Genomic DNA, 51,740 nt, shown 5'->3' with positions numbered 1-51,740 from the left:
ATCCCCTTCTTGCCTGCCCACATGAACCACGGCCAAGCCACGCCGATGCGATCCTTCCGATGTTCGACAATTCCGGGTTGGCACCAGGCGACATCATCCAGATTGGAGAATTGGAGGCCGCGCTCATCATGATATAGGCGGGTGGCGACGCCTGCCTCATTCCAGCTTCGTCGTCATGGCCGGCTCATCCTGAGGTGATTTGCGGCCGATCATGATCGATCATGCCCCCCCGTTTCAGAACGCCTTGTGATGAACGAGCACGTTGAAGGTCCGCAGCAGGATGCCGATATCCCGCGCCAGGCTCCAGCCGTGCAGATATTCCAGATCCGCCTCGATCCGCCGCAAGATGTCGCCGCGTGTTTCCGTCGCGCCACGGAAACCCCTGATCTGGGCCAGTCCCGTGATGCCGGGCTTGAGCGCGTGACGATGCCAATATTGCCGATCGACCTGCCAGAAATAGGCGTTGTCAGCGGTCGAGCCCAAAGCGTGCGGCCGCGGCCCGACGAGGCTCATTTCGCCAAGCAGAACATTGAACAGCTGGGGCAGTTCGTCGATGCTTGTGCTGCGAATGAAGCGCCCGATGCGGGTCACACGGTCATCACTTCGACCAGTGGAACGGCTCCCCAACGCGTCGCCGCAATCGGTCCGCATGCTGCGGAACTTGTAGATCCGGAACAAGCGGTTGCCGCGACCGATGCGTTGTTGACGGAAGAAGACCGGCCCTGTGCTGTCGATCTTGATCGCGATTGCCACCAGAAGCAGCAACGGCAGCAGCGCAATGACCAGGGGCACGGTCAAGGCAATGTCAAGCAAGCGCTTGCGCGCGCGGTCAGCAAGGTTGAGCGGGCCGCGCGAGACCACCAGGGTCGACGTGTCCAGCCAAGTCCCTACCGCAAGCGGTGCAGTCTCCCCGACCTCAGGCACGACGACTTCGCCCTGGACATTGCTGCCCTTCAATATCTCGGCCCAACTCGCCCGTCGGGCAGCCGGGCAAAGGATGATCGCTCTGTCATAATCACGCAGCAGCACACCCAATTGGTGCAGCTTGTGCGGATCATCCTCTTCGGGGCGCAGCCCGATCTGGCGCGCATCAATCACGGCTGCCGCACCGCAATCATTGGGGCGCGCGATACCATCAAGGATCAATATCTCCGCGAACAGCTGATTTCCGAAGCAACGCCGGACCGCATAGGCCATCAGTGAGCGCTGCACGACCAGCAGCCCCAGACTGCCAAAAACGCCGAACAATATGCCTGAGCGCGGGAAGGTCCCCACCGCCTTCGATGCAAAAATTACAAGGAAGAACAGCAGCATGGTGGCACCAAATGCCAATGCCGCAGCACGACAGCTGATCGTGGCGCTGGTCAGACAGGACATGCTGTAAGCCTGGCTGTGAAAGGCGATGATCGCAAAGACGAGAATGCCTGCGGATAATGATCCGATCATGTCCGACGAGGATGCCGGCGAGAGGCGCGCGCCTACACCAAAGCCAATCAGCAGCGCCAAGCAATCAGCTGATAGCAACAGCAGGCACAGCCACAGGCGTGCATTGCGCCTGGCGATTAACGCCCCCGTTCCGCTCGCGCTGTGGAAACGCGCCGCCAAATCCGGATTTGCCATGGCCTGTCCTTTTCTCGTCGATTGTCGACCATTGGCACAGCAATGGCCGGGCGCTCCCAGTTGCGCAGCACGCAGAGGAGCGAAATCAATTCAACCGACAAGAGCACGGGCACCTCAAAAACATCAATCCGTGATAACACCTAATAAATATTAACTAATAAAATATCAAAAATCAAATTTATATCGGAATGATTTTAGATGAATCGGCAACTTTGTTAACAGCGTAATTTCACTTATATTATTCTTATATTGCTTTTGCTAAAAAAAAACAGAGCATCGTCCTTTAATCCGAAAATGGGAGGTTCATGGAAATATGAACATTGCGCTCTGCGCCGGTGCGGCAATCATATTGCTCATTTGGGCGATCGGCCTTTATCACCTCTGGCAACGTCAAAATGCATCGCTCGTCGAAATCAAGCCAGCATGGCCAGATCGCCTTTTCGCAATTTTCTGGCTCCCGATCGCACTATTGGCGCTCATCGCGACAATCCCCTCTTTATGGCGACAAAAAGCACCACGGCGGCAGAAATATTGACGCTCATCCGTCCAGCCTCCGGCCTATTCCCGCCGCGAATGCAACTCTCAGGGCATCCGAAAGATTGCGTGTCTTGAGCTTTGCCATCAGGTTTGCGCGATGAATTTCGATCGTGCGCGGGCTGATGCCCAATTGCAGGGCGATGTGCTTGTTCGGCAGCCCCATTGTCAGGCCTGCCAGCACATCCCGCTCGCGCGGCGTCAACTTTTCCACCAGCGATTGCGCCTGCGCGACCCTTTGCCGGCGCGCACCATTATCATATAGTACCGACCAGGCGTTCTCGACCGCCTGCAGCAGGCTCTGCCGCTCGAACGGCTTCACCAGGAAATCCACGGCACCCATCTTCATTGCCGCGACCGTCACCGCAATGTCGCCATGCCCTGTCAGCATGATGACCGGAAAATTGAGATCCGCTTCATTGAGACGGCGCTGCACCTCCAGTCCATCCATGTCGGGCATGCGCAGGTCCAGGATGACGCAGCCCGGCGGCTCGGTCGGCGCGGCGGCGAGGAAATGAGCGCCCCTCTGCCAAGTGCGGACCGAATATCCTTCAAGCTCCAACAAGAATGCCGTTGCCGCTCTGACGGAATATTCGTCGTCCACGATGTGAATCGTCTTCATTTCCTCCACAAAGAATCCCCTTCTTACGCTTCAATGTGAAACAAAAGCAGCTGCCGGCAGGCGCGGGCTCAACCCAGATCCGCCCGCCATGGGCCTCCACAATTGTTCGACAAATGGACAATCCGACCCCAGTTCCCTCTTCCTTGGTCGTGACAAAGGCGTCGAACAGCCGCTCGCGGATTTCCGCGGCGATGCCCGAGCCAGTGTCGGTAATCATGACTTGGGTGGTAAGCTCATCGACGCGGGATGCGTGGATCGTCAGTATCCGCTCATCCATGTTGCGCATCGCATCGATGGCATTGCGACAAAGATTGCCGATCACCTGCTGGATCTGGACCGGATCGGCGAATACCGGCCCCGCGTCCGGCGCAACCCGAAGCACGACACGGACTTGCGCACGGGCAGCTGCGGGGCGAACGAGCGCAATGCTGCTGCGCACCATTTCGCCGATATCCTGCACCTCCAGTTGCGCTTCGCCACTACTGGTGAAATCGCGCAAATGGCGCATGATCGCCCCCGCCCGCACCGCTTCGCTCGACGCGAGATGGAAAATTTCGTCCAGCTTCGCCCGACTCCCGCCGTTGAGATTGTTGAGCAGGATGCTGCCCCCCTCCATATAGGCTGCAAGCGCTGTCAATGGCTGGGTCAACTCGTGCGACAGCATCGACGCCATCGCGCCCATTGCGCTATAGCGGGTGCCATCCAGCATTTCCGCCTGCAGGGTTTCCAGCCGAGCCTTCGTCGCCTCCTGTTCGGAAAGGTCGCGCACAAAGGCCGTAAACCTTGTGCCGCCGTTCGCTTCCATCCGCACGAAGGTCATCTCGGTTGGAAAATTCGAGCCATTATGATGCCGGCCGATCAACTGCCGCTCGATCTTTTCCGAAACATCGACGATCCGGAATGGATATTCGTCAGGCACTTCGTCTTCAGAAGGACAGACCAGCAGCAGGCTCTCGAAATTCTGGCCTTTGAGATCCACCAGATCATAGCCGAACATGCGGGAGGCCGCTTCGTTGATATATTCGATGCAGCCGTCGGCATCGAATACGAAGACGGCGTCCGGCGCGGTCTCCAATATCAACCGCAACTCATGCTCCCGCTCCTGCAGCGCAAGCTCATGCGCGCGCTCCAGCGTGACGTCGCGGATCAGGTTGGCAAAGCCCTGCAACGCTCCGTCATTGTCGTACAATGCCGTGACAACGCAATTTTGCAGATAGATCGTGCCATCGCTGCGGCAGCATTCATGATCGAATTCCCAGCTGCCATGCTGGCGGGCGAAGGCGAAGGCCTGCGCCATGCGCGCCTTGATCTCCGCGCGCCCTGGGTAGAGCAGCGCGACATGGCGATGCATCACCTCGCCGGTCAACCAGCCGGTAAAGCGCTCGGCACCGCGATTCCAATGCAGGATAAACCCTGAAACATCGGTCATGTAGAGGGCATAATGCGCCGCGCCGTCGGTCAGCAGCTTCATCTGCGTCATCAGCCGGCCGACATGGGCAGCCTGATATTCCGCTCTGGCGCGCCAGAATGTCGCGCGAAGCGCAACGACGTTGGCGGCAACCAGCGCCATGAGGAAGGCGCCCGCCGCAAGCAGCCCGCCATGAAAGCCTTCAAGCAGATAAGTGACCGCCAAGGCGGCGATACCAGCCAGAAAGCCCGGTCCGGCGCCGAACAGCATCGTCGTAAACAATGCAACGAATGTGAATATCACATAAAATTCGCTGGAGAAGGACGGATATTCATCGGCCTGAAAAGCGGCGAGCGCGATCGCGACCATGGCCAACCCGACCAGATAGCGACTGACCCCACTCCACGAGACGTGGCGCCTGAGGCAACGCAATCTGACCAGCGAAAAGCTGGCGCGGACTTGGCCCGCCTCGGAGATCGGCATGATGTTAAATCGTCTGACGGCTGCGAACATAACTCAAACCCCGCGCTTAACGCCCAGAATTATTTCATATGCTGCGACCGTCACCCTGAAAGGGATGGCAGAAACCGGCTCACGTCTTCAATCGGACGTCTGCCCCATGCTCACCCCTGACCGATTATTGATCCAGTTGGAGGTTTACATAATTCTCTGCTGCAATGCGCAATTTTTAACATCGGCATTAGGGGAAGTATAGTAGGTAGTTTTACACATTTTGAGAAATTTCGTTCCGCAGCTGCAAAATGTCATTGCCGGAGGATTTCCAAAAATGTCCACTTCGGAAATTTAACTGGTGGAGGACACGCGTTTGCCCCCTGCCCGTGCGAAATGGAACATGTCGATGACAATGGTCCGTCCGACCAGTCCGAGGACGACCATATAGACCGCTGCCCCAGCGATGACCGTCGACAACAGCATCGGAATCGGAGCTTGGCCGGCCAATGCGAACCGGAACCCCCATAGAAAAACAGCCATGACCAGCGATGCGACGACACTGGGCCCCAGCGCCTTCCAATAATCCCGCCATCCCAGCGGCAGCAGAACCACAACTGGCCAGACGGACAGGGGATAGAGGATATAGGCGCGCGCCGTGAACGCGGCAGCGACCGCAGCCATCCCATATTCAACGGCAAAGAAGAAGGTGACAATATTGACCAGCGCATAAATGCCCGCCAGCCAAGTCTGCCATTGCGGCTTTCCCATGGCGAGCATCAGCGACTGATTGTAAATGCCGATCGCCTGGAGCGCGCCGAACAGGCTGAGATAGCGCATCACATCGGCTGCCGCCGCCCAACGCGGACCGAACAACAGGAAAATAAACTCGTCCGATACGATCGCCAGGCCGACAAAGGCCGGGGTCGTTATGGACGATGTCGCCGACACTATTCTGAGGAAAGCCTTTGCAAGGCGGGGCGGATCCCCCTTGAGTTGCGAGAAGACCGGAAGTGCCACACGGGACAGCGCACGCGCCAGCATCAGATTGGCGGCCAGCAAAGCCCGCTTGCCGACGGTATAAATGCCTGTCGCTGCGCCGCCGAGCGCCAGGCCGATGACCATGATGTCAGCATTGGCGTTGAAGAAATTCGCAGCGCCCGTCACGCCGACATGACGGCCATAGAAAAGCACGTCCCTTGCCTTTTCCCGTGAAAAACGCAGTCGGGGTCGCATCGGGCAGGCGGCCCACAGGATTATCGTTCCGATGACCGCTACGGCCAGATTTTGTGCCACCAGCGCCATCACGCCATAACCGGCCACGGCCAGTGCTATTCCGACAAGGCCGCCCACCAGGGTCGAGATTGTCGAGCGCGTGGCCAATGGCCGCATCAGCAAGGCCCGCGTCAGCCAAGCCTGTGGCACGACGTTCAGCGCACCCAGGAAATTCGCGACGCTCAGCCATCGCAAAACCATGCCCAAGCCCTGATGGGCGGCGGTCCGCTCAACCAAGTCGGCTAGCAAGAAGGTCGCGATCAGCAGCAGCGCGCCGGCCGCAGCAGAAATCCAGAAGGCCGTATCATCCAAGTCGGCATCGGCAGCGCCGCCCTTGCTCACAAGCGATGCACTGATCCCCGACAATATGATCATCTGGAACCATTGCCCTACCAGCAGGGCCATGGCGACGATGCCCAGCATCGTCGCATCGACATAGCGCGCAATCACGAGGAAGGTCAGGAACTGCAACAGTTGCACACCCCAACTTTCCAGGATGGACCAGGCCATGCCTGAACGGACTGCGCGCCCCAACCCCGGACCTGACATATCGCCCTCCCCCTAGCTACGTCGAAAATCGTCGGTCGCCCGGACATGCTTCACGAATGCCGCGGGGTTGCCCCGCCACACCTGTCGGGCGGGAATATCATCAAAGACCACTGATCCGGCCGCCACCACGGAATGATCGCCGATCGACACGCCGGGCAAGATGATGGCGTTGCGGCCAATCCAGACGTTGCGACCGATGGTGATCGGACGGGGCCTTACGGAGCGCCCTTCATGAACGGGATGGAAGCTCGTGTCGAACATCGCAACATTGTCACCGATACGCGACCCGCCGCCGACATCGATCCGCGCAGCGCTGAAGATATGAACTCCCGTGTTCAACGAAACCTCGTCGCCAAGAATGATAGCCCCCTGCGGAACCGTAGCCAGGCGAATCCGGGTCGGTTCATTCCGCAGGCGGACATTGTTGCCAATGACCAAGGATCCGGGGTTCCGGAGATAAGGCACGCCACCCCGCACGCGCAGGCCCCGCCCCGGTTGGCAGCCTTGCGCGCGGAGTCGCATCACTGTCAGCCGCGCGTAAAGATGATCCAGCTGTGCAGACAGAAATTGCAATGCCAAACCCGTTCTCCGACTGGCGCTCACGCGACAAGCATGAGCCGAAAGCCTGAATAGCGGCGCGCCTCCACGATCGAATGGGCGCCAAGAACCAAACGCACCATGCAGATCCGCTCATGAAAACGCGTCCGCCTCGGACAAGATGGCACGTGCATCGAGTGCTCGCGTCACTCACCCGAACAAACACCAAGTTCACACATAACAAAATCATGTTCCATTATGTATTTGCACCTAATTGATAGGTGTTACCCCTGATGTTGACTAATACCGCATTTGAGTAAGAATTTCCGCAATCATGATCCACGCAATATTATTGAGATCGGGATATCAAATGATCGTTTCTTCAATGGAGACGCAATTGCTTTCGCCGATCAACGCGCCTGGACGCAAAATAGCGATGATGAATGCATCGCCTTTCGCCGTCGACCGGAAGCTATTTACATGAACGAAATCGGTTATCAGCCCATCATAGCAGTGACCGGCGCGACTGGCTTCGTTGGCGGGGCGCTCGCACGTCAACTCCTGCAAATGGGCTACCGCGTCCGCTCGATGTGCCGCAGGCCCCTTACCGAAGCGGAGCGCGAGAGCGGCATAGAGTGGATCGAAGGCTCGCTGACAGACTCTGATCGTTTCGACGCACTGCTTCGGGACGCACGCTATTGTTTTCACATTGCCGCGATGTTCCGTACCGAAGGACCGCGCAAGGCGTTCATGCAGGTCAATCGGGATGCTACTCGGGCCCTGCTTGAAGCGAGCCGACGGGCCGGCGTCGAGCGCTTCATCTATTGCTCGTCGATTGGCGTCCACGGGAATGTGGCCGACGCCCCCGCAGACGAAAATGCGCCATTCGACCCCCGCGATCCCTATCAGGAAAGCAAGTTGCGAGCCGAAGATCTCTGCCGTGACGAAATGGGCCGGCCGGGCATGAGCGTCGTCATCGTTCGCCCCTGCTCCACCTATGGGCCAGGCGACACCCGGATGCTAAAGCTGTTCCGCCTGGTCCAGCGCCGCCGTTTTCTGTTTGCGGGTCGGCAAACACCCAATTTCCATCCTGTCTACATTGATGACCTGGTCGCCGGCTACATATTGACGATGGTTCATCCCGATGCGCCATCGGGTACCTTCATCCTGGGTGATCGCGCCTTTCTGCCGCTGCGCGACTATGTAAGGGCCGTCGCTACCGCCTTGGACGTACCACCGCCCAAGACGACCATCCCCTACAGCCTCGCGCTGATCGCCGCGCGCCTGTGCGAAGCACTTTATGCGCCGCTGGGATTGCAACCCCCATTACCTCGTCGCCGGCTGACCATCTTCAAGCACAACCGCGCGTTCAGCATCAGGCGGGCGCAGACGGTCCTCGGCTATCAGCCGCTGATCAATCTGGAGGAAGGCTTTCGTCGCACCATCACCTGGTATCGGCAGCAGGGGATGCTCGCATGACCATGTCCATTGGAACTCTTGCCGACCTAACGGGCAAGCCAGCGGCCGATCCTAGTCCGATCTCGGCGATCGCGGCGATGCAAGCTCCAGGCACCGGCAAAGGAAAATACCGCTGTGGTCAGCGCGAGAGGAGCCGCGATGCCGCAAACCGCCAGCATTGCCAGAGCCGATCCGGCCCCTGTGCCCCAACGAACCAAACGGCGTGTGGCACGGGTATAGTCGTCGACAATCGCGTTGACATCATCGAGCATTATCCATTCCCGTCGGCTCGTCGCCCGCGCCATGATCGGCCGCACCGCCCCGTCGGGCAGCGTCAGCGCACGGATCATGATCATATCTCCGATATCGACATCGATGCGCGCGGGCAGTTCGACGCAATATTTTCCATCAACCTGCCGGCGATAATGGATCACGCGCGTTTCCGCATCGCCCGACTGCCCAACGTCGGTCACAACGCCCCGCATCAACAACAATCCGACGCTGCCGAAATGAGTCAGCAACGCGGCATGTCGTTCACGTCCGGCGACGGCCCGCGCCGCATGTCGCGACGCGGGCGCGATAGCGACATCCACGCTCGCCTGCCTGTTCCCGATCGGTGCCATGCCCTACAATCTATCCCTTTGCGGCGCTCTGCTAGCACAGGCGGGCAGCGCTGACCATGAGCGCCCCTCAGCGCCCGAGACGGACGGTCCTTGCGATCCGATGTGCTGCCCTCCTCTCGACGGCATGCCCTTGGATGGCCTGCGCGGAGCCACCGTTGTCGGGAATCAACCTCGCGGGCGGAGAGTTCAACTCGGGCAGGAAGCCGGGTATTTTCGGGAAGGATTATATCTACCCCGATACCCGCACCGCGGCGCCCTTCGTCGCGATGGGCATGAAGATCGTCCGGGTTCCGATATTGTGGGAGCGGATCCAACCCGTCCCGCTCCAGCCCCTTTCGACTGCCGAACAGGCCCGCCTCGACAAGGTCGTGGCGATCCTCGCCCCGTTCCGGATCATCATCCTCGACATCCATAATTATGGCGCAAACGGGGGGCAGCGACTGGATCAATCGCCAGATGGCAGCGCGAAACTTGCCGATCTGTGGCGCCGGCTGGCCGAGCATTATCGCGAGAACCGGCAGGTGGCCTTCGGTCTGATGAATGAACCGAACGGCATGGCTCCAGCACGCTGGCGATCGATGGTGGACGAAAGCGTCGTCGCCATCCGAAAGGCGGGTGCGCGCAACATGCTGTTCGTGCCGGGCTCCAACTGGACCGGCGCGCATAGCTGGATCGCTGGCGGCCGCGCCTCCAACGCTGCCGCCTTCCAGAACTTCCGCGATCCAGCCGGCAATTATGCGATCGAGATGCACCAATATCTGGACTCGGACAGTTCCGGGATGAAGGCGCAATGCGAAGCACCGCCGGTCATCCAACGCCGCATGGAAGCGGCGACAAAATGGCTTCGGGACAACCGCCACAAGGGCTTCCTTGGCGAGTTCGGCGCCCCAGCAAATGCCGCCTGCCTCGACAGCCTAGACGCCCTGCTCAAGCATCTCGATGCCAATGCCGATGTCTGGATGGGTTGGGCCTATTGGGCCGGCGGCCCATGGTGGGGCGCAAACTATCCCATGAGCCTGCAACCCGTACAAGGCAAAGCCCGGCCACAGGCAGCCATTGTTGCAAAATACAACCAGGCGGGAGCCGCAAGATGACCCGCCTGCATTATGCGCGCCTTCCCCTTGCCTGCTCGATCATCTTGGGCTGCCCAGCCTTTGCGCAGGTCGAAGTGCCGCCTGACGGCCTGACCGTGGCACCCACGGTACGGATGCTTTACGACGACAATGTCCTGCGCCAGAGCGATGATCTCGTCTCCGGCGACAAGGACGATATTCGCATCACCCCGGCGCTCGATGTCACCTTCAGGAAAAATCTCGGTGTCCACCAGGTCACGGTCATGGGATCGTTGGGCTATGACTTCCATCAGCGCTACAGCAATCTCGATCGGGAGCGCGTTACGCTCACCGCCAAGGGCGATGTAAAGGTCAGCGCACTCTGTTATCTGCGTCCAAGCGCCCGATTGAATTTCGCACAGGCCGATCTGGCCGATCAAGGCATTATCGTCGGCAACAGCGAACGCACCCAGGACTATGCGGTCACGGCCGAGTGCGACAAGCCCTATGGTTACTATCCCGTCATCAAGCTCGGCTATCTGCAAACGAACAATAGCGTCGATTCACGCCGGCCGTTCGACATCCGCACCCGCAGCGCCGGTATCGGTATCGCCTATAGCAAGGCGAGCCTTGGCGACATCCGGCTGATGTTCAACGTCGAAGCGTTTCGTCGCCCCCACTGGTCAGACGAGACGTCCGAACTGCGCATGAGCCGCGGTGCCGACAATTATCGGGTTGGGATCGAGTTCAAACGCGCTGTCGCTCCGCGTCTCAGTTGGAGTGCCGGAATTGGCTATATTCATACCAAGGCGCGTGATGAACGGGTCGATGACTATTCGGGTCTGGGCTATCATGCCGGTGCCGTCTATCGGCCATCGCCGCGCACCTCCCTGGTATTCGACGGCAGCCGAAGCACCAGCAACCAGAGCAACACCGGCGCGACCTATATCGTCCTGACCAATTTTTCGCTCCGCGGAAATGCGACCCTCAGTTCACGATCTTCGATCCAGGCTGGCGCGAGCTATGCCCGGCGCCAGTTCAAAGGCGAGTTGTTGATCGACACCGACATGATGCGCGGTACCGACGAAACGATCGCGCTCAACGCCGGATATCGATTTGCACTGCGCAGCCGCCTGACGGCCGGCGTGGACGTTCGCCACGAATGGCGTGAAAGCGCAGTCGAGCGCTACCGATATAAATCGACATCAATGATGCTGTCCCTTGGCCTTACATTGTGAGGAGCATGGCCATGTTCTTACCCCGTGCGATGCGAAACCTGTGCAGTTCCCTTCTTCTGGCCGCGCTCGCCAATCCCGTATTGGCCGGCGTCGACAACAAGGAAGCGGTCGCCGCCTATGTCCTGGGTGCCAATGACGAGATACGCGTCTCGATATTCGGCGCCTATCCGATCGAGGTCAAAACGCGGATCAAGGAAGATGGGCGCATCACCCTGCCGAGCATCGGCGACGTGGTTGCGGAGGGATCCACGACCAACGCCCTTGCAAACAATATCCGCCGGCAATTGCAGACCGGCGGATATTTCGTCGATCCGATCGTCAATGTCGAAGTCGTGAGCTTCGTCAGTCGATCGGTCACGATGTTCGGCAACCTCCAGAACCCTGGGCTCTACCCCCTGGATCGGCCTCAGACGATCGCGATGATGCTGGCGCGCACCGGCGGCGCCCGCGCGGACGCGGCGGACTATGCGATCCTGCAACGAACGGGAGAAGCGGATCGCCGGATTGCGCTCAGCGATCTCGACCCGCAAAGCGGGACCGGTCAGTTCCTGCGCGCAGGCGATTCCATCTTCGTGCCGAAGGCAGAGGAGGTATTCATCTACGGCCAGGTGAACAAGCCCGGCCGCGTCGCCTTCGAAACCGGCATGACCCTGCGCCAGATGCTGGCCCAGGCCGGCGGGCCGACTTTGGGCGGATCGGAAAAGAAGATCACGCTGCACCGTGGCACGGAGATCATCAAGAAGGCCAGCCTCGATTTGCTGGTCAAGCCTGGTGACGTCTACACCGTCAACGAGCGGACCTTCTGAGATGCGATCCGGTATCCTGACAGGAGGCATTGCGTGAATATCTTCACCAGAATTGCCCGTTGGCTCCGACGAACGCCCGAGCCCGAGCGTCGCCGAGAAACGCCTGGCCGGCGTTCTCGAGCTACGGGCGGCGTGCCTCAAAATGCGCAATCGGCCGGTGCTGCATCCGTCACGCCGTCTACAAATGCAGCCATGTCCGCTGACGCTGTCCGATCAGCGATACGCAAGGGGTTCAATGCGACCCAGCCCGTCACGGCCGCCCGCCATCTTCATGGCCGGCAGCAGGAGATGGATCTGCTGGTGGAGGGGGTGCTGGACCGCGGCAATCATGCGATGATCTTTGGCGGCCGTGGGACAGGCAAGACCTCGCTAGCGCGCGTCTTCGCCAATGTTGCCGACAATCGCGGCTATCTGGTCTTCTACATGGCATGCGAGCCTGGGCAGGATTTCACCAGCCTGATCTCGCCGTTCCTCGATGCCGCCCGCGGAAACCTGCCGCGCTCACCCGCAACAGATGCGCCGATCGTCGTTGGACCGCGCGATGTCGTGGAAGCACTCGCCGAACATGGGCAGCGAAAATTCATCTTCATCCTCGACGAGTTCGACCGTATCATCGATCCGGCTGTTCTTGGCGAATTGTCGCGCACCATGAAGCTGCTCTCCGACGCGGCCCTGCCGGTTCATATTCTGGCGGTCGGCATCGCGTCCGGATTGAGCCAACTCATCGAAGGCCATGAATCGCTGCGACGGCACATGACAGCCGTTCCCATCGTGCGGATCGACACGGCCGCCGTGTTCGACCTGATCGATCGCGGCGCCGCCCAGGCCGGCCTCAACTTCAGCGATGCCGCGCGCGAGACAATTGCCCATGTCGCATGCGGCTCCCCCTATCATGTCCGCCTGTTCTGCGCGCTGGCCTGCCTGGAAACCCTCAGGCAGCGCAAGACAGTGGTCGAAATGCCGGCAACGCTCGCGGGGATGATGCGCGCGGTCGACGACTGGACGATCACCAATCCGACAGATGCTGCGCTGTTCCACGAGGCCATCGATCTGGGCGCTGGCCATTGGCCGGTGATCGAGCAGCTCGTCCGCGCCGCGATCGTTCCTCCCGGACTCGCACCGGAACAGCAGGCGTCGCATATCGACCGCGACGGTCCGGTCCTGGAAATCCTGCGCCGCGCCATGCACGCCCGGCCGGGCAGCACCGCCCTCATGTTCCGGGACAGCCTCGCCCCCCAATTCCTGCTCGGCATGTTGTCTGCCAGCCGCCACGGCGACCACCTGACCCGGCGTGTCGTCAGCCTTGTAGAAGGGCAGCGCCAAAGCGCTGCATCGTAAGGGACCGATAGGATGTACATGTTCGACATAACGCGAGCCATCCTGCAGCGCTGGAGGATGGCAGCCGCCATCTTCTGCTGCGTCATGGCGCTGACGGTCCTGTGGATTGCGATCACGCCACGCGAATATCGCGCGACCGCCACCTTGTTGTTCGACAACCGGGCACCGGACCCGACCGGCGGCAAATCGAACGAGGCGACCGGCGAATCCATGCTCGCGACGGAGTCCAGAATCCTGCAGAGCGAGGTGATCGCCCGCAAGGTGGCCGAGCGGCTTGGCCTTTTCAAAAATCCGGCGATGCGTGCACGTTGGCAGGAGCAGACGAACGGCAACCAGAGTTTCGAAGGCTGGATCAGCCGCAGCGTCCAGTCGGGTTTGCAGGTTTCGCCCAGCGCGACCGGCAATACGATCGACGTCTCCTACCGCAGCCTCGATCCACAGCGTTCGGCGTTGATGGCCAACAGTTTCGCCCAGGCCTTCAATGATGCGCGCCTGGGTATCAGCAACGAATTCGCCCAGCGCTTTGCTGCCTGGTACAAGAAACAGATCGCCGCGTCCGAACAGCGAATGGAAGAGGCGCAGGCACGGCTTGCCGATTTCCAGCGCGCCCATGGCATTGTCGCCACCGGCGCCATCGATGCGGAAAGCACGCGCCTCAGCGAATTGTCGTCGAAACTGTCGTCGGCCGAAGCCGTTGCTGCGGAGGCCCGGTCGCGCGCGGCGGGCGGCGCCAATATGCCCGACATTCAATCGAGCGGGCTGATCCAGGGGCTAAGGGCGCAGATCGCAGCCAAATCGGCGGAAATCAGCCAGATGGCTGCCGAACTCGGCCCCAATCATGCGACGATGCGTGCCGCCCAGCAGCAGTTGCGCCAGATGCAGGACAGTCTGGCCCAGGAAACCGGCAAGATGTCAGGCACGCTGGCGGCGGCCAGTTCGGCGGCATCGGCCAATCAGGGCACGATGCAGGCCCTGCTCGACCAGCATCGCGGGCGTATGCTGTCGCTCGCGGCCGATCGCGGCAAGCTCGCCGTGCTGGAAAGCAATGTGGAATCGGCGCGCAAGGAATATGAGGCGCAGACCGAACAATTCTCGCAGTTGCATGCCACCAGCACGGCTCCGTCGCTCAACATCGTGCGGCTCGACATTGCAGAACCGCCGATGATCCCCAACGCGCCCAATATCGGCGTGCGGTTCCTGATGATGACGATGGTGGCTCTCATGCTCGCAATCGGCTCGGTCATCCTAGCCGAATGGCTCAGCCCGCGCATCCGCAGCCGTAACACCGTCACCTATCTTACCGGCGTGCCGTTGCTTGGTCAGGCAGACCTGCGCGTCAACGGCAGGCAACTCCGTATCGAAGGAGGCAATTGGTCATGAGGCTTCGCTCGACTGAACCGGTAGAGGATGTCTATCCCGGCCTGCCGCCGACTTACGATGGCGATACGCGCGAGGAAACGGCGACTGTCCACGCCAATGTCGATCCCGCGATCGCGGTGATCCACGCTCCCAGCGCAATGCTGGCGGAACAAGCGCGGGACATCCAGTCGACCCTGTCTGCAATGCGCCATCCCGACGGTCGCGCGCCCGGCTCTATCGCGATCATCGCAATCGAGGCGAGCGAGCAGGCGGCCATATTGACGGCAAATATCGCCGTATCGGCAGCCCTGAGCGGTCTGCGCACCTTGGTCGTCGACATGGAGCATTCTGGCTTCGTCCAACATCGCTTGCTTGGCATGAATGCGCGGACCGGCTCGCCGGACGACATGGATGAGCCATTTCAGCTGGTCCAGCCGAGCAGTATCCGGTCGTTGTTCGTCATGGCCGCGCCCCAGCAGGATGGCTGCGCCATCGACGGCAGTCCGCTTGCGCCACTGTCGCAACGCCTGTCGTCGCTGACGGCTCACTTCGATCTGTGCCTGGTCGACGCCAGCCATATCGACGATCTCGCTCATGCGGCAGGCAGCGCCGATTGCGCGATCGTTGCGGTCCAGCGCGATCAGACATCCACCAGCGAGCTCAAGGCCGTGATCAACAAGATGACCATGCTGAACACGGTGCTGATCGGCACCATCATGCTGATCTAGCGGTCAGCGATCGTCGGCACCAAGGGGGTCTGATATGAAAATCGCCCATATTTCCCGACAATATCATCCCGGACTCGGCGGGCTGGAAAGCTTCACCAGAAATCTGTGCCGCGAACAGGCTCGCGCCGGGCACCAGGTCAGGATGATCACCCTGGACCGCATCTTCGACGGCGACGACGCACCCTTGCCGCGATGCGAAATCATCGACGATGTAGAGGTGGTCCGGATACCCTATCGGGGTGGACGTCGCTATCCGCTCGCACCATCCGTGCTGCACCATCTGGACGATTGCGACATCGTCCATGTCCACGCCGTCGATTTCTTCGCCGACTATCTGGCACTGACCCGGCTGCTGCACCGCAAACCGCTGGTCCTGTCCACGCATGGCGGCTTCTTTCATACCGGCTATGCCCGTCGATTGAAGCAATTCTACTTTCACAGCATGACCCGCCTTTCACTGGCTGGATATCGGGCGATCATTGCCTGCAGCGAAGCGGACTATGAGACGTTCGCCAAGGTCAATCGTCGCGCACTTACCTTGGTCGAAAACGGCGTGGACACGGTCAAGTTCGCCGGTCTTGCGCAATCGCCTTCCGCCGAGCATCGCTTCATCTATTTCGGCCGGATCGCGCCGAACAAGCGGATCGACCTGTTGATCCGCTGGTTTGCGCATCTGCACCGGCTGGACCGCAAGGCCCGGCTGATCATCGCGGGAAAGCCGATGGGTGTCACCTTCGCCGATCTGCAACAGATCGTCGAACAACTCGGCTTGGGCGATCTGGTGGAATTTCATGATAGCCCCAGCGACGAGGCCCTGCAGGCACTGATTGCCCGGAGTACCATCTTCGCATCGCCCAGCGCCTATGAAGGTTTCGGTATTTCCCTGATCGAGGGGGTGTCCGCCGGACTATATCCGGTCGTCAGCGACATTCCGGCGCATCGTCGCTCCTGCGTCAAGCTCGATACCGGCAGCCTGATCGATTTCACCGATCCGTTGTCCGCTGCCCGCACCCTGCAGGACATTCGCAAGGCGCAGCAACGCTCGCCCTCCCCGACCACTGCCGCAGGTCTGCTGGCTTATGGCTGGCCGGGTGTGAGCGCCAGGATCTCGGCCATCTACGAACATATTCTGGGACGTCAGACCCGCCAGATTGGGCCGCTTCGCCTTGCCGTTCTTTCGGAGAGCGACGCGCTGAAAGCAGTTTCGGGCCTCATCAGGGACCAGGCGCCGCGCGTGGTAGCATTCGGCAATGCCCATCTGATCAACCAGGCACGACGGGTCGAAGGGGTCGCAGCCGCGCTGAATGACGCGCTGGTCCTTAATGACGGCGTCGGCGTCGATATCGCAAGCCGCCTCCGCTACGGGGACTCCTTCCCGCACAATCTGAACGGCACGGACTTCATTCCCCAGTTGCTGAAGAGCTACCCGGACCGCCTCCGGCTATTTCTGGTAGGCGCAGCCCCCGGCATCGCGGAACGTGCAGCCGCCATTCTGGAAGAGCGTCATCCCCATATTCGCATAGTCGGCACCCTCCATGGCTTCTTCGACCCGCAAGAGGAGGAGCATCTGAGCCGCCATATTCGGGAAAGCGGCGCGGATCTGGTAATCGCAGCCATGGGGAACCCCCGCCAGGAATTGTGGGCGGCCAAATGGGCATCCCATATCGGCCGCCCCATATTGTGCGCGGGCGCCCTGCTCGATTTCACCGCCGGCCATGTCCCGCGCGCGCCTGGCTGGCTGCGCCGCATGCGCATGGAATGGATATTCCGGCTCATGAACGAACCGACCCGACTGGCAGACCGCTATTTGCGCGGCAATGTCACCTTCCTCATGAATGCCATCCGTGACGCCAGGGGTGGCTACTCGGACGGGCCGATCCCGCCGCCATCGCCCCACTCCCACACTGTCCGCAACGCCGATGCCGCCTGATCTCGTGCCGCCGAACCCAAAAGCGCTGCGTCGGATCGCGGTCATTATCCCTTACTTCCAGCGTGAGCGGGGTATCCTGCAGCAGGCCATCCGCTCGATCGTTGCGCAAACGTTCACCGCGCCCACCGAGGTGGAACTCCTGATAATCGACGATAGTTCGCCCATTCCTGCGCTGGACGAACTGGCAGACATGGAATTGCCACCCTGGCTGAAGCTCCGGACCGTGCAGCAATCGAACGCCGGCCCCGCTGCTGCGCGCAATCACGGACTTGATCAGATCGGACCCGACATCGACTATGTCGCCTTCCTGGACTCCGATGACAGTTGGGCGCCAGACCATCTGCAACAGGGCGTCGGCGCGCTCGAACTTGGGAATGATTTCTATTTCTGCGACAGCGCCATGCCGCCGTCCAGCCTGTTCGCTTCGCTGACACTTTTTGCGCAGGGCGCCAATGAGGATGCGTTCGAACCCCTGCCTCTGGGCGGGCAAATCTATCGCCTGCAGCCCGACCGCGCGGGGCAATTCATGGTGCAGGAATATCTATGCCAGACATCCGCCGTGATCCTGCGCCGCAGGGCGATGAGCGATCTCCGGTTCGAGGAACGGCTTCGCTATGCCGGCGAAGACTGGCTGATGTGGGTGCGGCTGGCGCACAGCGTTGAGGGGATCTGCTTCTCCAAGCTGGCCAAGGCCCAGCGGGGAGAAGGTATCAATCTTTATCGCGATGCGCATGAGCGCCTTGGTGCCAAAAATCTGCGCCGCCTCATGTCGATGGTACTCGCCAATCGATTGATGAAGATCACGCCGGGCATCAGCGCCGCTGCCGCGCGCCTGACCGACCAGCGCATCATGATCTTGCGCCGAGAGATGGCGGCGATCCTGCTTCACCCCCGTGTCTATCAGGGCCTGAAAAATGGTGAGCAGCGTCGCATCATCCTGGATGCCTATCGGCTCATGAACGTCTCGCTGCTGCCATTATGGCGCGACATCATCATTCGAAAGATGCGCTGGCACAGCCCCCGCCTGGACGAGGCCATAACATGAAACTCTTCTATTATCGCGCCAAGGAAGGGAATTTTGGCGACGACCTCAACGGCTGGCTTTGGGAGGAGCTTGCTCCCGGCCGTTGGTCCGACGAAGCCGATACGCTGTTCTGCGGCATCGGCACGATCATCGGCAATCAGATGCCGCCCGCATCGCGGATCAGAATTTTCTCGAGCGGCTTGGGCTATAGGCCTGTGCCCGAGGATTTCTCGACCGATCGCTGGGATGTGGTGGCGTTACGCGGCCCGCTCACGGCGCGCGTCCTCAACCGCCCGGATCGGGCGATTGCCGATGGCGCGCTGCTGCTTTCCACGCTGGATCGGCTCAAGCCCCTACCCGAAGCTGAGCACGGCCGGCCCATCTTCATTCCCCACTACGAGGCGATGGATGAAGGCGACTGGGCTGCGGCCTGCGCTACCGCCGACGTAAAGCTGGTGGACCCACGGCAATGCGCGCATCAGGTCATCGACGAAATCCGCCGGTCACGTCTGGTGATCGCCGATTCGATGCACGCAGCGATCATCGCCGATACGCTGCGCGTTCCCTGGATTCCGGTCTCCAGTTCGGGAAGGATCAACAGCTTCAAATGGCTCGACTGGTCACTTTCCCTCAACTTGCCCTATGAGCCGCGAATATTGCCTACCGCGACGTTGGACACTGCCTATCGCGACGGAGTCCGGCGTCTGGTCGGTGAACATTATCGACTTGCGCATCCTGATGCAGAAGGCGCGCTTGCGCATCAAAGGCAGATGACCCGTCGCGAACAGCGCGGCTGGTGGATGTCCGTGCGGCCCAAACTGAAACATCATCTGCTCGCCCTGCCGCGGCGTCTGCCACAACCACCCACGGTCGCGCGGCGTATCGCCACATGGAACCGACGGCAACACAGCCGCATCGCCTCCGCACTTGAACAATTGAAGAGCGAGACGGGATTTCTGAGCGACGATCGGATCTTTGCAAGCCGTGTCGATCAGCTCAGCGTCGAGTTCGACAAGCTGGTGCGATCGGGCTGAGCGATCCGCGCCATCTGCGCGCGATGATGCCAGCGACGGATCAGATGGCGTCCCAGCATGGGCCAGTTGCTCCAGTCCGTCATCATCGCCTCCAGCAATGCCATCGGCTTGCGTGCGCGAAGATGCGGATAGACGCGGTTCCAGCTATGCTGCTGCCTAATGGCGCTGGCGCGACGGGCTAACAACCGTGACAGAACACGATCATCGCGAACGCGGGGCAGATCCAGCATGGCAAGACTATGGGCGCGCATTGCATCCAGGTTCAATAATGTCCGGGATTGCCCCGATCCCTGATCCGAAATGGAGCCCTGCCGCTGAGTGAACAGATAATGCGGCTCTGCACTTAGAATGAAGCGACCGTCCGCCAGCAGGCAATCGATGATGAAGGCGAAATCTTCGCCGTGCCGCAACTGGGGCGGGTAGCGCAGGCAACGGGTCGTCAGGAAACGGCGACGAAATATCGGCTTGAGCTGGCCGAAATCGAACGGCGAGCGTCCGGTGATCGCGTTGCGGACGAATTCGGCCGGTCGGATATGCCGGATCGGCTGCGCTGTCCGCGACAATGCCGTGCCGACGACTGTTCCGGCGTGCCAATCATAGAAAAACAGATTGTCCGCGACCAAGTCCGCGTCATGCCGATCGCCGAGCGCGGTCAGATGAACCAGCCTGCCCGGTGCGAACGCATCATCGGCGTCCAGTATCGCGATCCATTCGCCCCGCGCGGCCCCAATCCCCAGATTCCGCGCGACCGAAGGGCCACCATTGGCCTCGCTTAGCACCAGTCGCACCCGTGGGTCCTGGTCCATCAAACGCTCGGCGATTGCCACGGTTTGGTCGCCGGACGCGTCATCGACGATGATCACCTCCACCGGGAGTTTCTGCGCAAGCGCAGATTGCACCGCGCGATCCAGGCTGTCCTCGGCGTTGAACGCCGCAATCACGACACTGACAAGGGGAGAAGCAGGAGCCGTCACGGGACTTTGCATAGGTGTTATGCCTTACTCGAAAGCGATAATAAGCTTCGATATACCAATCGATGAAACCGCAACGAATTGAGGAATTTCACCTAGTGGAATTATCTGGCACACCCAACGTTGCAATATACAGAAGAGGCTTCCTTCCTCTTTCTGAAACCTTCATATCAGATCACATACAGGGTCTTAATAGATATAATCCGATCATAATAACTGAGAACATATTGAACGGATACTCTATTAACGGTCACACTCCCCATCTGTTGCATCGCGCCCAGGCGGGCAAATATGAAAAAGTCTATAATCGGCTTACCGGCCGATATCGCCATGTCGGCGATGTCTTGTCGGCTCCCTCGACGCGATTGATCCACGCGCATTTCCTGCAGGATGGGGCGAACATCCTGTCCCTTGCCGCGCGACGGAACATCCCACTGGTCGTCACCGCCCATGGCTATGATGCAACGGTGACCGCGCGCGAACATGCGCGCCGGACCGAGGGACTTTGGTATCTGATGCTCAAGCCCTTCCTTCTGCGTTACGCCCATGGGATCATCTGCGTATCCCAGTGGATCAAGCAGTGCCTGCTCGACGCAGGTTATCCCGACCACAAGCTGCGCGTCATTCCGCTGGGTATCGACACGTCCAGCCTGCCGCCGCCAACTGCCGCCCATGGCCGCCGGGGCGCCCTCTTCGTCGGCCGTCTGGTCGAAAAGAAGGGGGTCAATTTCCTGCTCGACGCCTGGGCGAAACTGCCAGAACGCGTCCGAAGCGAACCGCTCACCATTATCGGCGACGGCCCCCTGATGCCCGCCCTGGTCGCCCAGGCCCACCGGCTTGGCATCCAGCCGCATTTCCTGGGCGCACGATCTCGCGCGGAGGTCTTCGCGGCCATGGCCCGTCACCGCATCTTCGCGATGCCGAGCGTGCGCGCGGCAAACGGCGATTCCGAGGGGCTTCCTATCGTGCTGATGGAAGCGCAGGCGATGGGCATGGCGGTGATCGCGTTTGACGATGGCCCGATGCGCGAAGCGATCAAACCCGGCATGACCGGGTTGCTCGCACGATCGCGCAACAGCCACGACTTTGCCGACCATTTGCAAACGCTTCTCGGCGCGCCGGACCTGTGCGGCGATTTTGGCCGAGCCGGCCGGTCCCATGTGGCCGCCAAGTTCGACCTCCGCAACCGCGTAGCCGCCCTGGAAGACTATTATGACGAGATCCTTGCCAGCACGGAGGCCCGTTCATGATCGGACAATCCGCCGCAAAGCCACAGCCGGTTCACGCCGAAGGACACCGCGTCCTCATCATCTCGCGCCATGACTATCGGACCCGGCGCCGCGCGAGCGTGCATTTCGTGGCGCGCCATATGGCGCAACAGGGCCATCAGGTGACCTTCATGTCGATCGGCTACAGCTGGCTGTCGCGCCTGCGTGGCGACAGCCGGGCCGATCTGTTTGATCGCGCCAATGCCTGGGAACAGGTGGATGGGCTGCAAGCCTATCTGTGGCGCAGCGCATGGCATCCGGTGAAGTTGCCGGTCTCAGGCAAGGTGGAATCTTGGCTTTACAGCAAATGGGCCAGAAACCGCTGCACCGCGCTGGACGAAGCGGCAGGCGCGGCGGACATCATCATCGTCGAATCCGGCATTGCGCCGGTATTGCTGAAGCGCATCCGCGCCGTCGCACCCTCGGCGCGGATCGTCTATCGGGCCACGGATCTTCTATCCACCGCCGGCGTGCCTGAATGCATTGAAGACATGCTTTGGCAATCGGAGGCCGATATCGACCTGATCGTGGTCGTCGCTCGCTCCATGCTCCCGCATTTCGAGGCCTTCAGCTGCCCCAAATTATTCATTCCGCATGGCGTCGATACTGCTTTGCTCAATCAGGCAACAGACAGTCCCTACGCGACCAAGCGCAACGCAGTCACAGTCGGATCGATGCTGTTCGATGCCGGGGCGATCCGCACCCTCGCGCTGGCACGCCCGGAATTCACCTTCCACACCATCGGATCGCCCAAGAGTGTCTTTCCGACCAATGTGATCCAGCATGACGAGATGCCTTTTGCGCAAACGCTGCCCTATCTCCAGCATGCCGATGTCGGGATCGCGGCCTATCAGCGCGCGGCTGCCGCCGCCTATCTCGCCGATTCCAGCCTCAAACTCCTGCAATATAAGGCAATCGGCCTGCCCGCCGTTTGCCCCGATTTCGCCGTTGGCGACCATGCCCTGCGCTTTGGTTACCGGCCTGATCACCCGCAGGAAATGGTCGAGGCTTTTGATCGGGCACTGAACGCTGGCCGCCGCCCGGTGGCGAGCAAGGATTGGAGCGATGTTGCCGCCAGGCTCGTCGAGGCTTCTCTTGGCTGAGATTGCCCTTTCTCTGCCGGCTCGCGCGCGGCGCGACGCGGTGCATCGACGCAGCCTGATCCATGACAGGCTCATCAACTATGTCGCCGCTGGACTACTTGTCGCCACGGTACTCTTCAATCCGGCCCTGGCCTGGGTCAACGCGCATCTATTCCCGATGACCGCCGGCATCGTGTCTGCCGCGCAGGGTAGCATCGTTCTGACCGCGCTGCTGGTCGGGACCATGCAACCGGTCCAACATAGTTTTCGGTGGCTGGCGCTGACCTGGATCATGGTCCTTTCGGCGCTGCTGACGAGCGCGATCAAGGGATATTTCGAACCCAAGATCCTGGGCGACATATTGTTGATCCCGGCCTTCATTCTGCTTGGAACCCGGATTGAAGGCGCGTTGCTGCGTCAGACAGTGTTGTCATTGCAATTGCTGATCATGTTGGTCGGCCTGTGGGAGCTGGCGAGCCCTGGCGGCTTTGGTTCGACCTTTCGCGTGATCGACTATTATGTGCAGACCCGTGGCTATGACGCGGATGCCTTCTGGGCCGGCGGCGACCTGTTTCTCAGTTCGGAACGTCCCGGCGGCCGCATGCTGCTCGATGGCCTTGGCCTGCATCGCGGATCATCGCTGTTTCTGGAACCTGTATCGCTCGGCAACTGGGCGATCGTCGGCACCATCTTCACGGCGGCCATGTGGCGGTCTCTATCGAACGGTCCGCGACTATTCATGCTGGTTTCGACGGCGGTGCTGCTGGTCACGTGCGATGGCAGGCTTGCGCTCAGCGTGATCCTGCTCTTCTGCCTCTATCTGCCGATCAGCGCCTATGTTCCAGATCAATGGAGCGTCGCCTATCTGCCGTTGCTGCTTGTCGCATTGGTCGGGGGCGAAGCGCTGGGAATTCTGGCGGAGCACCAAGACAATCTTCCCGGACGACTCAGCGTCGGGCTCGATGCACTGCGATCGATGGACCTCGACCAGCTGTTGGGCATTCGCGCGGATCGGGTCCGGTTCGATGACGCCGGCTGGGCCGATTTCGTCCAAGCTCAATCCGTCGTGATCGCGATCGGGCTCTGGTTGGCACTCGCCTGCAGCAGCTTCGGCCGCGATCCCGGCAACCGGATGGCAAAACATGGCATTATGCTCTTCCTCGCACTTTGCCTGCCCATCAGCAATTCACTGCTGTCAATCAAGACAGCCGCCCTGATGTGGGTCGTCTACGGCTTCTGTTATGCCCGCGGACGCCTGACGCGCATGGAAGGAAACGCCGCATGAGCCCTGGCCGTCATATACCGGCGCTCGACGGCATCAGAGGCTTTGCTGCCCTGCTCGTCGTATTCTGCCACTTCCGCACGTTCGGCTATCCGGAACTTCTGCATCCGCGCGCCGGCGATTATGGCGTCCTGCTGTTCTTCACGCTCAGCGGCTTTCTCATGGGCCATCTCTACCTCCCCAGAACGCCCGACCGAGATGCGTTGGCATCCTACGCTGCGGCGCGCATAGCCCGCATCGTGCCGCTCTACGCCTGTGTCTCGCTGCTATCCTTCCTGATCTATCGCTTCGTCTACGCCGATTTCATCTATCCGATCGGACTGATCGAACTGGTCCGGCAGGGAACATTCACCAGTACCGTATCGGTCTTCTGGTCGATCGGGCCGGAGTTCCAATTCTACTTTCTCTTCCCGGCGATCTGGGCCGCCACCTATGCGAAGCAACCGCTACGCGGCTGGCTATATGTGCTGATCGGGCTGATCGTGGCAGGCTGCTATGCAGCTAGCCCTTGGCTGCCGGGCATCTTTGCCCTGGCTAAGATACACATCTTCATGACCGGAATTCTCTGCGCAGTACTGGTCCGACAGATCCCGGAAGACCGCATGACGCGATTATTCCCGCCGCTGCTGCTGTTCACCGCGGCCTTTATCTGGGTCCTCATCGCACCCCCTGCTTCAGTCAGCGCATGGGTATTCCCGCCCGTGACCAACGATCCGAAACACATCATCTACTATGCAGACCCTTTGAAGATCGTTGCCTGCGCCTTGGTCATTCTGGGCACAGCAATCCGTCATCCGTTCAACGACATGCTATGGGGCAATCCGTTGATGCGCCGACTGGGTGCATATAGCTTCTCGCTCTATCTGCTCCACATGCCCATCCTTCAATTGGTTCGCCTCGCCGGGCCTGCATGGGGCATCAGCATGCCCATGCAGATCCTGATCGCGACAATCTTGTCCTTGGCCGTCGCCGGCCTGTCTAACGAGATGTTTGAACGCCCCGTAGGCAATTGGGTCCGTCGCAAGCTGACCGATGCCATGAACGGCCATGCCGCGACACGACCGTTGCCGTTAGCGGCAGAAAGCCCTTCTTCCTGACCAGTCAAACAGGCGCGGCCAACTGGAAGAATGGACAAGCTTGTCTTGCGCAATCCTGCCAGTCGATTAGGTGTTCGAACGGATTTCAATCCGCTGCCAATCAATCACTCTCATGAACTCATTCCTTGCGGGAGACGAGCATGAGACCTCGGAGGCAATCGATCGCCCTGCGAAAAGGTACAACGCAAGGCATGCCCGATGCCAAGTATTAAGCTTCAGCCAAATTTCGTGGAAAAGATCTGGGGAAAGGACGTCGTCCCTAACCACCCTGTCGACAAATTGGGCAAGCGCATCGGCGAATTGTGGTTTGGATCTCCGTCTGGAACCAGGCCCCCGCTACAGGTTAGGTACATCTATACCAGCGTTAGATTGTCGACCCATATTCACGCCCACCGCGAATCCACCGGCCAGGAAGAATGCTGGTACATCCTCGAGGCGGAGCCTGCATCGATGATCGGCATCGGCACGATCGTTCCGCTGAAACAGCCGCTGCAGCACCATGCGGCGGAAATTGAAGCATGGGCGCAGTTCATCGATTGGCGGCCGGCTCGCGCCGGCGATTTCTATTTCGTGCCGGCTGGCACCATATATGCCATTGGCGCCGGCATATCTCTTGTCGAAGTGCAGCAGAATATCGACCTGACCTGCAATCGCGATGGACATGACCGCACTCGCGGCCTTGAGACGAAGGCGACCGCCGGAGATCTGCAAACCGAGCAGCGCCCTGCTGTTGCCCTGCATCGTCCACTTGGCTGCAGCGGCGTCCTGCTAGATGATGGGCCTTTCGGTTCGCGACTGGCACATATGCAGGGCGGAGACGCGCTGCACGTGACCAACAGCGGCCTCGCCTGGTTCATTCCGTTGCGGGGGCGCGGGGACATCGATGGCCTGACCTGGCGGGCGGGAGAGTGCTGGTTGCTGACCCAACCCACTCCCCTGATCCGCGCGGCCAGTGACACCGACTATCTGTTCGCAACGGTGTAATGCTTTTTTGCGGAGCGATCAGCCCGATGCGGCAACAGGCGCAACATGGATAATGGTGGGATCTTCCTTCGGCCATCCCGGTATCTTGCGCGCTGCCTTGGACGCCAGGAAGCTGCCACCGACCCACATATATGTTCCCAGTTTCTGGCCGGCTCGCCGGTCATCGCATAGCCGCCACAGCAAATGCCGCAAGCGCGGCCAGGCAATGGACGGATCATCGGGCGTGAAGACGGCCAGGGACAAATCCGCGCCAAATAGGTCCGAGATCGGCAGTGGCTCCGCAAATTCCGGCACTTCCAAGCCGAACATGCTTTCCGCACAGGCCAGGGTGATGCGCAGACTATGCTCGATATTCTGCTCCGTCGCCCGTTGATGCAAAATCGCCAAGGCCGCATGATCGAGCCCGGCAATTGCGGCACAGAAGTCCAGAAGATAGGCCGCTGCGTGGCAATGCTGGGTCAAAGACTTCACGAAGCTCAGGCTTGCCAGCAGGATCTCGTGGATTGGCGATATGCAGGGAACCTTTACCTGCCCCAGTTCCTGATCCGCCGGCTCAAGCAGAAACGCGCCCACGTCCATGGGGTGCGGACACCCCGGCTGCTGGAGCCGGTGATGAACGTCGACCGTTGCCTGGTTCGGCGAACGCGAGAAGAAATGCTGCTCTCCCAGAAAGGCACGCCACCAGATACGATCACATTCCGCGGGCAGGAAATAACCTGCCTCCTGGAGAAGCGCAGTGCAGCGACGCAGATCACCGCGATCGATCAGGATATCGACGTCCGACGAGGGACGATGAAAGTATCCGCCATAAATTCTTCTCTGAGCAAGCGGGCCTTTGAAAACTATAAATCGCAGATCATCATGGATTAGAGCTTTAGATATATTGGTTATTGTAGCGATGTTCACGCCGTTCATCGCGAGCGTCAACTTCCTGAACCTATCTTCCTCGCGCGAGAAGGCGTCCGGAATATCCTGCCCAGCGGCGCGGAGCCCGGCACCAAGGTGCAGCAGAAGTTTACAGGATTTCCCAACCATTATGATGTCCGCCCAATCGTCCGCGTCGATCGCCGGAGAAGGGGGGCTAACGATCATCTGCGGAACGGACAGGGCCACATGGCACCTCACGATATCCACGATTTTCCGTGCCTTGCGGGAGGGATCTAACAACACATCAGTCACGCCTTGAATGTTAGCTTATGCAAAACATTGCCCTACAAAGTTAAATCATGGCGATATGTGTTTATACCTATAGGTGTTACCGCGGATGGATTGGAATTTGACTTAAACATTTACTTACGATCAATTTATATCCGCTGAATGGTTCAGCAGATGATGAGGAGTTGAGTATGGAAAAGGAGTCTTATGAATCGCCCGAGCTCGTCGAACTCGGCTCGTTCGAATCACTGACGCAGGGCACGTCCTATGGCGAAAGCCTGGACGCGACCTTCCCGGACGGTACGCCGCGCGGCGAGCTCACGTTCTCCTGACAGGGTGGACGCCCTTCTCGGACAGAGGGGGCGTCCATTCTCCTGCAAGGCCCTTGGAAGCGGGGAAGAAAGATGACGATCGCCTGGCCATCCGCGACAATCGTGGCAGCAGATCCCAACATCGTGTTTTGCGACCTAGACAATGAGAGAGTTCTACTGGACCTGACCTCCAGCCGCTATTTCGCGCTCAATCGCGTCGGCGTCCATGTCTGGGAAACGATCGCGACCCCCACCAGTGTCGGCGCGTTGCAGGATAATATCGAGCAACGCTTCGACGTCCGACCAGAACAGTGTCGCAAGGATCTGGAGAGCCTGTTAAGCAACCTGTCGCAGTTCACATTGATCAGCGTCCAGCATGCGCCGGCGTCCTGATCGCACTCTGGCAGGGCTGCTTCTGGCACTGCTGCTGCCGGTCGCACTGCCTGTGGTATTGGCTGTCCGCCTTGCTCTCAGCCTCACCAGCTATGCGCGCCTGTGCGAATGGTTGCCGCAGTCCACTGGCGAGCGCAATCCGCTCTGGGTGCGCCAGGTCGCCCGCGCTGTCAGCATCGTCTCACGACTTGTACCGGGCGCCACGTGCCTGACCCAGGCCGTGGCCACACGGACGTTGCTCGCCTGGATGGGACATGAAAGCTGGATCAGGATCGGTGTACGCCGCTCCGAAGATGGCAGCTTCCAGGCCCATGCCTGGCTGCTCGACCATCGCGCAAGGCCCATTATTGGCGGCAGACGACAGGACTTGGCCGGCTTCAACGTCCTGGCGGACCTGGACGGACTGGTCCGGCAATGAATGCTTTTGCCGGCCTGTTCCACCGCGATGGCCGGCCGGCACGACATTGGCCCGGCGAAGGCATCGCCGCCCTGGTATCACGCGGGGTTCGTTGCGCGATCGATAGCGGCCCGACGATTCTTGCCGGGGCTGGCATGGAGGCGTTGGACCATGAGAAGCGGCGTCCGGGCCTCATTGTCGCCGCCGATGTCCGGCTCGACAATCGCGCGGAAATCGAGGCACGGCTCGGCCTCCCCCCCCGCCCCGCTCTCCCTGAAGCCAGCCTGATCGCCGCGCTGTACGAGCGCTATGGCGCAGACTGCGCCTCCATGTTGCTGGGCGACTTCGCCTTTGTGCTCTGGGACGAAGCGACACAGACATTATTTGGCGCCCGTGATCATTTCGGCGTCCGCCCGTTCTACTATCATGCTTCGCCCAGGCTGTTCATGGCGGCGACAACGATTGGCGCGCTGCTCGGTTCGGAGATTTCATCCGCCATCGACGAAGTTGGTGCAGCAGATTTTGTCGCCGGCATAGTCGGCGATGCCCAGACGACGCTATATCGCGAAATCCGGCGTCTGCCGCCAGGGCACGTCATTCAGGTCACGCGCGACGAACTCACCATCAGCCGTTACTGGCATCTGGCGGCATCGCAGCCGCCCAAGGATGAGGAAACGGCCGAGCAGTTTCGGCATTTGTTCGAACAGGCGGTCTCTTGTCGGATCAGCGAACAAGCCGGCGTGCTGCTCAGCGGAGGGCTGGACTCCTCGTCCATCGCCATGATGGCATCGCGCTTGCGGGCGGAGGCGGCGGAACCGCCCGTGCCAAGCCTGTCCATGACGTTCGACACAAGTCCCAACTGGACGGATGGCCCGCACATAGAAGCCATTCTGCAAGCAGGGCGTTTTACCCCTCATTTCCTGCCCACTGAGCATCAGGATCCGCTGCAGGAACTGGACATGATCCTGACCGAACAGGACGGCCCCTGCCTCGCCTACAATCTGGGCAGTTCACGACGCCTCTATCACAGGGCCCGGCAACTGGGGCTTCCCCGCCTTCTGGACGGACATGGCGGCGATGAAGTCGTTTCCCACGGGTTTGGGCGGCTGAACGAACTGGCGATGGAACGGCGCTGGGCCACCTTGTTGCGCGAAGCACATGGCTTGGCCCATATTCTCCGCTGTTCGACCTGGCAGGCAGCGTCCCCCCATTTCGATCATATCGCGACGATACGGCGATTCCGGCAGAATTGGCGGCGCATCGTCCACCATGCACATCCGCCCCGCACCTCACCGAATTTCACGACCGCGCTCGTCGCACCAGACCTAGTCCGTCGTACGGACATAGGTTTGCGCCGCGCAGCGACAATGCCCAGCCGCTCGGCCTATCAGACCGAGCAGCAGCGCCACCTGTCGACCCTGACATCGCCACAACAACCCTATGCGTTTGAAGTGCTCGATCGTTCGGCCGCTGCAGCCGGGGTGCGCCTGTGCTTCCCATTCTATGATCGCCGTCTTGTCGAATTTTGCGTATCGCTCCCGGCCCACGCCAAGCTCGACAATGGCTATCCGCGCGCATCCCTGCGGAACGCCATGGCAGGCCTGTTGCCAGAGCAGGTCCGACTGCGGCGCGACAAGTTCAATTTTGCCGGCCAGTTGGGAACAGGCATGGCGCGTCACCGGGCATCCTTGCTGACGATGCTGGATGCGCAGGCTGACATGCTGGCGCCATTTGTCGACATCGATGTGGCCCGCACGGCCATCACGCAGTTCGACCAGTCCATGGCCAATGATGCCGCCCCCTTATTCGCTGCCTACCGGATCGCAAGCCTGGGCCGCTGGCTTGCAAGACGATCCCGGCCCGCTGCTCCGAGAGCCAAATTTCACATCGTACATGCAGGAGGATGACATGAAGATGGGCCCAACGCCTCAGCCCGCCCTTGCCCCCGCCAGCAAGGCCTCGTCCCTTTATCGTGCCTTTGGGCTGACGATCGAATCGGATGTTCCGCTGCCGGAACTGACGACCGCCCCGGCGGGATCCGTGCCCGACATCCGCATCATCTACAGCCGCGACCTGCCCTTGCCGTCGCGCGAGGAGGGCGTGATCACGCAGTTCCGCACGGACGGGACGCATTTCCTGGCATGGCCCGACGTTGCGGCCTTCCAGTTCCACGGCCCCGACCTCATCGAGATTCAGCCCTATCCCGATACGCCGGTGACCTACCTCCCCTTTCCTCTGCTGGGGCCGATCATGGCGCTGGCGTTGCACATGCGCGGCTACATCACGCTCCACGCCAGCGCGATCGACTTGGACGGGCATGGCGTCATCTTCGTTGGCGACAAACTGGCGGGCAAATCCACCACCGCCGCAGCCTTCCTCCGGGCGGGCCATCGTCTGCTGACGGACGACCTCTTGGCGATCCGCGCCAACCCGGACGGCACGCTCGAAATCCTGCCGGCCTATGGCCAGCTCAAGCTCGCGGAAGAGGCCGCAGACGCCATGCAACTGGCCGAAGCGCAGCCATTGCCATTGGTCTATCCCGGCTTTTCCAAACGCCAGCATCGCTTGATGGGCGATTTCCGCCATGATCAGCTTCAACCCGAACGCCTCTATGTTCTCGACCGCGTGGGGGATCAGCCCGGCCTCACCCGACTTGCCGGAACCCAGGCCCTGTCGGCGATCCTGCGCTACTCCTACATAACCCGTTTCGGGAAGGCAGCGCTCTCGCCCGCCGACGAGGCCCGTCACATGCAGGGCTGCGCTGCCCTGGCCCGTTGCGTCCAGGTGGCAACGCTGCACGTCCCGCATGCCCTCAATCGACTGGAAGAGACGGTCGAACTCGTCCGCGCCGACTGCGAGGACCATAGGTGAGCCAGTTCCGTCAGATCAGCGATTTCGCGCGCTTTTCCCTCGGGGGATATGGCCGACAGGCGTCCGTCATCCTGTTGCTGATCCTGATCGGCAGCATTCTGGAAAGCTGCTCCCTGCTGGCGATGATCCCGTTGCTGAAACTGATCGGCACCAACCACGGTGCGGCCCAGAGCAGCATTCAACTGCCCTGGATTGGCAGCATATCGCTCGGCTGGTTGCTGACGGCAATGCTGTGCCTCATGGTGTTTCAGGCCTTGGTGTCGCGCCGCCGCCTCCTCCTCATGACCCGCACGATGCAGCAGGCGGTAGACGACATCCGCATGCGCCTGTTCACGGCCATCGGCTATGGTCGCTGGTCGCTGGTCGCGAACATGCGCGGGTCGGATCTCAACCATGCGCTCAGCAACGATGTCGATCGCATCCAGGTCGCAGTCTTCAGCCTCATGTCATTTGGCCAGAATATCATCTGGCTGACGCTCTATGGCCTGCTGTCCACGCTGATATCCTGGCAGATGACCTTGTTCGCCATGACCGTTGGCGCAGCGACCCTGTTCGGCCTGTACCCGGTGCGCCGGAAGATCGCCCGCCATGCGCAATCCATGTCGAATTCCCTGCAGGAACGGCAATATGTCGCGTTCGAATTCATCACCGGCATGAAGATCGCCAAGGCTTTCAACAGCGAACCCTATTATCTTCAACGCTTGGATCGGTTGCTGGAAACGCTGCGCGTCGGCACTGTCGAGTTCGCCCGGCTGACATCCAACAGTACCGCTCTGTTCCAGTTGGCAAGCGGTGCGGCCGCAGCCCTGTTCGTCTATGTGGCCTATGCCGTCATCGCGCTGCCCCTGCCGCAGCTGATGACGATGCTGCTGTTGTTCATGCGCCTCGCGCCGCGCTTCAACGCCCTGCAAAGCACGCTCCAGCAACTGCTCCTCTGCCTGCCAGGCTATGAGAATGTCGCCAGGCTGCTGCGCATCTTCACGGCGGAGCAGAACCGCACCGCCGGGCCGGAGCGCGTTCAAGTACCGCTCCTGACCCGGCATGTCCGCTTCGATCGCGTATCCATCACCCATCACGGCGCGGACACGCCGACGATCGCGAACCTCGATCTGGAATTGCCCGCCGGCAAGATCATTGCCCTGGTCGGGCCTTCGGGTGCAGGCAAGAGCACCATAGCGGACATGCTGATGGGGCTGCTCGATCCCAGCGAGGGCCAAATTCTGGTCGACGGTGTCAACCTTCCCCAGGATGATCGGCAATGGCGCTCCCAGATCGCCTATATGCCCCAGGATGTCTTCCTGTTGCATGACAGCATCGCAACCAATTTGCGCATCGGCAAGGCGGATGCGAGCGATGAGGAGTTGTGGAACGCCCTCGACGCCGCCAATGCCCGGCAGTTCGTCGGTGCCCTGCCCCAGGGGCTCGATACCGTGGTCGGCGATCGTGGCAGCCGTCTGTCCGGCGGGGAAAGGCAGCGCATCGCCCTCGCGCGCGCGCTGCTGCGCCATCCCAGGCTGCTGATCCTGGACGAGGCGACCAGCGCGCTCGACATGGACGCACAGACCAAGATCGAAACCGCGATTGCCGGTTTGCGGGGCCATATCACTATATTGGCCATAGCCCATACGGCATCGCTTGTCACACTTGCCGACGTCATCGTTCATCTCGACCGGGGTCGGGTCGTGCAGGTCCGGACGAACAATCCGGTCAAGGACGAGGATGCCGTCGCAGCGGAATAATCCTCCCACAGGCTCCAACGCGCATCGCCATGGGCACCATCTCCGCCTATCGGCGCTCCGTTCGACATCGGGGGTGGCCTTGTATCCGGCAAACGCCTATCCGCAGGCCCATCAGCAGCCAATGCGAAGGTTCCCATGTCCAAAGCCAGTCCCGCCGATATCATGCCGATCGCCGATGTCATGGCGCGGTTGCGCGATCCGGACACCGGCTGCCCCTGGGACATAGAGCAGGATTTCGCCAGCATCGCCCCCTACACGATCGAGGAAGCCTATGAAGTGGCCGATGCGATCGAGCGCAATGACATGGCCGACCTGCGCGATGAACTGGGCGATCTGCTGCTGCAGGTCGTCTTCCACAGCCGCATCGCCGAACAGGCCGGCCATTTCCGCTTGCAGGACGTGATCGACAGCATTGCGGCCAAGATGATCCGGCGTCATCCTCATGTCTTTGGCGAAGGCGCCCGGCGCGAGGATGGCCATGCCCAATGGGAAAGCATCAAGGCGGCCGAACGCGCCGACAAGATCCCCGACCCGAGCGCCATGGCCGGCGTGGCACAGGCGCTTCCGGCGCTGCTGCGCGCCGAAAAGCTGCAGAAGCGGGCCGCCCGCACCGGCTTCGACTGGCCCGACGCCCAGGGCGCGATCGCGAAGATCCATGAGGAACTGGACGAGGTCGCCAGCGCGACCAGCCATGCCCATCGGGAGGAAGAGGTCGGCGACCTGCTCTTTGCCGTCGTGAACCTCGCACGCCATCTCAAGATTGACCCCGAAGTCGCGCTGCGTGGCGGAAATGCCAAGTTCGATCGTCGTTTCCGTCAGATGGAGGCAATCGCCGGCGACGCGTTCGTGGGCCTGTCGCTCGACGAGAAGGAAGCGCTATGGCAACAGGCGAAGCAGGCGGAATAATCAGGCCGGTCACGCCGGCGGATCATGATGCGATCTGGGATATCCTGAAACCAGTGCTGCGCGCTGGCGAAACCCTGGCGGTCGATCGCGCGATCGGCCGCGAAGATGCCCTTGCCCTGTGGCTGTCCCCGGACCGCACCGTCCGCGTCGTCGAGGAGGATGGCAATCTGCTCGGCATCTTCTACGTCCGCGCCAATCAGCCGGGCGGCGGCAGTCATGTCGCCAATGCCGGCTATGTGACCGCTGCTCACGCAACCGGACGCGGCGTTGCCCGGCGAATGTGTGCGGCCTCCTTCGATCTGGCCCGCGATCTCGGTTTCAGCGCGATGCAATATAATTTCGTGGTTTCCTCCAACAGCCGCGCAGTCGCGCTGTGGCAGGCAATGGGCTTTGCCATTGTCGGCCGCGTGCCCGGCGCCTTTGTCCATCCGGCGCTGGGTCCCGTCGACACATTTGTGATGCATCGTTACCTTTGACGCGGCGCGTGCGCACCGGCATAGGGCGCGCAATCGCGACCATCGCGCATAGGGGGTATCTGGTGTCAACTTCGCTGTCCGGGCCGGCCATGGCCCCTTCCCTTTTCCTGGCCGGTTGCGCGCAATGACGGCTCCCCTGTCGTCCTGGCTCGACAGCCGTTTCCAGATAGCCGCGCGCGGCAGCAATGTGCGCACGGAAATCGTCGCCGGCATCACCACCTTCCTCACCATGGCCTATATCGTGCTGGTCAACCCGGCGATCCTGGGTGAGGCCGGCATGCCGCTGGTCGGCGTGGCCGCCGCGACCTGTTTCGCCGCCGCCTTCGCCAGCATCCTGATGGGGATGGTCGCGAATGTGCCGCTCGCGCTGGCGCCGGGCATGGGCCTTAATGCCTATTTCACCTATTCGGTGGTGCTGGGCCTGGGCATTCCCTGGCCTGTCGCGCTGGGCTGCGTTTTCCTCTCGGGCGTCGCTTTCCTGGCGCTGACCTTAGCGGGCATCCGCCAGATGATCCTGGCCGCCATCCCGCCCCACCTACTGGCGGCGGTTGCCGGTGGCATCGGCCTTTTCATCGCCTTCATCGGCCTGCGGAATGCCGGCATCGTCGTCTCCAACAGCGCCACCTCGGTCGCGCTTGGCGACCTCCGCTCGGCCCCGGTTCTGCTCACCCTGTTCGGCCTGACGCTGATCGCCGGCCTCTCGATCCGCCAGGTGCGCGGCGCGATCCTGATCGGCATCGTTGCCACCACCCTGCTCGGCTGGCTGGTTGGCGCGCTGCATTTCACGCCGACGCCCTATGATGTCTCGGCGCTGGGCAGCACCGCCTTCCATCTCGATCTTGGTGCGGTCTTCGCCGGCAGCCATGGCATCGGCGTGCTGGAGATTATCTTCGTCTTCCTGTTCGTCGACCTATTCGACAATCTCGGCACGCTGATGGCGGTGACAAAACGCGCCGGCCTCGCTCGCCCGGACGGCAGCGTCCACAATCTCAACCGCATCCTGATCGCCGACGCGGCCGCGACCATGGTCGGCGCGACGGCGGGCACCAGCACCGTCACCTCCTATGTCGAAAGCGCAGCCGGCGTTGCGGCGGGCGGGCGCACGGGCCTCACCGCCATCGTCACCGGCCTGCTCTTCCTGGTCACCATCTTCGCCGCACCCTATGCCGGCCTGGTGCCGCTCTATGCGACGGCGCCTGCGCTGATCCTGGTCGGCAGCCTGATGATGGCGCCGCTGGTCGAGGTCAGTTGGGAAGAACCGTTCGAGGCTGTTCCCGCCTTCCTCACTCTCGCGCTCATCCCCCTCACATTCTCGATCGCCAACGGCATCGCCTTCGGCATTGTCGCCCATGCGATCCTGAAGTTGTTGCGTGGTCAAATGCGCCGCGCCGACTGGCTGCTATTTCTCCTCGCCATATTGATCGTCATCCGCTTTGCCTGGGTTGCCGCCGCATGAAATTGCTTCTCGCCCTTGTCGGCCTGCTGACCGCCACCCCCGCCCTCGCCCAGAAGCTCGATGAGCGGCCCCGCACCGCGATCATGACCGCCTTCCCGCCTGAACATGCCGCACTCGTCGGCCGGATCGAGCAGCCGCGCACGGTGCGCGTCAACGGCGTGCCCGTGACGCTCGGCCAGATGGTTGGCAAGCCGGTACTGCTGGTCGAAAGCGGCGTCAGCATGGTCAATGCCGCCATGACCACCCAATGGCTGGTCGATCGCTTTGCGGTGAAGCGCATCCTCTTTTCCGGCATTGCCGGCGGCATCGATCCGTCGCTGCATATCGGCGATGTCGTGGTCGCGGCCGACTGGGGCCAGTTCATGGAAAGCACGATCGCGCGCGAGGCGCCGGGCGGCTATGCGCCGATCTTCCGTACGCCGGGGAACGATCTGCCCAATTATGGCATGATCTTCCCCCGCGATGTCGAGGTCGGTAATGAGGCCGAAGCCAAGAGCTGGCACCGTGCCTTCCCGGCCGATCCTGCCCTGCTCGCCATCGCCCGCGCCCTGTCATCCTCGGAAAGCCTGGCCCGCTGCGCCGATGCGGCCGCTGCAAAATGCCTGCCGCACCAGCCCAGCCTGCATGTCGGCGGACGCGGCATCAGCGGCCCGACCTTCATGGACAATGCCACCTATCGCCAATATCTGTTCGCGACGTTCCAGGCGCAGGTGCTGGACATGGAAAGCGCTGCCGTCGCGCAGGTGGCTTATGCCAACCGCGTTCCGTTCCTCGCCTTCCGCAGCCTCTCGGATCTCGCGGGTGGCGACGCCGAGCAGAACCAGATGAGCGTCTTCATGGCGCTCGCCTCGGCCAATTCGGCCCGCGTCGTACAGGATTTCGTGGCGCGACTGCCCGATTAGAGCGTTTTCTAATCAGGTGGAATCACCTGATGACTCGGAAAACGCGTTAAACCAAAAACTTAGAGCAACCGATCTGACGCAGTCGGATCGGAATTTGCTCTAACGGTCGCGCTTGAGGAAGCGGGCGAGGCCGGAGTCAGACAGGCGGACATCCACCTGCATCTCCGCCTCGCTCGGCCGCGTTGCCAGCACCTCGCCATGCTCGTGCAGCCAGGCGAGGGCAGCCCCATCGGCGATCGGCAGACGCAGGCTGTGAACCCGTGCGCCACGGGTCAGCCGGCTGCTGATCGCCCGCTGCAGCCCCTCGACACCCTCGCCGGTCAAGGCCGAGATGATGACGACATCATCATGCCGCGTCGCAATCTCGCGCGCCTGCGCGGCACTCTCTGTGTCGAGCAGGTCCAGCTTGTTCCACGCCTCGATGATCGGCGGCGGATCAGCCTCGCCATCGCCACGCTCCAAGGCGCCTTCGCCGGCCACCCCCAGTTCGCTCAGCACATCCAGCACGTCGTCGCGCTGCGCCTCGGTATCGGGATGGGCGATGTCGCGCACATGAACGATGATGTCGGCTGACAGCACTTCCTCCAGCGTCGCGCGGAAAGCCGCAATCAATTGGGTCGGAAGGTCGGACACGAAGCCGACCGTGTCGGACAGGATCGCCTTGTCAAGACCCGGTAGCACGATCTGCCGCATCGTCGGGTCGAGCGTGGCGAACAGCAGATCCTCGGCCATCACCTCGGCGCCGGTCAAGCGGTTGAACAGGGTCGACTTGCCGGCATTGGTATAGCCCACCAGCGCGATCACCGGCCAGGGCGCACGTTGGCGCCGGGCGCGATGCAGGCCGCGCGTCTTGGTGACCTGATCCAGTTCGCGCCGGATCTTGGCCATGCGGTCGCGGATCATGCGCCTGTCCGCCTCGATCTGGGTTTCGCCCGGACCGCCCAGGAAGCCGAAGCCGCCGCGCTGGCGCTCAAGATGGGTCCAGCTGCGCACCAGGCGGCCGGCCTGATAGTCGAGATGGGCGAGTTCGACCTGCAGCCGCCCTTCATTGGTGGCCGCGCGCTCGCCGAAAATCTCCAGGATCAGTCCGGTCCGGTCGATCACCTTGGCGCCGGTCCCCTTTTCCAGATTGCTCTGCTGCACCGGGGTCAGCGCATTGTCGACGATGACCAGTTCGGCTTCTTCCTGGTTCACCAGCGTGGCGATCTGGTCGACCTGGCCGCTGCCGAACAGGGTGGCGGGCTTGCGGTCGCGGACGCGGAAGCTCTGGGCGGCGCGCACATCGATGCCGATCGCAAGCGCCAGGCCACGGGCCTCCTCCAGCCGGGCGTCGCTGTCGCGGCGGTCGCCGCCATGGGTTTCGGCATGCACGACGACGGCACGCGCACCGCGCGCCACTTCGTCCTCGGAGTCGCGATTGAATATGGCCATGTCAGCTTAGAGCATCTGGCCGCGCTCCGGTCTACCCTCGCGGATCGGCGGGAAGACCGGATGCGGCGTGGACGATCAGTCGTCCTGCTCGTTCTCGCCCGACAGGTCGAGCGAATGGAGCGGTTGCACGGTCGAAATGGCGTGCTTGTAGACCAGCTGCACCATGCCGTCGCGTTCGAGCAGCATGCAGAACAGGTCGAAGGCGGCGATTTCACCCTGGAGCATCACGCCGTTGACCAGGAACATGGTTACCGGGCTGCCCGACTTGCGCACGGCGCTCAGGAAGATTTCCTGCAGCAGGCGCGGCTTGCCATTGCCGTCGCTGGCCTTGCGCAGATCGGTCAGGTCCATCGTCTGGGCCGGCATGACCGTCGAAATGGCATGCTTGTAGACCAGCTGCGACTGACCATCCCGGCGCAGCAGCACGGAAAAATTGTCGAACCAGGTGATGATGCCCTGCAGCTTCACGCCCTTGACCAGGAACATGGTCACCGGGGTCTTCGATTTGCGCAGGCTGTTGAGGAAAATATCCTGAAGGTTGTTCACTTTGTCGGCCATGGTTTTTGCCAGTCCTTTATTGGCGGGACGTTACCCGCTCTCGCACCTCTGGGCGGAGGTGTCTTGCCTGCCCCCGCTTGTCGAGGGCGAGGCAATCCTACCGCAATTGCGAAGGGGCGTCCATGCCTGACATCGCCATCGGGAATTTCCCTAGCGTCAGCCGTCCTTTCCGTCGGTAATGCCCAGCAATTTCAGTTTGCGGTGCAGCGCAGACCGCTCCATGCCGATGAAGGTCGCGGTGCGCGAGATATTGCCGGAAAAGCGGCGGATCTGGATGCGCAGATATTCCCGCTCGAAACTTTCGCGGGCCTCGCGCAGCGGCGCGCCCATGATCGCCGACTGGCCGATCCCATCGCCGCCGCCACCGCTCGTCAGTTCGGCCGGCAACATGTCCAGTTCGATCCGGCCGATCCGGTCCCCCGGCGCCAGGATCATCGTCCGCTCGATCACGTTGCGCAACTGACGGACATTGCCCGGCCATTCATTGGCCTGCAGCGCCGCCATGGCATCGCTGGCGATCTCGGGCGGATTGACCCGGCGATCGGCGGCGAAGCGCGCCAGATAATGCTCGACCAGCGGCGGAATATCGTCGCGCCGCTCGGACAGCGACGGGATCTGCAAGGGCACGACATTGAGCCGATAGAAGAGATCCTCGCGGAAGCGCCGCTCCTCGATTTCCGCCGTCAGGTTGCGCGCGGTCGAGGAAATGACGCGCACGTCGACCTTCACCTGCCGCTGCCCGCCGACGCGGGTGAAGCTCTGGTCGGTCAGCACCCGCAATATCTTGCCTTGGGTGGTGACCGGCATGTCGGCGATCTCGTCCAGATAGAGCGTGCCGCCATGCGCCTGTTCCAGATAGCCCGGACGCACCAGCCCACTGGGATCCTCGACGCCGAACAGTTCCTCCTCGACCCGGTCCGGATCCATCCGCGCCGCGGCGACGATGATGAACGGCGCGTCGGCGCGACCGCTCCAGCTGTGCAGCATGCGGGCGGCGACTTCCTTGCCGACGCCGGCCGGGCCGGAAATCAGCACCCGGCTGCCGGTGCCTGCAACCTTCTTGATCGTCGCCCGCACGCCGTTGATCGATGCCGACGTGCCGGTCAGCTCATCATCCTGGCCAAAGCGCGCGCGCAGCGTCTGGTTCTCGCGCCGCAGCCGCTCGGTCTCGGTGGCGCGCGCCACCAGATGGAGCAGCCGGTCCGCCTCGAACGGCTTCTCGATGAAATCGGCAGCACCCTTGCGGATCGCCGCCACCGCCGTGTCGATATTGCCATGGCCGGAAATCATCAGCACCGGGACGGTCGCGTCACGCCGCTTGATCTCGTCCAGCAGTTCCAGCCCGTCGAGCTTCGAGCCCTGCAGCCAGACATCGAGCAGCACCAGCGAGGGGCGCCGGCTGTCCAGCGCCTCAATCGCGCTGTCGCTATTGGCGGCGGTGCGGGTGGTAAAACCCTCATCTTCCAGCACACCCGCAACCAGATCGCGAATGTCCTCTTCGTCGTCGACTATCAGAATATCAAGCGCCATTGGCCGTCACTTTTCCTTTGGGCAAGGCAACCACCTGCCCCTCTTCCAGTTTCTCCAGGGCCGCGACAGGGAAGCGCAGCGTCACCCGCGCGCCCCCGCCTTCCGCGTCATCGAAGCGGATTTCGCCCATATGTTCTTCGACAATCTTCTTGACGATGGCCAAGCCCAAACCCGTCCCCTTCGACCGGGTGGTCATATAGGGCTCCAGGATGCGTTCACGCTCGGGCGGCAGGCCGATGCCGTCGTCACGCACTTCGATTACCAGTGCGCCATCAGCCTCATGCAGGCGCATGCGCACATGGCCGCGCACGCCGCCATCCTCGGGCGCCGGCTTCGGCTCGATCGCCTCGACCGCATTCTTGACGATATTGGTCAGCGCCTGGCCAAGCTGCCGGCGATCGCACACCATCTCCATGTCCCCGGCATCCGCGTCGAAGGCGAAGCGAATATCGGGATGGGCCACTTCGTGCAGGAACAGCGCGTGCCGGGCGATGTCGCCCAGCGCCTCGCGCCGAAACACCGGCTTGGGCATGCGGGCAAAGGAGGAAAATTCGTCGACGATGCGGCGCAAATCGCCCACCTGCCGCACGATCGTCCCGGTCAGCCGGGCGAAGGTCGGCTTGTCGCTCGTGACTTCTTCGCCATAACGGCGCTGCAGGCGTTCGGCCGCGAGCTGGATCGGCGTCAGCGGGTTCTTGATCTCATGGGCGATACGGCGCGCCACATCCGACCAGGCCGCACGGCGCTGATCCGACAATTGCTGGGTGATATCGTCGAAGGTCAGAATATGGCCGGACACATCCTCGGACACCTTGACCGCCAGGGTCCGCAGGTCGCCTTGCGCGCGCACCTGGACGATGCCGGCATCCTCCTGCGACGCAACCAGTTCGGCCAGCTCAGCCGAAATCTCGGCCAGCGGCCGTCCGACCGGATCGTCGCCTTCACGCACCAGGATCGCGGCGGCCGAACTGTTCAGCAACTGGATCACGCCGCCGCGGTCCACCGACAGCACGCCCGCGCTCACGCCCGACAGGATCGCCTCGATAAAGGCGCGCCGCTCATCAAGCTGACTGTTGGCCGCGACCAGCGCGCCGGTCTGCGCTTCCAACCGCTGCGTCATGCGGTTGAAGGCCGAGGCGAGCGTGCCGATTTCATCCCGGCTGGCCGGGCTGGTCACGCGCGCGGACAGGTCGCCCGCCGTGATCTTGCGGGCCGCTGTCACCAGTTCGTTGACCGGCCGCACCATCCAGTCCGCCACCGCCAGCGCGATGTAGACGGCGATGCCGACCAGCAACAGCGATCCCACGAACAACAGGAGGTTGAACCGTAATTGCAACGCGCGGGATTGCGCCGCGAACAGATCATAATCACCCAACACCTTCTGCGCCCGCTCCACATTGGAGAAGGACGAACTGCCCGCATTGCGCGTGGCATAGAGGTAGATTTTGGAATTGGGGTAAAGCAGCGTCACCGCTTCGATCTGGTTCGGCTTGGCGGCCACCACCACATCCTCGCCGGACGCAAGGCGCTTCACGACATCGGCGGACAGCATTTCAGACGCTGGCCGGCTCTCGGGATCGACCGTCGCAGCGGTCCGCGCCACGCCGTCCTTGCCAATCTCGATGATCGCCGACCGGTTCAGCTTTCGCGTCACCACCTGATAAATATAGCCCTCGGCAAAGCGCGGGCTCGAAACGCTCGACTGGCCCAGATAGTCGCGCAGATCGCTCGCCATGGTCAGCGTCTCGTCGCGAACCTCGCGCAAATTCTGCTCATAATAGCCACGCGCCAGATCGCTGGCGTTCTGCAGCATGCCGCGCGCACTGTCCGAAAACCAGAATTGCACGCCATATTGGAACAACAGCGATGCAAAGATCACGACCAGCAGCATCGGCACGCTGGCCACGACAGAGAAGATCGCGACCAGGCGGACGTGGAGCTGACCATCGCTGCCGATAGCGGATTTCGCGGCCCTGCGCTTGGCCACACGACGCCCCAGCAGCATCAGCAGCGCGATCGCCGGCACCAGATTGGCGACCAGCAACAGCGCCACGATCGGCGGGGTCAGCAGGGTGTAGGACTGGTCCTGCCCGGACAACAGGCGATAGGTCAGGCCAGCGGTGCCGAGAAACAGGATCAGCGTGACCGCTTCGATCGCGGCGGCCAGGCGACCGTTGCGCAGGTAAGGCCGGATCAGCCTTGCCCAAGCCTGCCCCCGTCGGGGGATTGTCACCGCACCAGTCATAGTGGCTTCGTTACAACAATGCCGTGCCCGATCAAACACAGTTTTTACATAAAACCATGTCGCTGGTCGATGCGATTGGGCGCTTCGTCTCGCCCTTGCTAGTCGCTCAACCGCAATTGCAGCGGGTCGAGGCCATAATCGGTCAGCTTCTTGCGCAGCGTGTTGCGATTGATCCCTAGCAGGCCGGCGGCGCGGATCTGGTTGCCATCGACGCTTGCCAGCGTTTCCTGCAACAGGATCGGCTCGATCACCGCCAGCAGATTGTCATGCAACTGGGGATTGGCCTGTCCCAGCCCTACGCCCAGTTGACGCTTGGTCCATTCCCGCACGGCCTGCGCAAGCTGCCCTGCGGGCGCGGCATGGTCGGCCGGCACGGCATCCAGCGGCAGCGCGTGGCGCAGCATGTCGGCCGCGATCACATTCTCGCGGCTCAGCACGGCAAGCCGCTGCATGATATTTTGCAACTCGCGGACATTGCCGGGCCAATGATAAGCCATCAGCAACTGCGCGGCATCCTCGGCCAGCGCCTTGCGCGGCAAGCCGTCCTGCGCTGCCCGATCCAGGAAATGGCGCGCCAGCAAGATCACGTCCTCGCGCCGTTCGCGCAAAGGCGGCAGTGGCACCGGCACGACATTGAGCCGATAATAGAGGTCCTGACGGAACCGATTTTCCTCGATCAGCCGCGGCAGATCCTTGTTGGTGGCGGCGATGATGCGGACATCGACCCGGACCGGCTTCGATCCGCCGACCGTCGTCACCTCGCCCGACTGGAGCACGCGAAGCAGCCTTGTCTGCGCTTCCATCGGCATGTCGCCGATTTCATCCAGGAACAGGGTTCCGCCCTGCGCCTGCTCGAACTTGCCGGCGGTTCGCGCCTGCGCGCCGGTAAAGGCGCCCTTTTCGTAGCCGAACAGTTCCGCTTCGATCAGTTCGCGCGGAATGGCCGCCATGTTGATCGCGACGAAGGGCCGGGTGCGTCGCTGGCCCAGGCTATGGATGGCTTCGGCCACCAGTTCCTTGCCCGTTCCCGACTCGCCCAGCACCAGGATGCTGAGATCATTGGAAAGAACCCTGGCGATGGTGCGATAAACTTCCTGCATCGCAGGCGAACGCCCGACCAGCGGCAGGCCATCATGCGGCAATCCTTGCTCGCTCGCGTCCGCCCCGCCCGATTGATGCCCCAAGGCGTCCGCAACAGCGCGCGTCAACTCATTGAGATCGAACGGCTTTGGCAGATATTCGAACGCCCCCTTCTCGGTCGCCCGGATCGCTGTGTTCAGGGTGTTCTGTGCAGAAAGAATGATAACATTCAGGTCGGGCTTGCGCTCGATAATCTCCGCCACGCCATCCAGCCCATCGCCATCCGGCAACATGACGTCGGTGATCAGAATGTCCGGAGAAAAACTCTCCATCAACGCCGTGCGCTCGCGGATCGATCCGGCGATCTTCACCTTGTGCCCCTGGCGCCGCAGAGCTTCCCCTACCACCACGCAGATGGCGGGATCATCATCGACGACCAGGACCGTGCCCGTCGCGGCCATCAGCCCATGCCCATCGGCAGCAGGATGCGGAAGGTCGACTCCCCGGCTTCCTGATCGCGAGAATATTGCACGAAACCGCTCATGTCCCTCACCAACTTGTCGACCAGTGCTAGGCCGAGCCCCTGCCCGTCCCGCTTGCCCGTGATGAACGGGTTGAAGAGGTGGTCCAGAATATGCTCCGGCACGCCCGGTCCATTGTCGATCACCACGATCTCGATCGGCAGCACGGCGCTGCCCTTGCGATCGCCGACCAGCACCGACATGCCATGCCGGAACGCCGTCTCGACGCGAATGCAGGGGTGCTCGACATGCTCAAGCGCTTCCGCCGCATTCTTCAGCAGGTTGATCATCACCTGCACCAGCGCATCGTCGTTGATGATCGCGAATGGCAGGGATGGATCATAACGCTTTATAATTTTTACATTCTTGGCAAAGCCTGCCGCCGCAATATGCGATGCGCGATCGATCAGCGGATAGATGTTGCCGGGGCCGCATTCGAGCGTGCGGTCGGTCGTGAAATCCTGCATCCGGTCGATCAGGGCGGCGATCCGGTCCACCTCGTTGCAGATCAACTGGGTCAGCGCGGCATCGCTGCCGCCGTTGCTCGTCTCCAGCAACTGAGCCGCGCCGCGAATGCCGGAAAGCGGGTTCTTGATCTCGTGCGCCAGGATCGCCGCGGCACCGACCGCGGATCGCGCGCCGCCCGCCGTGCCGCGATGGCCGATCTTGCGGGCCTGTCCCTGCGCATGGATCGACACGACCCGCCAGCCCTCATGATCGACGATGGGGGAAATCATCAGATCGACCTCCATCTCGGCGGTGCGCCCGGCATGGACCTTGATGTCATAGGCGGCAATCGGCTTGTTGCTGTGCCAAATATCAAACCGGGCGCCAGCCTCGGCGATCCGCACCGTGCGCGCTACATCGCTGCCGATGATTGCCGACCGCGCCATGTTGAGCAGGGTTTCCGCCCGCACATTGGCGTCGGCGATGCCGTTATCCGGCCGCACCACCAAGGTCGCGACCGGCAACGCCGTCATCAGTTCCGACAGGGATGGTCCATCCTGCTGCATCTGAAGCGGCGGGAGGGACGGCAATGGCATGGTCATGCAGCCTGAAGTGCGACCGCCGGTTCATCCGCCGCAATCAGCGGCTCGTAGAAGGCGGCCAGCATATCCAGCACCCGCTGCGCGTCGGCCTCCTGATTGACCGTGTTACGGAACTCCGCCGATCCGGTCAGGCCCTTGGTGTACCAGCCGATATGCTTGCGTGCCATGTTGACGCCAGTCATATTGTCATAATGGTCAAGCATCATGCGATAATGCTCTGTAATCAGATCATATTGTTCCGCAAGACTTGGGTCAGCACGACGCTCGCCGGTGGCGAACCAGTGCATCACCTGGCCCAGCAGCCACGGCTTGCCATAGGCGCCACGGCCGATCATCACGCCGTCGGCGCCGCTCTGGTCGAGCGCGGTTTCCGCGTCCTCGATCGAGCAGATGTCGCCATTGACGATCACCGGCAGCTTGACCGCCTCCTTGACCGAGCGCACGAAGCCCCAGTCGGCGCTGCCCTTGTACATCTGGCAGCGGGTACGGCCGTGAACCGTGATCAGCTTCGCGCCCAGATCTTCGGCGATATGCGCCAGCTCGGGCGCATTGAGGCTCGAATGATCCCAGCCCATGCGCATCTTGACCGTCACCGGCACATCGACCGCCTCGACCGTCGCCTTGATCAGCGCCGCCGCCAGCGGCAGGTCGCGCATCAGCGCGCTGCCCGCATCGCCATTGACGACCTTCTTCACCGGGCAGCCCATGTTGATGTCGATGATCGCCGCGCCGCGATCAGCGTTCAGCTTGGCGGCTTCGGCCATTTCCGTCGGCGAACAGCCGGCCAACTGCATCGACACCGGTTCTTCCAGCGGATGCCAGGCGGCCTTCTGCAGCGACTGGCGCGTTTCGCGGATCATCGCCGCGCTGGCGATCATCTCAGTAACGTTCAAACCCGAACCAAAACGGCGGACCAGCGTGCGGAAGGGCATGTCGGTAACACCGGTCATCGGCGCCAATATGACCGGCATGTCGACCGTCACCGGTCCAACGAAAATGGGGGAAAGCCTGCGCGTCATCTTCTATCACTGCCTAAAAAACAGGCAGCCCTTAGCCGAAAATGGCCGCGACGACAAGGCGGGCGCCAAGCACGCGCGTTACGCTTTAGAGGTTGGCGAGCATGGGCCAGAGCGTCTATGCGCCGCTGCATGACATCGAACAGCAGGATCGTCGCGCTGATCGTCGCCGCCGGGCAGGGAAGCCGGGCCGGTGGCGACATTCCCAAACAATATCGGCGGATCGGCGGCAAGTCCGTGCTGGCCCATGCCCATGACGCCCTGACGGCGCATGGTGGCGTGTCGGCCATCCACATTGTGCTGGGCGAAGGCGAGGAAGACCGCGCCCAGGCCATACTGGGCAACCGGGTCGCCCATTTCGTCACCGGCGCGGACAGCCGGCGCGGTTCGGTCCGGGCCGGGCTGGAGGCGATCGCTGCCGCCGGTGGCGCAGACATCGTGCTGATCCACGATGCCGCCCGCCCCTTCCTGCCCGCATGTGTGATCGACCGGCTGCTGGCCGCGCTGGAAGATGCCGAAGGCGCCGTCCCCACCCTCCCCGTCGCCGATACGCTGGTTCGCGCCAATGGCGAGATCATGGCAGACGGCGTCGATCGCGCCGATCTTCATCGCGTGCAGACGCCGCAGGCCTTCCGCTTCGAGACCATCCTGGCCGCCCATCGCGACTGGGACGAGGAACGGGAAGCCACCGACGATGCCCAGATATTGCGCGCCTGGGGCCATGACGTCATTTTGGTGCAAGGCGATGAAAGGCTGGAGAAATTGACCTACCCCGAGGACTTCGCTCGCGCCGAAGCGCGCATCATGGGCGCCCGCACCACCCGCGTCGGCATGGGCTATGACGTCCATCGTCTCGCGCCCAACGAAGAATTGTGGCTGGGCGGCGTGCTGGTCCCGCACGATCGGGGCCTCGCCGGCCACAGCGATGCCGATGTCGCGCTCCATGCCGTCGTCGATGCGATCCTCGGCGCCCTGGCCGATGGTGATATCGGCAGCCATTTCCCGCCGTCGGATCCGCAATGGCGCGGCGCCTCGTCGGATCGCTTTCTCGCCCATGCCCGCGATCTGGTCCTGAAACGGGACGGCCGGATCGACCATGTCGACCTCACCATCATCTGCGAAGCGCCCAAGATCGGACCGCATCGCGACGCCATGCGCGCCCGGATCGCCGAGATATTGGACGTTTCGCTGGATCGCATCAGCGTGAAAGCCACCACCACCGAGCGGCTTGGCTTTGCCGGCCGGCGCGAGGGCATCGCCGCGCAGGCGGTTGCCACCCTCTCCCTCCCCACGCTATCCTGAGCCGACCATGCCCAATACCATTCTGCCCGCCCAGCTCGTCGACCTTGCCGAAAAGGTCATCATCGCCAACCGCCGCGCCGGTCGCACCGTCGCGGTCGCAGAAAGCTGCACTGGCGGCTTGGTCTCCGCCGCGCTAACCGAAATCGCCGGATCGTCGGACGTCTTCGAGGCCGGTTTCATCACATATTCCAATGATATGAAGGCGGAACTTCTAAAAGTTTCGCATGACGTGCTGGACACGTTCGGCGCAGTCTCCATCGCCACCGCCTGGGCGATGGCACAGGGCGCCCTCAAGAAAAGCCACGCCCATGTCGCGGTCGCCATCACCGGTATCGCCGGGCCGGGCGGCGGCAGCGAGCAGAAGCCGGTCGGCACCGTCGTCTTCGCGCGCGCGGAACGCGGCGGCAGCCCCGACAAGGTCGTGGCCGACATGCATCATTTCGAGGATAATGGCCGCGGTGGCGTCCGCCTTCAGGCGGCGTTGTGCGCGCTCGAACTGCTGCTGCCCGATTCGCCGGCGCCATAAAGCGCCGCCGCGCGCGTCTCGAACGCGCCGATCATCTTGCGCAGCGCCTTGTCGAAAAACTGGCCGGCGAGCATCTCGAATATCCGGTTCTTGAATTCGAACTCGACCTCGAAATCCACCAGCACGCCGCCCTGCCCGTCGTCGCGGAAACGCCATTCATTATGGAGATGCTTAAGCGGGCCGTTGAGATAGTCGACCCGGACATGGTCCGGGCGATGCTTGTGGACGCGCGAGGTAAAGCTCTCGCTGATCCCCTTGAAGCCGACGATCATGTCCGCGACCATCTCGCTCTCGCTGTCAGAGCGAATACGGATCGCGCTGACCCAGGGCAGGAATTGCGGATAGGCCGAGACGTTCGACACCAGGTCGAACATCTGTTCCGGACTATAGGGCAGATGGCGGGTCTCGTTATGCTTGGGCATTCGCCGATCAGGCCTTCGCGGCGGCCGCCTTGGCCAGCTTCGCCTCGCGCGCGGCGCGCATCTCGGCGAAGTCCTTGCCGGCATGATAGCTCGACCTGGTCAGCGGGCTCGATGCGACCTGCAGGAAGCCCTTGGCCCTCGCAATCGCGGCATAGGCATTGAACGCCGCCGGGGTGACGAACTCCATCACCTTGGCATGCTTGGGCGTGGGCTGCAGATACTGGCCCATGGTCAGGAAGTCGATGTCGGCCGAACGCATGTCGTCCATCACCTGATGAACCTCAAGACGCTCCTCGCCCAGGCCCAGCATGATGCCCGACTTGGTAAAGATCGACGGATCGAGCTTCTTGACGCTCTCCAGCAGGCGCAGCGATGCATAATAGCGCGCACCAGGCCGGATGGTCGGGTAAAGACGGGGCACCGTCTCCAGATTATGGTTGTAGACGTCCGGGCGCGCCTCGACGATCATCGCGACCGCGCGCTCATGCTTGTTGCGGAAGTCGGGCGTCAGGATCTCGATCGTGGTGCCCGGCGTCGTGCGGCGCAGCGCTTCGATCACCTTGACGAACTGGCTGGCGCCGCCATCGGGCAGGTCGTCGCGATCGACCGAGGTGATGACGATATGTTCGAGGCCCATCTCGGCGGCGGCATCGGCCAGGTTCTGCGGCTCGTTGACATCGACCTTGCGCGGCATGCCGGTCTTGACGTTGCAGAAGGCGCAGGCGCGGGTGCAGACATCGCCCAGGATCATCACCGTGGCGTGCTTCTTGGTCCAGCATTCGCCGATATTCGGGCAGGCCGCTTCCTCGCAGACCGTGTTCAAACCCTTTTCCCGCATCAGCTTGCGCGTCTCGTGATAAGCGGGGCTGGTCGGCGCCTTGACGCGGATCCAGTCAGGCTTGCGGGCACGCTCGGTCGTGGCGGGCTGACCGGGGACGGGGATCGGGGCAATGTCGTTCATCGGCCCCAGATAGCGATGCAGGACCATACTTGCCAGCCCTCTCTTTGTGCGGCACATCAATCATCATGACCGACTTTGCAGACATGCTCGAAGGCTATCGCCGCTTCCGTGACACCGGCTGGTCCCAGCAGCGCGAACGATGGGACGAACTCAACGAAGGGCAGAGCCCCCGCGTGATGGTGATCGCCTGTTCCGACAGCCGAGTCGACCCGGCCCAGATCTTCGACACCAGCCCCGGCGAAATCTTCGTCGTCCGCAATGTCGCCGCGCTGGTGCCGCCGTTCGAAACCAATCCGGGCTGGCACGGCGTGTCGGCTGCGCTGGAATTCGCCGTTCAGGTGCTCAAGGTCGGCGAGATCGTCGTTATGGGCCATGGCAAGTGCGGCGGCTGCAAGGCGGCGCTCAGCCATGACCTCAAGGATGCGCCTCCGGGTGAAGGCGGCTTCATCCATAACTGGATACAACTGCTTGATGATGCCCGCGACGTGGTGGTGGACCGCTATGGCGACCAGCGCGACCGTGAGGTTGAGCGCGCCATGGAGCAGGAAGGCGTGAAGGTCAGCCTTACCAATTTGCGCAGCTTCCCCTGCGTGCGGGCCAAGGAAAAAAGCGGCGAACTGAAGCTGGTCGGCAGCTTCTTCGCCATTTCCGATGGCCAGCTTCATATCTTGGACGAACAGACCGGCGTTTTCGCCGCAGCCTGACGGGAGGCGCATCATGCCCATGCGGCAGGAAGGGCGCGGCAATATCGCCCTGCTGATCGACGCGGACAATGCGTCGGCGGCCCATTTTGATGCGGTGATGACCGTGCTGGCGGAGCTGGGCACTGTCAATATCCGCCGTGCCTATGGCAATTGGAACAAGGCGACGCTCAAGACCTGGGCGGCGCTCTCCGTCGCGCAGGCGATCGAGCCGCAGCAGCAGTTCGACCTGACCAAGGGCAAGAATGCCACCGACATGAAGATGACGATCGACGCGATGGACCTGCTGTCCAGCGGGCGCGTCGACGGCTTCGGCCTGATGTCGAGTGACAGCGACTTCACCCCCTTGGTGACGCGCCTGCGCCAGGACGGCATTCCGGTCTATGGCTTCGGCAACGCCAATGCGCCCGAAGGCTTCCGCCGCGCCTGCACCCGCTTCATCGACGTCGCGGCTCTGCGCCCGGTCGAGGTGCCGGTGGCCAAACCGGCGGCAGCACCCAAGAAGAAGACGCCGGCCAAGAGCAGCGCGGCTGCAAAGCCCGCCGCAACGCCGGCCTCGCCCCCGACGGCGGCGACGCCTGCACCGGCGGGCACCGGCGCGGCTGTGGACCCGGAAGTCGTGCGCCTGCTGATTGATGCCTATGACGAGGCGAAGCGGGACGAGCGCGGTTTCGTCGCGCTGGGGCCGGTCGGCCAGCGGGTCGGCAACCGCTCCAGCTTCGATGTGCGCAATTATGGCTTCAAGCGCCTGTCCGATCTGATCGCCGCCATCCCCAATTTCACCACCGAAGTGCGCGAAGGCGGTCAGACCTGGATCAAGCGGATCCGCTGATGCTGGTCATCGCCCGCCACCTGATGATCCTCGGCCAGGTGCAGGGCGTCTTCTATCGCAACTGGACGGTCGAGACCGCCCGCAGCCTGGGCCTCACAGGTTGGGTTCGCAACCGGATGGATGGCAGTGTCGAGGCGCTGGTGCAGGGCGAGGCGGACATGGTCGATCACTTCGTCACGCTGGCACAGGATGGCCCGCCCGCAGCAAAGGTCGCGCGGATCGAGGCGGCAAACGCGCCGGTCGAGGCGCTGAACGGCTTCGAGAAAAAGCCGACAGCCTGATGCGGCCATGAGGCGCGAGAGGGGCTCAACAGATCAAGGAGCAGATTGAGTTTAGGCTGGATGACGGCTTGTAGGACAGCGCAAACATCCGGCGGTCAGCGCAGCAATCGACGCGACAGTTTATTTTCGTCCGAAGTTCACAGTGCCGTTAGGGCATTTCGGGCCATTTGCGCGTGCTACGCGCCCATGACGCGGCAGTCAGGCGACCTCGAAGCGACACCAAAGCGACAATGTCAGCAGTACAGCCGAAATCGAGACGACTTTCCATGGTTCGAATAGATCAGGCTTGCGCCAAATAGGACAGCCCCCCTTCGCATAGCCGGCGGTTTTGCGATGACATCCAACGACCGATATTGTTGAAAACCCAGCCTTGCAGTGATGGCGCGGCCCTGATTCACTGGCTTTGTTGT

The 51,740-nt window shown here is 61.9% G+C and carries 50 protein-coding genes; 32 read left to right on the top strand and 18 right to left on the bottom strand.

The genetic code is table 11. The features are described 5' to 3' along the window. Positions 1–234: 234 nt before the first annotated feature. A complete protein-coding gene (locus ACUCV3_RS24775) occupies positions 235–1,620 on the bottom strand; it encodes a sugar transferase (RefSeq protein ID WP_235682052.1) in 1,386 nt (461 codons plus the stop codon). A 313-nt stretch (positions 1,621–1,933) separates the two neighbouring features. Between ACUCV3_RS24775 and ACUCV3_RS24770 the strand changes: the two genes are divergently transcribed. Continuing rightward, a complete protein-coding gene (locus tag ACUCV3_RS24770) occupies positions 1,934–2,155 on the top strand; it encodes a hypothetical protein (protein WP_137405646.1) in 222 nt (73 codons plus the stop codon). A gap of 3 nt (positions 2,156–2,158) precedes the next feature. Here ACUCV3_RS24770 and ACUCV3_RS24765 read toward each other — a convergent pair whose 3' ends face one another. Together ACUCV3_RS24765 and ACUCV3_RS24760 are read right to left on the bottom strand one after the other, a co-directional pair. Then, positions 2,159–2,776 (bottom strand): response regulator transcription factor, encoded by a 618-nt coding sequence (locus tag ACUCV3_RS24765; protein ID WP_072894451.1) that lies wholly within the window; start codon positions 2,774–2,776, stop codon positions 2,159–2,161. Next, positions 2,706–4,205 carry a PAS domain S-box protein gene (locus ACUCV3_RS24760; protein WP_234792364.1) on the bottom strand — a complete coding sequence of 500 codons (1,500 nt, stop codon included), beginning with the start codon at positions 4,203–4,205 and terminating at the stop codon, positions 2,706–2,708. The genes ACUCV3_RS24765 and ACUCV3_RS24760 overlap by 71 nt, the downstream gene beginning before the upstream one ends. Before the next feature lie 12 nt (positions 4,206–4,217). Here ACUCV3_RS24760 and ACUCV3_RS24755 point away from each other — a divergent pair, with 12 nt between their 5' ends. Further along, positions 4,218–4,817 (top strand): hypothetical protein, encoded by a 600-nt coding sequence (locus tag ACUCV3_RS24755; RefSeq protein ID WP_234792366.1) that lies wholly within the window; start codon positions 4,218–4,220, stop codon positions 4,815–4,817. Between the two features lie 171 nt (positions 4,818–4,988). Here the strand turns inward: ACUCV3_RS24755 and ACUCV3_RS24750 are convergent, their stop codons facing one another. Continuing rightward, positions 4,989–6,419: a lipopolysaccharide biosynthesis protein gene (locus ACUCV3_RS24750; protein ID WP_482241287.1), complete on the bottom strand. Its 1,431-nt coding sequence runs from the start codon at positions 6,417–6,419 to the stop codon at positions 4,989–4,991. Between the two features lie 51 nt (positions 6,420–6,470). Next, entirely contained in the window at positions 6,471–7,037 is a 567-nt protein-coding gene (locus ACUCV3_RS24745) for an acyltransferase (protein WP_004207140.1), read from the bottom strand. Positions 7,038–7,307: 270 nt separating this feature from the next. Here ACUCV3_RS24745 and ACUCV3_RS24740 point away from each other — a divergent pair, with 270 nt between their 5' ends. Then, on the top strand, positions 7,308–8,474 hold the full coding sequence (locus ACUCV3_RS24740) for an NAD-dependent epimerase/dehydratase family protein (RefSeq protein WP_279729534.1): 1,167 nt from the start codon (positions 7,308–7,310) through the stop codon (positions 8,472–8,474). A gap of 26 nt (positions 8,475–8,500) precedes the next feature. On the opposite strand, the gene ACUCV3_RS24735 is transcribed toward ACUCV3_RS24740, so the two are convergent. Next, positions 8,501–9,076: a hypothetical protein gene (locus ACUCV3_RS24735; protein ID WP_482241286.1), complete on the bottom strand. Its 576-nt coding sequence runs from the start codon at positions 9,074–9,076 to the stop codon at positions 8,501–8,503. 155 nt (positions 9,077–9,231) lie between these two features. Between ACUCV3_RS24735 and ACUCV3_RS24730 the strand changes: the two genes are divergently transcribed. The 9 genes from ACUCV3_RS24730 to ACUCV3_RS24690 all read left to right on the top strand — a co-directional run bounded on the left by ACUCV3_RS24730 (position 9,232) and on the right by ACUCV3_RS24690 (position 19,585). Then, positions 9,232–10,170 carry a glycoside hydrolase family 5 protein gene (locus tag ACUCV3_RS24730; protein ID WP_279729532.1) on the top strand — a complete coding sequence of 313 codons (939 nt, stop codon included), beginning with the start codon at positions 9,232–9,234 and terminating at the stop codon, positions 10,168–10,170. Then, the gene (locus tag ACUCV3_RS24725) at positions 10,065–11,366 is read left to right on the top strand and encodes an outer membrane beta-barrel protein (RefSeq protein WP_240700563.1); all 1,302 of its coding nucleotides are present in this window, start codon (positions 10,065–10,067) and stop codon (positions 11,364–11,366) included. The genes ACUCV3_RS24730 and ACUCV3_RS24725 overlap by 106 nt, the downstream gene beginning before the upstream one ends. Before the next feature lie 11 nt (positions 11,367–11,377). Continuing rightward, positions 11,378–12,172, top strand: a complete 795-nt coding sequence (locus ACUCV3_RS24720) for a polysaccharide biosynthesis/export family protein (RefSeq protein ID WP_482241285.1) — start codon at positions 11,378–11,380, stop codon at positions 12,170–12,172. Between the two features lie 192 nt (positions 12,173–12,364). Further along, positions 12,365–13,510, top strand: a complete 1,146-nt coding sequence (locus tag ACUCV3_RS24715) for an AAA family ATPase (RefSeq protein WP_048936475.1) — start codon at positions 12,365–12,367, stop codon at positions 13,508–13,510. 18 nt (positions 13,511–13,528) lie between these two features. After that, entirely contained in the window at positions 13,529–14,890 is a 1,362-nt protein-coding gene (locus ACUCV3_RS24710; protein ID WP_279729531.1) for an exopolysaccharide biosynthesis protein, read from the top strand. Further along, a complete protein-coding gene (locus ACUCV3_RS24705; protein WP_125988848.1) occupies positions 14,887–15,597 on the top strand; it encodes a P-loop NTPase family protein in 711 nt (236 codons plus the stop codon). Before ACUCV3_RS24710 ends, ACUCV3_RS24705 begins: the two co-directional genes overlap by 4 nt. Before the next feature lie 34 nt (positions 15,598–15,631). Beyond that, positions 15,632–17,527, top strand: coding sequence for a WecB/TagA/CpsF family glycosyltransferase (locus ACUCV3_RS24700; RefSeq protein ID WP_048936477.1), 1,896 nt, complete (start codon positions 15,632–15,634; stop codon positions 17,525–17,527). Further along, a complete protein-coding gene (locus ACUCV3_RS24695; protein ID WP_048936478.1) occupies positions 17,517–18,572 on the top strand; it encodes a glycosyltransferase family A protein in 1,056 nt (351 codons plus the stop codon). The genes ACUCV3_RS24700 and ACUCV3_RS24695 overlap by 11 nt, the downstream gene beginning before the upstream one ends. Further along, a complete protein-coding gene (locus ACUCV3_RS24690) occupies positions 18,569–19,585 on the top strand; it encodes a polysaccharide pyruvyl transferase family protein (RefSeq protein ID WP_048936479.1) in 1,017 nt (338 codons plus the stop codon). The genes ACUCV3_RS24695 and ACUCV3_RS24690 overlap by 4 nt, the downstream gene beginning before the upstream one ends. On the opposite strand, the gene ACUCV3_RS24685 is transcribed toward ACUCV3_RS24690, so the two are convergent. Further along, positions 19,543–20,559 carry a glycosyltransferase family 2 protein gene (locus ACUCV3_RS24685; RefSeq protein WP_279729530.1) on the bottom strand — a complete coding sequence of 339 codons (1,017 nt, stop codon included), beginning with the start codon at positions 20,557–20,559 and terminating at the stop codon, positions 19,543–19,545. The genes ACUCV3_RS24690 and ACUCV3_RS24685 overlap by 43 nt on opposite strands. Positions 20,560–20,783: 224 nt before the next feature. Here ACUCV3_RS24685 and ACUCV3_RS24680 point away from each other — a divergent pair, with 224 nt between their 5' ends. The 5 genes from ACUCV3_RS24680 (at position 20,784) to ACUCV3_RS24660 (ending at position 26,269) form a co-directional block, all read left to right on the top strand. Continuing rightward, positions 20,784–21,806, top strand: a complete 1,023-nt coding sequence (locus ACUCV3_RS24680; RefSeq protein WP_279776266.1) for a glycosyltransferase — start codon at positions 20,784–20,786, stop codon at positions 21,804–21,806. Then, positions 21,803–22,927 (top strand): GumK N-terminal domain-containing glycosyltransferase, encoded by a 1,125-nt coding sequence (locus ACUCV3_RS24675; protein ID WP_279729528.1) that lies wholly within the window; start codon positions 21,803–21,805, stop codon positions 22,925–22,927. Before ACUCV3_RS24680 ends, ACUCV3_RS24675 begins: the two co-directional genes overlap by 4 nt. Then, complete coding sequence (locus ACUCV3_RS24670; protein ID WP_482241284.1) at positions 22,890–24,191, top strand: polysaccharide biosynthesis protein GumE; 1,302 nt, start codon at positions 22,890–22,892, stop codon at positions 24,189–24,191. Before ACUCV3_RS24675 ends, ACUCV3_RS24670 begins: the two co-directional genes overlap by 38 nt. Continuing rightward, complete coding sequence (locus ACUCV3_RS24665) at positions 24,188–25,285, top strand: acyltransferase family protein (RefSeq protein WP_048936484.1); 1,098 nt, start codon at positions 24,188–24,190, stop codon at positions 25,283–25,285. Before ACUCV3_RS24670 ends, ACUCV3_RS24665 begins: the two co-directional genes overlap by 4 nt. A gap of 198 nt (positions 25,286–25,483) precedes the next feature. Continuing rightward, the gene (locus ACUCV3_RS24660) at positions 25,484–26,269 is read left to right on the top strand and encodes a class I mannose-6-phosphate isomerase (RefSeq protein WP_482241283.1); all 786 of its coding nucleotides are present in this window, start codon (positions 25,484–25,486) and stop codon (positions 26,267–26,269) included. 18 nt (positions 26,270–26,287) lie between these two features. Here the strand turns inward: ACUCV3_RS24660 and ACUCV3_RS24655 are convergent, their stop codons facing one another. Next, positions 26,288–27,448, bottom strand: a complete 1,161-nt coding sequence (locus tag ACUCV3_RS24655) for a nucleotidyltransferase family protein (RefSeq protein WP_279729524.1) — start codon at positions 27,446–27,448, stop codon at positions 26,288–26,290. A gap of 167 nt (positions 27,449–27,615) precedes the next feature. Between ACUCV3_RS24655 and ACUCV3_RS24650 the strand changes: the two genes are divergently transcribed. The 10 genes from ACUCV3_RS24650 (at position 27,616) to ACUCV3_RS24605 (ending at position 36,875) form a co-directional block, all read left to right on the top strand. Next, entirely contained in the window at positions 27,616–27,756 is a 141-nt protein-coding gene (locus ACUCV3_RS24650; RefSeq protein WP_004212599.1) for a lasso RiPP family leader peptide-containing protein, read from the top strand. 72 nt (positions 27,757–27,828) lie between these two features. Continuing rightward, a complete protein-coding gene (locus ACUCV3_RS24645) occupies positions 27,829–28,128 on the top strand; it encodes a PqqD family protein (RefSeq protein WP_004212598.1) in 300 nt (99 codons plus the stop codon). Continuing rightward, complete coding sequence (locus tag ACUCV3_RS24640; RefSeq protein ID WP_125996803.1) at positions 28,112–28,546, top strand: lasso peptide biosynthesis B2 protein; 435 nt, start codon at positions 28,112–28,114, stop codon at positions 28,544–28,546. Before ACUCV3_RS24645 ends, ACUCV3_RS24640 begins: the two co-directional genes overlap by 17 nt. Further along, on the top strand, positions 28,543–30,432 hold the full coding sequence (locus ACUCV3_RS24635) for an asparagine synthase-related protein (RefSeq protein ID WP_048936486.1): 1,890 nt from the start codon (positions 28,543–28,545) through the stop codon (positions 30,430–30,432). The genes ACUCV3_RS24640 and ACUCV3_RS24635 overlap by 4 nt, the downstream gene beginning before the upstream one ends. A gap of 1 nt (position 30,433) precedes the next feature. After that, positions 30,434–31,396 (top strand): phosphoenolpyruvate carboxykinase (ATP), encoded by a 963-nt coding sequence (locus tag ACUCV3_RS24630; protein ID WP_107917686.1) that lies wholly within the window; start codon positions 30,434–30,436, stop codon positions 31,394–31,396. After that, positions 31,393–33,135 (top strand): ABC transporter ATP-binding protein, encoded by a 1,743-nt coding sequence (locus ACUCV3_RS24625; RefSeq protein ID WP_048936487.1) that lies wholly within the window; start codon positions 31,393–31,395, stop codon positions 33,133–33,135. The genes ACUCV3_RS24630 and ACUCV3_RS24625 overlap by 4 nt, the downstream gene beginning before the upstream one ends. 135 nt (positions 33,136–33,270) lie before the next feature. Next, positions 33,271–34,041: a nucleoside triphosphate pyrophosphohydrolase gene (mazG, locus tag ACUCV3_RS24620; RefSeq protein ID WP_004212593.1), complete on the top strand. Its 771-nt coding sequence runs from the start codon at positions 33,271–33,273 to the stop codon at positions 34,039–34,041. Then, positions 34,014–34,517 carry a GNAT family N-acetyltransferase gene (locus ACUCV3_RS24615; RefSeq protein ID WP_279729523.1) on the top strand — a complete coding sequence of 168 codons (504 nt, stop codon included), beginning with the start codon at positions 34,014–34,016 and terminating at the stop codon, positions 34,515–34,517. Before mazG ends, ACUCV3_RS24615 begins: the two co-directional genes overlap by 28 nt. 124 nt (positions 34,518–34,641) lie before the next feature. Then, the gene (locus tag ACUCV3_RS24610) at positions 34,642–35,973 is read left to right on the top strand and encodes an NCS2 family permease (protein WP_482241282.1); all 1,332 of its coding nucleotides are present in this window, start codon (positions 34,642–34,644) and stop codon (positions 35,971–35,973) included. After that, a complete protein-coding gene (locus ACUCV3_RS24605) occupies positions 35,970–36,875 on the top strand; it encodes a 5'-methylthioadenosine/S-adenosylhomocysteine nucleosidase (protein WP_482241281.1) in 906 nt (301 codons plus the stop codon). The genes ACUCV3_RS24610 and ACUCV3_RS24605 overlap by 4 nt, the downstream gene beginning before the upstream one ends. Positions 36,876–36,974: 99 nt before the next feature. Here ACUCV3_RS24605 and hflX read toward each other — a convergent pair whose 3' ends face one another. The 7 genes from hflX to dusB form a co-directional block, all read right to left on the bottom strand. Then, positions 36,975–38,306, bottom strand: a complete 1,332-nt coding sequence (gene hflX, locus ACUCV3_RS24600; protein ID WP_279729520.1) for a GTPase HflX — start codon at positions 38,304–38,306, stop codon at positions 36,975–36,977. Positions 38,307–38,381: 75 nt separating this feature from the next. Next, positions 38,382–38,864, bottom strand: coding sequence for an RNA chaperone Hfq (hfq, locus tag ACUCV3_RS24595; protein WP_004212587.1), 483 nt, complete (start codon positions 38,862–38,864; stop codon positions 38,382–38,384). A 156-nt stretch (positions 38,865–39,020) separates the two neighbouring features. After that, positions 39,021–40,394: a nitrogen assimilation response regulator NtrX gene (gene ntrX / locus ACUCV3_RS24590; protein WP_004212586.1), complete on the bottom strand. Its 1,374-nt coding sequence runs from the start codon at positions 40,392–40,394 to the stop codon at positions 39,021–39,023. Beyond that, the gene (locus ACUCV3_RS24585) at positions 40,384–42,639 is read right to left on the bottom strand and encodes a sensor histidine kinase (RefSeq protein WP_481135153.1); all 2,256 of its coding nucleotides are present in this window, start codon (positions 42,637–42,639) and stop codon (positions 40,384–40,386) included. Before ACUCV3_RS24585 ends, ntrX begins: the two co-directional genes overlap by 11 nt. A 98-nt stretch (positions 42,640–42,737) precedes the next feature. Further along, positions 42,738–44,180 (bottom strand): nitrogen regulation protein NR(I), encoded by a 1,443-nt coding sequence (gene ntrC, locus ACUCV3_RS24580; protein WP_279731687.1) that lies wholly within the window; start codon positions 44,178–44,180, stop codon positions 42,738–42,740. After that, positions 44,180–45,289: a two-component system sensor histidine kinase NtrB gene (locus ACUCV3_RS24575; RefSeq protein ID WP_017502117.1), complete on the bottom strand. Its 1,110-nt coding sequence runs from the start codon at positions 45,287–45,289 to the stop codon at positions 44,180–44,182. Before ACUCV3_RS24575 ends, ntrC begins: the two co-directional genes overlap by 1 nt. Further along, complete coding sequence (dusB, locus tag ACUCV3_RS24570) at positions 45,286–46,308, bottom strand: tRNA dihydrouridine synthase DusB (protein ID WP_279731688.1); 1,023 nt, start codon at positions 46,306–46,308, stop codon at positions 45,286–45,288. Before dusB ends, ACUCV3_RS24575 begins: the two co-directional genes overlap by 4 nt. Positions 46,309–46,425: 117 nt before the next feature. On the opposite strand from dusB, the gene ACUCV3_RS24565 reads away from it, so the two are divergent. Both ACUCV3_RS24565 and ACUCV3_RS24560 read left to right on the top strand, forming a co-directional pair. Then, positions 46,426–47,607: a bifunctional 2-C-methyl-D-erythritol 4-phosphate cytidylyltransferase/2-C-methyl-D-erythritol 2,4-cyclodiphosphate synthase gene (locus ACUCV3_RS24565; RefSeq protein ID WP_482241280.1), complete on the top strand. Its 1,182-nt coding sequence runs from the start codon at positions 46,426–46,428 to the stop codon at positions 47,605–47,607. 7 nt (positions 47,608–47,614) lie between these two features. Next, a complete protein-coding gene (locus ACUCV3_RS24560; RefSeq protein ID WP_004212578.1) occupies positions 47,615–48,133 on the top strand; it encodes a CinA family protein in 519 nt (172 codons plus the stop codon). On the opposite strand, the gene ACUCV3_RS24555 is transcribed toward ACUCV3_RS24560, so the two are convergent. Then, positions 48,079–48,555, bottom strand: a complete 477-nt coding sequence (locus ACUCV3_RS24555) for a type II toxin-antitoxin system RatA family toxin (protein ID WP_279731692.1) — start codon at positions 48,553–48,555, stop codon at positions 48,079–48,081. The genes ACUCV3_RS24560 and ACUCV3_RS24555 overlap by 55 nt on opposite strands. Positions 48,556–48,562: 7 nt before the next feature. Next, positions 48,563–49,543, bottom strand: coding sequence for a lipoyl synthase (gene lipA, locus ACUCV3_RS24550; RefSeq protein WP_048936497.1), 981 nt, complete (start codon positions 49,541–49,543; stop codon positions 48,563–48,565). A 38-nt stretch (positions 49,544–49,581) separates the two neighbouring features. Between lipA and ACUCV3_RS24545 the strand changes: the two genes are divergently transcribed. Genes ACUCV3_RS24545 through ACUCV3_RS24535 form a run of 3 tightly spaced genes read left to right on the top strand, consistent with a single transcriptional unit; the run spans position 49,582 to position 51,330 of the window. Beyond that, positions 49,582–50,220 carry a carbonic anhydrase gene (locus ACUCV3_RS24545; protein ID WP_048936498.1) on the top strand — a complete coding sequence of 213 codons (639 nt, stop codon included), beginning with the start codon at positions 49,582–49,584 and terminating at the stop codon, positions 50,218–50,220. 13 nt (positions 50,221–50,233) lie between these two features. Continuing rightward, positions 50,234–51,049 (top strand): NYN domain-containing protein, encoded by an 816-nt coding sequence (locus tag ACUCV3_RS24540; RefSeq protein WP_048936499.1) that lies wholly within the window; start codon positions 50,234–50,236, stop codon positions 51,047–51,049. Beyond that, positions 51,049–51,330, top strand: coding sequence for an acylphosphatase (locus tag ACUCV3_RS24535; protein ID WP_048936500.1), 282 nt, complete (start codon positions 51,049–51,051; stop codon positions 51,328–51,330). The genes ACUCV3_RS24540 and ACUCV3_RS24535 overlap by 1 nt, the downstream gene beginning before the upstream one ends. A gap of 198 nt (positions 51,331–51,528) precedes the next feature. On the opposite strand, the gene ACUCV3_RS24530 is transcribed toward ACUCV3_RS24535, so the two are convergent. After that, positions 51,529–51,740, bottom strand: a 212-nt coding sequence (locus tag ACUCV3_RS24530; protein WP_482241279.1) for a hypothetical protein, incomplete at its 5' end; no start/stop codon positions are given.

The sequence above is a fragment of the Sphingobium sp. VMM genome (assembly GCF_056790315.1).
The sequence above is the reverse complement of the archived record's forward strand: the minus strand, read 5'-3'. Positions and strand labels throughout refer to the sequence as shown.

Excerpts from the sequence above, each read along its gene's own strand:
- ACUCV3_RS24665 (WP_048936484.1), top strand. The coding sequence starts at position 24,188 with ATGAGCCCTGGCCGTCATATACCGGCGCTCGACGGCATCAGAGGCTTT.
- ACUCV3_RS24690 (WP_048936479.1), top strand. The coding sequence starts at position 18,569 with ATGAAACTCTTCTATTATCGCGCCAAGGAAGGGAATTTTGGCGACGAC.
- ACUCV3_RS24720 (WP_482241285.1), top strand. The coding sequence starts at position 11,378 with ATGTTCTTACCCCGTGCGATGCGAAACCTGTGCAGTTCCCTTCTTCTG.
- ACUCV3_RS24545 (WP_048936498.1), top strand. The coding sequence starts at position 49,582 with ATGACCGACTTTGCAGACATGCTCGAAGGCTATCGCCGCTTCCGTGAC.
- ACUCV3_RS24635 (WP_048936486.1), top strand. The coding sequence starts at position 28,543 with ATGAATGCTTTTGCCGGCCTGTTCCACCGCGATGGCCGGCCGGCACGA.
- ACUCV3_RS24585 (WP_481135153.1), bottom strand. The coding sequence starts at position 42,639 with ATGACTGGTGCGGTGACAATCCCCCGACGGGGGCAGGCTTGGGCAAGG.
- ACUCV3_RS24755 (WP_234792366.1), top strand. The coding sequence starts at position 4,218 with ATGCGCCGCGCCGTCGGTCAGCAGCTTCATCTGCGTCATCAGCCGGCC.
- ACUCV3_RS24540 (WP_048936499.1), top strand. The coding sequence starts at position 50,234 with ATGCCCATGCGGCAGGAAGGGCGCGGCAATATCGCCCTGCTGATCGAC.
- ACUCV3_RS24700 (WP_048936477.1), top strand. The coding sequence starts at position 15,632 with ATGAAAATCGCCCATATTTCCCGACAATATCATCCCGGACTCGGCGGG.
- ACUCV3_RS24575 (WP_017502117.1), bottom strand. The coding sequence starts at position 45,289 with ATGACCATGCCATTGCCGTCCCTCCCGCCGCTTCAGATGCAGCAGGAT.
- ACUCV3_RS24670 (WP_482241284.1), top strand. The coding sequence starts at position 22,890 with ATGTTGCCGCCAGGCTCGTCGAGGCTTCTCTTGGCTGAGATTGCCCTT.
- ACUCV3_RS24640 (WP_125996803.1), top strand. The coding sequence starts at position 28,112 with ATGCGCCGGCGTCCTGATCGCACTCTGGCAGGGCTGCTTCTGGCACTG.
- ACUCV3_RS24645 (WP_004212598.1), top strand. The coding sequence starts at position 27,829 with ATGACGATCGCCTGGCCATCCGCGACAATCGTGGCAGCAGATCCCAAC.
- dusB (WP_279731688.1), bottom strand. The coding sequence starts at position 46,308 with ATGACGCGCAGGCTTTCCCCCATTTTCGTTGGACCGGTGACGGTCGAC.
- ACUCV3_RS24615 (WP_279729523.1), top strand. The coding sequence starts at position 34,014 with ATGGCAACAGGCGAAGCAGGCGGAATAATCAGGCCGGTCACGCCGGCG.
- hfq (WP_004212587.1), bottom strand. The coding sequence starts at position 38,864 with ATGGCCGACAAAGTGAACAACCTTCAGGATATTTTCCTCAACAGCCTG.
- ACUCV3_RS24560 (WP_004212578.1), top strand. The coding sequence starts at position 47,615 with ATGCCCAATACCATTCTGCCCGCCCAGCTCGTCGACCTTGCCGAAAAG.
- ACUCV3_RS24775 (WP_235682052.1), bottom strand. The coding sequence starts at position 1,620 with ATGGCAAATCCGGATTTGGCGGCGCGTTTCCACAGCGCGAGCGGAACG.
- ACUCV3_RS24650 (WP_004212599.1), top strand. The coding sequence starts at position 27,616 with ATGGAAAAGGAGTCTTATGAATCGCCCGAGCTCGTCGAACTCGGCTCG.
- ACUCV3_RS24675 (WP_279729528.1), top strand. The coding sequence starts at position 21,803 with ATGATCGGACAATCCGCCGCAAAGCCACAGCCGGTTCACGCCGAAGGA.
- ACUCV3_RS24710 (WP_279729531.1), top strand. The coding sequence starts at position 13,529 with ATGTTCGACATAACGCGAGCCATCCTGCAGCGCTGGAGGATGGCAGCC.
- ACUCV3_RS24610 (WP_482241282.1), top strand. The coding sequence starts at position 34,642 with ATGACGGCTCCCCTGTCGTCCTGGCTCGACAGCCGTTTCCAGATAGCC.
- ntrX (WP_004212586.1), bottom strand. The coding sequence starts at position 40,394 with ATGGCGCTTGATATTCTGATAGTCGACGACGAAGAGGACATTCGCGAT.
- ACUCV3_RS24735 (WP_482241286.1), bottom strand. The coding sequence starts at position 9,076 with ATGGCACCGATCGGGAACAGGCAGGCGAGCGTGGATGTCGCTATCGCG.
- ACUCV3_RS24695 (WP_048936478.1), top strand. The coding sequence starts at position 17,517 with ATGCCGCCTGATCTCGTGCCGCCGAACCCAAAAGCGCTGCGTCGGATC.
- ACUCV3_RS24750 (WP_482241287.1), bottom strand. The coding sequence starts at position 6,419 with ATGGCCTGGTCCATCCTGGAAAGTTGGGGTGTGCAACTGTTGCAGTTC.
- ACUCV3_RS24535 (WP_048936500.1), top strand. The coding sequence starts at position 51,049 with ATGCTGGTCATCGCCCGCCACCTGATGATCCTCGGCCAGGTGCAGGGC.
- ACUCV3_RS24770 (WP_137405646.1), top strand. The coding sequence starts at position 1,934 with ATGAACATTGCGCTCTGCGCCGGTGCGGCAATCATATTGCTCATTTGG.
- ntrC (WP_279731687.1), bottom strand. The coding sequence starts at position 44,180 with ATGGCCGCGACGGGCACGGTCCTGGTCGTCGATGATGATCCCGCCATC.
- ACUCV3_RS24765 (WP_072894451.1), bottom strand. The coding sequence starts at position 2,776 with ATGAAGACGATTCACATCGTGGACGACGAATATTCCGTCAGAGCGGCA.
- ACUCV3_RS24760 (WP_234792364.1), bottom strand. The coding sequence starts at position 4,205 with ATGACCGATGTTTCAGGGTTTATCCTGCATTGGAATCGCGGTGCCGAG.
- lipA (WP_048936497.1), bottom strand. The coding sequence starts at position 49,543 with ATGGTCCTGCATCGCTATCTGGGGCCGATGAACGACATTGCCCCGATC.
- mazG (WP_004212593.1), top strand. The coding sequence starts at position 33,271 with ATGTCCAAAGCCAGTCCCGCCGATATCATGCCGATCGCCGATGTCATG.
- ACUCV3_RS24725 (WP_240700563.1), top strand. The coding sequence starts at position 10,065 with ATGGTGGGGCGCAAACTATCCCATGAGCCTGCAACCCGTACAAGGCAA.
- ACUCV3_RS24565 (WP_482241280.1), top strand. The coding sequence starts at position 46,426 with ATGCGCCGCTGCATGACATCGAACAGCAGGATCGTCGCGCTGATCGTC.
- ACUCV3_RS24705 (WP_125988848.1), top strand. The coding sequence starts at position 14,887 with ATGAGGCTTCGCTCGACTGAACCGGTAGAGGATGTCTATCCCGGCCTG.
- ACUCV3_RS24605 (WP_482241281.1), top strand. The coding sequence starts at position 35,970 with ATGAAATTGCTTCTCGCCCTTGTCGGCCTGCTGACCGCCACCCCCGCC.
- ACUCV3_RS24660 (WP_482241283.1), top strand. The coding sequence starts at position 25,484 with ATGCCAAGTATTAAGCTTCAGCCAAATTTCGTGGAAAAGATCTGGGGA.
- ACUCV3_RS24715 (WP_048936475.1), top strand. The coding sequence starts at position 12,365 with ATGTCCGCTGACGCTGTCCGATCAGCGATACGCAAGGGGTTCAATGCG.
- hflX (WP_279729520.1), bottom strand. The coding sequence starts at position 38,306 with ATGGCCATATTCAATCGCGACTCCGAGGACGAAGTGGCGCGCGGTGCG.
- ACUCV3_RS24555 (WP_279731692.1), bottom strand. The coding sequence starts at position 48,555 with ATGCCCAAGCATAACGAGACCCGCCATCTGCCCTATAGTCCGGAACAG.
- ACUCV3_RS24630 (WP_107917686.1), top strand. The coding sequence starts at position 30,434 with ATGAAGATGGGCCCAACGCCTCAGCCCGCCCTTGCCCCCGCCAGCAAG.